This window comes from Pseudoalteromonas sp. T1lg23B, assembly GCF_002964665.1.
In the GTDB taxonomy this organism is placed as follows: domain Bacteria; phylum Pseudomonadota; class Gammaproteobacteria; order Enterobacterales; family Alteromonadaceae; genus Pseudoalteromonas.
This window is the reverse complement of record NZ_PQBZ01000034.1, coordinates 1537502-1595172: the sequence shown is the minus strand read 5'-3', so window position 1 is coordinate 1595172 and position 57671 is coordinate 1537502. Positions and strand designations below refer to the sequence as shown.

The window sequence follows — 57671 nt, the reverse complement described above, 5'->3', positions numbered from 1 at the left end:
ACGTCTCAAGCTTGGACAATTACTTCAGCGAGCCGCTACTTGATACAAGAGTCGTGGCAAGGTCTAGACTTGCGCTTTGAGCATGGATTAGGTTCATGCGAACCCGTATTTCAACTCGGTATGTAAAAAAAGTTTGTCATTACCCTTACACATTTAACCATGGTCGATTACAATAGCGCCACCTTAGGAGCAAAGCTCCTGTAATTATTCGCATTTAGCTGGATTTTCAATTTAATGGCAATCAAACTGGCAATTAATGGTTTTGGTCGTATCGGTCGCAACATAGTACGCGCTTTGTACGAGTCTGGACGCCAGCACGAAATTCAAGTTGTTGCTATCAACGAATTAGCAGACCCTAAAGCCGTTGCCCACCTCTTAAAATATGATACTTCTCATGGGCGTTTTGCGTTTGATGTAAGCCATCAAGCTCCGTATTTAAATGTTGCTGGTGATACAATCCAACTATTTAATGAAGCTGACCCTAGTTTATTGCCGTGGCAGGCGTTGGATGTTGATGTGGTACTTGAGTGTACTGGAGTGTTTCATTCTCGTGCGGATGCGATGCGCCATTTAAATGCGGGCGCAAAAAAAGTGCTTTTTTCTCAACCAGCGGATGCGGACGTTGATGCGACCATCGTATATGGTATCAATGATGAAGAGCTTCAGTCTTCACATAGTATTGTATCTAATGGTTCATGTACAACTAATTGCATCGTACCTGTCATAAAGGTGTTGGATGATGCTTTTGGTATTGAATCTGGAGCGATCACGACCATCCATGCTTCTATGCATGATCAGCAAGTTATTGACGCATATCATAGTGATCTAAGACGTACTCGTGCAGCCAGCCAATCAATTATCCCTGTGGATACTAAACTGGCACGCGGTATTGAACGTATATTACCTAAATTTCATAGCCGTTTTGAGGCCATCGCGGTACGCGTGCCCACCATTAATGTGACGGCGATGGATTTAAGCGTGACACTTAACGCCGATGTAGATTTAGTGCGAGTCAATCAGGTGTTACAACAAGCTGCATCAGGGCGCTTAGAGGGTATCTTGAGTTATACCGAAGAACCTTTGGTCTCGGTTGATTTCAATCATGACTCGCACTCCTGTATCATTGATGGCACACAAACTCGAGTTAGCCATAGACGACTCGTAAAATTGTTAGTGTGGTGTGATAACGAGTGGGGCTTTGCGAATCGAATGCTCGACACAGCAGTGGCAATGATGGCTGCTAGATAAATTATTTGAATATTGAAGTATCGTTAATGAAGGAGAAGTCCATGTCTGTCATTAAAATGACTGATTTAGATTTAAGCGGTAAGCGCGTGTTAATCCGTGAAGATTTGAATGTGCCTGTTAAAGAGGGCAAAGTGACCTCTGATGCACGCATCCGCGCATCACTGCCCACTATCAAACTTGCACTTGAGAAGGGTGCTAAAGTGATGGTGATGTCGCACTTGGGCCGTCCAACGGAGGGTGAGTATGATGCACAATATTCTATGCAACCAGTTGTTGACTATTTGAATGATGCTTTGCCACAAAACGTTCGCTTGGTAACTGATTATCTTAATGGTGTTGAGATTGCAGATAACGAAGTCGTCGTTTTTGAAAATGTCCGCTTTAACGTGGGTGAAAAGAAAGATGACGAGACGTTGGCTAAGCAATTGGCTGCACTGTGTGATGTGTATGTGATGGATGCTTTTGGTACAGCTCACCGAGCACAAGCTTCAACACATGGTGTGGGGTTATTTGCACCGATTGCATGTGCGGGTCCGTTGCTTGCTGCAGAGCTTGAAGCGCTCGGTAAAGCCCTTGATAACCCAGCTCGTCCACTGGTGGCGATTGTGGGTGGTTCAAAAGTATCGACAAAATTAACCGTACTTGACTCATTGTCAACGGTGGTTGATCAACTCGTAGCTGGTGGCGGCATTGCTAATACCTTTATCGCAGCAGCAGGCCATCCTGTTGGTAAATCTCTATATGAAAAAGATTTAATCGCAGAAGCGAATAAATTAACAGATGCAGCTCGCGCAAATGATGGCGACATTCCTGTACCAACCGATGTGGTTGTTGGTTCTGAGTTTTCAGAATCGGCAGTGGCAACCATAAAGAATGTGAGTGAAATCACAGACGAAGACATGATCTTTGACATTGGCCCCGAGACTGCAAATACTTTAGCCAAGATTATCGAAAAAGCAGGTACGGTAGTTTGGAATGGACCTGTTGGTGTATTCGAGTTTGATCAATTTGGTAATGGTACCGAAGCGATTGCCAATGCCATTGCAAAATCTAGCGCGTTTTCAATTGCCGGTGGTGGCGATACATTAGCTGCAATCGACAAATATGGCGTAGCAGGTGATATTTCTTATATTTCTACTGGTGGTGGAGCCTTTTTAGAGTTTTTAGAAGGGAAAAAACTACCGGCAGTAGCTATGCTTGAGAAAAGAGCAAACGTTTAATTTTTATGGGCCAGCGTTCGCTGGCCTTATTTGTTTATATCACTCTCACTTAGATATCAACAAATGTACGTAGCTTAGGCTACACACAATTTATCCCGTTCAAACAAGATAGCGATAAGCTATCGACTATTGGAGAAAGCATTATGGCTTTAATCAGTATGCGTCAACTTCTCGATCATGCTGCAGAGCATGGTTATGGAGTTCCAGCTTTTAACGTAAACAACCAGGAACAAATGCGTGCGATCATGGAAGCGGCTGACAAAACAAACAGCCCAGTGATTGTACAAGGTTCTGCGGGTGCTCGTGCTTATGCTGGCGCACCGTTTATACGCCACATGATCCTTGCTGCTATTGAGGAATGGCCACACATTCCAGTAGTAATGCATCAGGACCACGGTACATCTCCTGCTGTGTGCCAACGTTCAATCCAATTAGGGTTCTCATCTGTAATGATGGATGGATCTTTACTTGATGATGGTAAAACACCATCAAGCTATGAATACAATGTTGATGTGACGCGTCGTACTGTTGAAATGGCACACGCTTGTGGTGTTTCGGTTGAAGGTGAGCTGGGTGTACTAGGCTCTTTAGAAACAGGTGAAGCCGGTGAAGAAGATGGCATTGGTGCCGTAGGCAAACTGACTCACGATCAGTTATTAACAGACCCTGAAGAAGCTGCTGATTTTGTCAGTAAAACCGGTGTAGACGCACTCGCGATTGCATGTGGTACATCACATGGTGCGTATAAATTCACTCGTCCACCCACAGGTGATATTTTGGCTATTAACCGCATTAAAGAAATTCATGCGCGTATTCCAAACACACACTTAGTGATGCATGGTTCTTCGTCGGTGCCACAAGATTGGTTAGCGGTGATCAATGAATATGGTGGAGAAATTCCAGAAACATACGGTGTGCCAGTTGAACAAATCGTTGAAGGGATCAAACACGGTGTGCGTAAAGTTAATATCGATACAGACTTACGCTTAGCATCAACGGGTGCAATTCGTCGCCATCTAGCTCATAACCCTGCAAACTTCGATCCTCGTAAGTTCTTGGCTGAAGCGACCAAGGCGATGACTGAGATCTGTATTGATCGTTATGAAGCGTTTGGTACTGCCGGTAATGCCAGTAAGATCAAGCCAATTTCTCTAGATGAAATGCACTTAAAGTACCTTTCAGGCGAGTTAAACGCTCAGATCAAATAATAACTAAGTCCACTATTAGTTAAGAAAAGCCTCATACTTGAGGCTTTTTTTTGGATCAGTTTTTTACTATCCGATCATATTTAAAGATCAATATGTTAGTTGTATTTGCGGTTTGGGATCAGTTTTTTACTAGCTCTAAGAGATATGATCGTTGTTATGGCTATATTTGCACAATAAATAGCTAATTCAATGGTTATCAAGGTAATTATGTGGTTCGGGCTAGTAAAATATTGATCCGAAATAGGATCGTGTTGGTAAGAATTTGATCCCAAAGTCTCTACTTAGTACAAATTTGATCCCAAGCATACATATTTCTTGATCTCCCATAATTAACAGCTAATTTTTATATTACTGCTCGTAACAATGAGCTCACCAGTTCAGGGATAAGAACTATCATCATTGACTAAGGCTGCGCTAAAAATGAAAACAAATACGTTAACAATTTTAGGTCCATTATTGCTGATTGCTTCTAATTTGGTTGGTGCAGAAGAAGTGAAAGTGTATGGTCGAGTTCATGCTGGAGTACAATATAGCGATATTGCGGACGATTCCGAAACAAGCATTGAAAGCTATGCATCTAGATTGGGTGTAAAAGGGCAAGCGCAGGTGAGTGATGGGCTTGAAGCCTTTTTTAAATACGAATTTGAAGTGAATCCAGCCGATAACGACCAAGACGGCAAAAGCGGTGAAAATATTACCGCTCGCTCCCAATATGTAGGTGTTAAAGGTAGTTTTGGGCAAGTTTTGATTGGTCGGGACGATACAGCGGTCAAAAAGTCACAGGGCAGTATGGACATGATGAATGACTTTGAAGCTGATATTAAAGGATTCTTCGCGGGGGAGAATCGTCTCGGTGATACAGTCCAATATACCACTCCTGAGTTGAACCATTTGAAATTTGTGGTCAGTTATATTGCAGAAGATAACAGTAAACAAAATGGCGAGTCGGGGATATCTGTCGCGGGAATGTATGGTGACAGTAAACTGAAAAAAACACCAATTTATATCAGCGTTGCTCATGATAATGAAGTGGCAGGCCATGATATTAATCGAGTAACGGTGCAGGGGCGAATTGGTAACGCCACGTTAGGGGGCATGTATCAGCAAAGTGAAAAAGTTGATAGCGACGATAAGATTGACAGCTATTTGGTCAGTGCTTCCTACAAAATTGATAGTTATAAATTATTGGCTCAATACCAAGATTCTGATGGTGCGAGTGGCAAACTTGCTGATGCAGGTAATGCAACGTCATTAGGGGTTGAAAAAAGCCTGTCTAAGCAAGCACGTATGTATATTTGGTACTCACAGTTTAACTTAGACAACACACCTGATCAGGAACATATGGCGCTGACATTGCGTTACGATTTTTAGCTGAATATTATTATTATTTAAATAATCCTGTAACATCAATAGTCTACAAAAAATAATGCGGTAAAATGATATCGCATTTTTTTTGTGGGCTTTTTAAATTCCAAGATACAGTTTCATAAAACTGTCACACTAAGTCATAATAATGACAACAACTTCGGTAATGAAAGAGAACATTGGGATGTCACGTAAAGTACTTGTAGTTGATGATGAAGCACCTATCAGAGAAATGCTGGTATTTGTTTTAGAGCAAAATGGTTTTCAAGCAATTGAAGCTGAGGATTATGATTCGGCGATAGCCGCGATGGTAGAACCATACCCTGATATGGTGTTACTTGACTGGATGCTACCTGGTGGCAGTGGTATTCAAATTGCTAAAAAATTTAAGCAAAGCGAATATACACGTCAGATCCCCATCATCATGTTGACTGCTCGTGGAGAAGAAGAAGACAAAGTTAAGGGATTAGAAGTTGGCGCAGATGATTATGTTACTAAGCCTTTCTCTCCGAAAGAATTGATGGCAAGGATCAAAGCGGTGATCCGTCGTGTATCACCAACATCACTAGAAGAGGCGATTGAAGTGCATGGCTTGCGCTTAGATCCAATTTCACACCGAGTAACATCTGCCGGCAGTGAACTTGATATGGGACCAACCGAGTTTCGATTATTACACTTTTTTATGACCCACCCTGAGCGCGTATACAGTCGTGAGCAATTACTAGATCATGTTTGGGGCACTAATGTATACGTTGAAGATAGAACGGTGGATGTACATATCCGTCGTTTGCGTAAAGCTATTGCACCATTGGGTCACGATAGGTTAGTACAAACGGTACGTGGAGCTGGCTATCGTTTTTCTAGCAAGCTATAAATACGTTAGCGTAGTAGTGTTGGGATACCATCATATATGTACCGAGTGATAAATAAACAGGCGTTGTTTAAACGCCTGTTTTTGTATTTTTTGCCTTTAACTTTGATTGGTATTCTGATCGGAGCCCCCTTCGTTCTGCTATTCATTGGTTCCATATCTTTGTTATTGTGGCATTACCACCAGCTATATCGTCTCAGTGACTGGTTGCTCAACCAACGTAGTTTTAACCCACCTGAAGGGGATGGGGCATGGGAGCAGATCTTTGAAGGGATCTACCACTTACAACACCGAAACCGAAAAAAACGCAACGAGTTGGCCGAATTAATCCGTCGCTTTCGTGAAGGTGCGGAGGCTGTGCCAGATGCCGTGGTGGTATTACAGCAAGATTTAAGCATAGTTTGGTGCAACCAATTAGCGCTAAAGGTGCTTGGTTTGCAGTGGCCTACGGACCATGGGCAGCGTTTAGATAATTTAATTCGCGATCCGAAATTCGTAAAATACATGCAAGGCCAAAAGTTTGATGAGCCACTTGAGCTCGATTCTGGACATGTTAGTGAGCAAGTGCTGGAATTCAGGGTGATGCCCTATGCTGAGCAATTAATGATGGTAGTGCGTGACATCACACGATTAAAGCAGTTGGAGCAAATGCGTAAAGACTTTGTCGCGAACGTATCACATGAGCTAAGAACACCTTTGACAGTTGTCACCGGCTATCTCGAAATGCTCGACAGTGACAATCTACCACCGCCACATATGTGGAATAAAGCCCATTTTACGATGATTGAACAGTGCAAGCGTATGGATAGCTTGGTGAACCAATTGTTGTCATTATCACGTATAGAGAGCGCTCGTAAGCAAGACAAAGATAAACCTGTGGATGTGCCTGCGATGCTGTCGTTGATCGAAACGGAAGCGAAATCGCTCAATCAAGAGAAGCATCATCAACTTACCTTCAATGTGGACGCGTCACTGGATATTGTTGGTTCAGCCGATGAACTGCGAAGTGCATTCTCCAATTTGGTTTTTAATGCTATTCATTACACCAAATCGAACGGTCATGTTGAGGTGAACTGGCAATATGATAAAGATGGAAAGCCAAGATTTTCAGTGATCGATAATGGCGATGGCATTGCACCTGAGCATATTCATCGACTCACTGAGCGTTTTTATCGGGTAGATAAAGCGCGTAGTCGTAAAACTGGAGGTTCCGGTTTAGGCCTTGCTATTACCAAGCATGTTCTTACGCGTCATGATTCTGCGCTCGAAATATCAAGTACTTTGGGTGAAGGGTCATGTTTTTCATTTGCATTTCCCAAAAACAAACTGGTTTTTATGACAACCAGTGAAAGTCACAAAAGTGTCATTTAAGAGTAATTTTTCTGTCATTGAATGACTGCAAAATAGTCTGCGTTATTTAACTGGGACGAACAATTGGAGTAACCCCAATGAAATTTAAAAGCTTAGTTGCCGCAATGGGTGTGGCTGTAACAACCTTAGTTTCAACACAAGTTTCTGCGTTGGATAAAAACCTTCCAGAGTACAATAAAACCAGCGGGATCTCAGGTAACTTCTCTTCTGTGGGGTCAGATACGCTTGCAAATATGATGACGTTTTGGGCGGAAGAATATAAACGTATCTACCCAAATGTAAATATCCAAATTCAAGCAGCGGGTTCTTCAACTGCGCCACCAGCATTAACTGAAGCAACTGCAAACTTCGGCCCTATGAGCCGTAAAATGAAATCTAAAGAAATCGAAGCATTTGAAAAACGTTATGGATATAAGCCTACAGAAGTACGTGTAGCAATCGATGCCCTTGCTGTATTTGTACACAAAGATAACCCAATTGAAGGCTTACGTATCGATCAGGTTGATGCGATTTTCTCTTCAACACGTAAATGTGGTGCAACAGAAGAAGTGACTCGTTGGAGTGATGTTGGCTTGACGGGTGACTGGGCGGCGAAAGACGTACAGCTATATGGTCGTAACTCAGTGTCAGGTACATACGGTTATTTTAAAAAGAAAGCCCTTTGTAAAGGTGACTTCCGTAACAACGTAAATGAACAGCCTGGTTCTGCGTCTGTTGTACAATCAATCTCATCATCAGTAAATGCGATTGGTTACTCGGGTATTGGTTATAAAACGTCTGGTGTACGTACTGTACCGCTAGCGAAAAAAGGCACTAACTATGTTGATGCAACCTTAGAGAATGTTGCTCAAGGTAAGTACCCACTTTCACGCTTTTTATACTTATACGTAAATAAGCATCCAAATAAGCCGTTAGCACCGATTGAAGCTGAGTTTTTGAAAATGGTGTTGTCACAAGATGGTCAGAAGATCGTAGAAAAAGATGGCTATGTTCCGCTATCTTCTAACATGGCTACTGCAGAACTTAAGAAGTTAGGACTGCTATAAATTAGCTCATTGCAGTCTGATGTAGACTGAGGATGTGCTCATATAGAACGGCCCCTCTAGAGGGGCCGTTTTTGTATCTTTAAAGACTGACGATGGTGATGCCATTAAATCCGAAACAGTGACTCAATAGCAGCTGTTGGATTTGAATTTATAACACATTATTTCGCTTGGTAAGTTGCTCTATTTGGGATTTACAGCGATTAAATTCATCGGTACATTCACCACTGCAAACTTGAGCGGATAAGCTGCCTTTGGGGGCTGCACGTTCGCACTGTGCTTCGCATTGAAAGTTTTGCTGAGCACATGCATTGAGCTCAGCAGAGGTGTTCGTTTGACAGCCGCTGACTAGTAGCAGCGTTATAACAGCAGAGAGTACCTTCATGGCATTTCCTTTTTTAAAGGCTGACCTGCAAATTATCAATAAGTCTTACTTTACCTAAAAATGCAGCCGCTAGTATGACAAGTTGTTGATCATCCAGTTTAGCAGGTTTTAGGGTGATGGCATTGGCGATTGCAAAGTAATCAGGAGTTAAGCCATTTTCAAGCAAATTTGTTTTCGCTTGTTGCTCAATTTCAGCAAAATCTTTATTACCAGATTCAAGCGTTTTAGCGGCATTGCTAAGAGTTTGAAACAGGATCTTTGCGGTATCTTTTTCATCACTGGTTAAATATCCATTACGAGAACTCATCGCTAATCCGCTTACTTCGCGCTGTGTAGGAACACCCACTATTTCGATCGGAATAGATAGATCTCGGACCATCGTTTTGATCACTTGCAGTTGCTGATAGTCTTTTTCACCAAAGCAGGCAAAGTCCGGTTGGACCATATTGAATAGTTTAGTAACGACCGTGGCAACGCCTTTGAAGTGTCCTGGACGAGCGCCACCACAATAACCCATAGAGACACCAGGGACGTCTACATAACTTTGCGCTTCCAAGCCATTTGGATAAATCGCTTCGACACTGGGTGTGAAGACCAAATCGGCACCAAAGTTAGCCAAACCTCTTTTATCTTCATCCAATGTTCTTGGGTAGCTGTCTAAATCCTCTGATGCACCAAATTGCATCGGATTGACAAAGATGCTCACTACAACTTTATCTGCTAGGGTTTTCGCTTTTTCAACCAAAGAAAAATGGCCGTTGTGCAGGTTTCCCATAGTTGGCACAAATGCAATACTCAAGCCTTGTTGTCGCCACGCCTTAATTTGACTACGTAATGATTTAATTTCAGAAACGGATTGCATTAATTAAACTCATGTTCAGAAGTTGGGAAAGCGCCAGACTTAACGTCTTGGCAGTATTTTTTAACCGCATCTGGCATATTGCCTGTTTCGGCTAAAAAGTTCTTTGAAAACTTAGGAATATAGCCTGCTGAAATACCGACTAAATCATGCATCACCAAAATTTGTCCATCGGTGTCTTTGCCTGCGCCAATCCCAATGACTGGAATAGTTAATGCTTGTGAGATACGTTTAGCTAGGGTTGCAGGGATACATTCAACCACCAGTAACTGGGCACCTGCCTTTTCAAGCGCCTTGGCATCCGCAATCATTCGCTCTGCTTGTTCATCACCACGGCCTTGGATTTTAAAGCCACCAAAAACGTGCACAGACTGAGGAGTAAGACCTAAATGTCCACAAACAGGGATCCCTTGTTGGGTGAGAGCCTTAATACTGTCTAATAACCATTCACCGCCTTCAAGTTTCACCATATTGGCACCAGCTCTCATCAGTTCCGCAGCGTTTTCACAAGCTTGTGTAGGATTGGCATAAGTCATAAACGGCATATCAGCGACAACGAATAGCTCTTTACTTCCTGCTCTAACACAACGAGTGTGGTACGCGATATCGCTATTGGTTACAGCCAATGTATCATCTGCACCTTGAAGTACCATTCCTAATGAGTCACCAACCAATACAACGTCAACACCATTATCATCAAATAACTTCGCAAAGCTCGCATCATAGGCGGTTAGCGCGGTGATTTTATTGTGCTCTCGTTTCATTTTTGCCAGTGTCGATACGGTTACTTTAGCCATTTCAGTCCTCTTGATGGAATGTGTTTATTATTCTATTGGGGTTAAGTCGTTTAAAGGTAATTGTGTACAGATATCTGCTAATTTCATACCGTTGGGTAGCACTAACTCAGGCGCGATTTCTAACAACGGATAAACCACAAACTCTCTGTCACATAATCCATAATGTGGCACGGTTAAACGCGGAGTTTGGATCACTTCATTACCAAAAAGTAAAATATCTAAGTCGAGAGTCCTTGGACCCCAGCGCTCGTCTTTACGCACGCGACCTTGTTCCAGCTCTATGGTTTGTAGCGCATCTAACAGGGCCTCAGGTGTAAGCTCTGTATGTATACACGCGACCCCATTAATATAATCGGGTTGGTCCTGAGGACCCATCGGCTTTGAACCGTACAAGCGTGAGCTACACACTAAATGGCTTTTGGGCAAAGTCTCCAGCGCGCGGAGCGCATTTCTTAGCTGTGACGTCGGATCGTTAAGGTTTGCACCTAAGCCAATAAAAACTGTTTCCATTATTCAGGTGACTTCTTCTTTGGTTTTCTACGATGACGACGTCTAGGTTTTCCAGAATCTTGAGAAGATAGCGTGCGAACCATTTCTTTTTGACCATTGATATCTTGCTGTAAATAGTTGGTCCACCAATCAGCCAGCGCTTGTTGTTCTTGCTCTCCACTTTCAACACGTAACAATAAAAAGTCATAAGCGGCTTTAAATCGAGGCTGTTGGCTAAGGCGATAAGCGCGTTGTCCACTACGTTTGTCTAGACGCATTTGAATATGCCAGATATCTCTCGCACCCAGTGTAAAACGTTTAGGCACGGCAATATGCTGAGCATTTTCACCAAGCACCTGATTCATTGCCTGAGCAAAGGCATCAAATACCGGTAGCTGCTGTTGTTGTTGCAGTTGCTCGCTTCGTTTTAACAATGGAAACCAAAGTAACGCCGCGTATACAAATGCGGGAGTGACTTTCTTATCTGCGTTAATACGTAGGTCTGTATTTGCAAACATTTGTGCGATAAAACGTTGTTCAAAGCCTGTTTCACTTTGTTCGATGATTTCATCTAACGCAGGGAAAAGCTGTTTAAACAGGCCAAACTCACGCAGCATATGAAAGTTCTGCTCGGCTTTACCATTTAAAAAAAGTTTCAAAGTTTCTTCAAATAATCGTGCAGCAGGAATATTGCTTAGCAATCCAGCCAGCTCTTTTATTGGGGCTTTGGTTGCTGGTGCAATATGCATATCCAATTTGGTAGCAAAGCGCACGGCGCGTAGCATACGAACGGGATCTTCACGATAACGCGTTTCAGGGTCACCTATCAGTTCAATCTTACGTTCTTTGATGGCCTGCATGCCATTGGCAAAATCATGAATAGTAAAATCTTTAACCGAGTAATAGAGCGCATTGATAGAGAAGTCACGGCGTTCAGCATCCTCTTCAATTGTGCCATACACGTTGTCTCTGAGAAGTTGTCCATGTTCACTGGATTGACTGATCGGATTTTTGCCGTCTTGGCCTAGGTGGTGGCCACGCATAGTAGCGACTTCGATAATCTCGCGACCAAAAACAATATGTGCCAACCTAAATCGGCGACCGATTAAGCGGCAGTTACGAAATAACTTTTTAACTTGCTCCGGTGTCGCGTTAGTCACAACATCAAAGTCTTTAGGTTCGATGCCTAACAAGATATCTCGAATACAACCACCTACCAAATAGGCATCGTAACCGCCATCTTTTAGACGATAGAGTACTTTGATTGCATTTGGGCTAAATTGTTTGCGCGAAATACTGTGTTCACTACGCGGGATCAAATTTGGCTCAGTGCAGGTTATTGGCGCTGCCTGTGAATTATTTTGGCCAACCAATTGCCTGCAAAATTTAAATAGCTTAGAAATAATAACCCGTCTCCTAAAACAGTGTATATGCCAGAAATCGTTCATAACGCAGGCGAACCTACAAGGTTCGCTATAATATACCAGTGACAGCAAAAAATTAAGTTACGGCTCCAAATATTGTTGTATCAATATGCATCACTCAGTGGTTTTTCTGTTACTTTTGATATCTTGTGTAGTGAAAATGATTCGATAGCCCAGTTTAGGACGTCTACTATACTGGCAAACTCAGCCTCTGGTGGGGGAGTAAGTCCTAAAAATCGTAAGGCTGCAAGTGTTGCGGGGATAGGGTCTTGCTTGTTAATTGCTGGTGCATGGTTTTGTTTGGACAGTTTCAGTCCTGGTTCGCTCACAACTAAAGGAAGGTGAGCATACTGAGGCGCAGGGTGTTGTAACTGTTTAAAAAGTCCCAGTTGACGTGCTGTCGGTTCTAATAAATCTGCACCTCGAACGACGTGCGTGATTTGCTGATCGATATCATCAAGTACCACAACCAGTTGGTATGCGTACAGTCCATCTCTGCGTTTGATAATGTAGTCTTCCCGAGCAATGTTGTTTGGAATATTAACGAGTCCTTGGATTTGGTCGGTAAAGGAATTCACAGGAAAGTTCTGTTGTAGACGCAGTGCGTTGTGGGCAAAAGGCAGATTAAGTGTTCGGCAGTGGTTGTCGTAAAAGCCACCGCGTTGTTTAATTTCTCTGCGCGTACATTGACAGGCATAAACTAAGCCTTGGCTTTGCAGGTCATTTTGCACGTCTTGATAAAGAGCATGTCGCTGGCTTTGATAAACGACGGTTTCGTCCCAATGTAAACCGTAAGCCTCAAGTGTATGTAAAATATCACTATCAGCGCCTTGAACAACTCTGGGGGTATCTATGTCTTCAATGCGTACTAACCACTTGCCTTGTTGACTTTTGGCTGCGAGAAAGCTGCCTAGGGCTGCGACGAGTGAGCCAAAGTGTAGGGGGCCAGAAGGCGAGGGAGCAAATCGGCCTCGATAGCTCCCTTGATTGGATAATGCTGGGGTGAGCATAACTGGCTGAGATTAGCCTCGGCCGTTTTGCTTTTCTTTAATTTCAGCCAGTGTTTTACAGTCAACACATAAGTCGGCTGTTGGACGAGCTTCCAAACGACGAATGCCAATTTCGATACCGCATGATTCACAGTAACCAAAGTCATCGTCTTCAATAAGTTGCAGTGTTTTTTCAATTTTCTTGATCAGCTTGCGCTCACGGTCGCGCGTACGTAGCTCTAGAGAAAACTCTTCTTCTTGTGCTGCACGGTCAACAGGATCAGGAAAGTTTGCCGCTTCATCTTGCATATGCGTTTTAGTACGATCTACTTCGTTACGTAGGTCTTTACGCCATGCTTCTAATATTGCTTTAAAATGCGCACGTTGTGCGTCATTCATGTATTCTTCGCCCGGTTTTTCCTGATAAGGTTCTAAACCGGCTTGAGCCAATAACCCCAGTCTCTTTTGGTCTGGCATAGCATTCTCCTAAATCCTTAATACATTACCCCAGCTAGCGCCGGCGGCTATAAATATCAGAATCTCCCCATCTAAGCAAATATTTTTTCATTTTTTAGTATGACATTCACTGTGTCATCTCAGTCTTAGAGACGAAATTCTAATGAGCTGCGATATAAGGGCGTATTTCAAAAATTCAACTTATAATAATCGGTACTTGATGACTTAAGGTGATTTCATGTTCTGAAATAGCTGCTTTGTACGCTATAACTTCTACACCTGCATCGCAGGCTTGTGTTAGCAGCCTAGCATATTCAGGGTCAATGTGTGCGGCTGGTGCAACACTATTGATGCCTTCATGCATGACCACAAACAATAATACGGCTCGTATTCCTTGTTGTTTTAAGGTAATAAGCTCACGAATGTGTTTTTGCCCTCGTTGTGTCTGGGCATCTGGGAAATATCCCTGCACCCCCTCTAGCAAAGTAACGGACTTTACCTCGACGTAACAGGCTGGTTTATCGTCTGACTCAAGCATAATGTCGATACGACTGTTTTCTTGGCCATATTTTACTTCTCTTAGTATGCGGGAGTAGCCTGTAACTTCATCCACCACGCCTTGTTCAATACCTTCATAAGCGACCTGATTGGCATGATTCGTATTGACACATATTAGTTCACCTTGGGTATTTTGGGTTAATTCTAACGAGTGTGGGTACTTACGTTTTTGATTGTCACTGGTTGAGTAGTAGGCATTAAAGTTTGGGTCTGCACAGCCTGTCATCTTTCCTGTATTGGCACAATGGACTGTGAACTCACCAAGCTCTTGGCAATGCAGGTCTACAAGGAATCGTTTATATCGTTTTAGCAGGGTGGCTTTATTCAAAGGGCTGATAAATTTCATCAATTGATCGCATTCGGTTGGGTCTAGTTACGCGCTAGTGTACACTTTAGAACACTAACAAGTGCAAGAGTATATAGGATTATGTCTGACAAATTTATCGTTCGTTTGAGTGAACAAAGTGCAGCGCCTCATTGGGGGGCTGGCGCATCATTGTCTTTTGATCAAATGGGCGCAACTATTCATTTGAATGAGAATGAAACGCTAAAAAATATTCAAAAGGCTGCAAGAACCCTAGCGCAACAGGGGATCACACATGTTCAGTTGCAAGGTGAACAGTGGTGCACAGAGTCACAGTGGGCTTTCTACCAAGGGTTTGTTAGTCCAAAACAGCTTTCAGGTGTAACTTTTGTTGAAAATGCCCAGTCAGATATGAATGAATTAATCGCGTTACAGAATTCAGCGATTTGGGCGCGTCAGATGATCAACGGCACCGCTGAGGATATTTACCCAGAAAGTTTAGCGGGTAAAGCTGCTGAGTTTATTCAATCGCTAGCGCCGGAACATGTGAGCTATCAGATTATTAAAGGTAAAGCACTATTAGAGCAGCAGTGGATTGGTATTCATGAAGTGGGCAGAGGAAGTGAGCGTCCCCCTGTGCTACTAGAGCTGGATTATAATCCCACGGGTGATGTGAATGCACCAGTGAGCGCAGCATTGGTTGGTAAGGGGATTACCTTTGACTCAGGAGGTTACTCTATCAAGCCAAGCGAAGGGATGCTGGGCATGAAGTGTGACATGGGTGGAGCGGCAACGGTTACAGCTGGTTTAGCTCTGGCCATTCAACGTGGTATCAACAAGCGAATTAAGTTATTCCTGTGTTGTGCAGAAAACTTGATCTCAGGTCATGCTTATAAATTGGGTGACATTCTCACTTACAAGAACGGCACAACCGTAGAGATAGTTAATACTGACGCTGAAGGGCGTTTGGTGCTGGCGGATGGACTAATGGCCGCTGGGGAAACGGGCGCTGAGTTAATCATTGATGCAGCAACCTTGACTGGTGCGGCATTGGTAGCGGTGGGGCAAGAGTACAATGCGTTATTTGGCTTAGACAAAGAGTTGGTTGCTGATGTACAGCAGTTCGCCAGTGAAGAATTCGAAGCCGCTTGGCCCCTACCTTTGGAAAAATGGCACCAAAATAACTGTCCGTCAGCGTATGCTGATACGGCAAATAGTCGTGCGCAAAAAGGCGGTGGCTATGGTGGTGCGTCAAATGCGGCGGGCTTCTTATCTCGCTTTGTGCCAAATGAGGGTAAGGGCTGGGTACATATAGACCTTGCTGCGTCATTCCAAAACAATGCTGGTAGCCAATGGGCCGCTGGGGCAACCACGTTGGGTATGCGCACCGTGGCACGCACTCTGGCAGAAAAGGCTTAATCTAAAAACCAGAAATGCAGCCTGTTTTATGCTGCATTTCTTTATCTATCAAGATAGCAGTGCCGCAGCTAGACGAACAAAATCAGAGGACGTCAAAATTCCAAGCAGTTTGTTTTGCTCATTTACGACGGGCATACAGCCATGACGATTACTGACGAAAAACTCAGCCACTTCAGCAAGACTTTGAGTAGGTTGAATACTGGCGAAGTCGGTCGCCATAATATCTTCAATGACTGTATACTTTTCTTTTCTTTCTAATGCATTAGGGCCATATGTGGCCATGATCCCCATCACTTTCGCGATCATAATTTTTTGCGTCAACATACCCTGTAAGATGCCCTGTTCATCGATCACTGGAATATGACGAATATTCTTTTCACGCATCAGATCGTGCGCGTCCTTCAATGAAGATTTTCGGTCAACTGCAAAGGGGTCTGCGGTCATGAGATCAGCAACGGTTTGTAACATCATCTTTTCCTTTTAACAGATCATGATTAAGTTATAACGCACATTTGGGTGTGATGCATGTATCGAGATCAAACTAATCGCTGGTTGGGATCAAGAATTCAGCTTGGTGCTGTTGACGTTCGGCCAGTTGGATATACTTTGATTCGACTAACTGAGAAACAGGAACTAATTCATAACCTTGGGCGACGAGCTCGGGTAAAGCCACTTTCAGGAAGGCGACCGTTTGAGGGTAAGGGTGTGCAATTGCGATGGCGAATTGTTCAGAATCGGCTTTACTTTTTAGGGCCTGTAATTGTTGCACCAAAGCGTCATAAGTTGGGTCGTTATCAAGGAAAATATGACGGCCAATGTTTTCAACACCATATAAATTAGCAACGGTTTGTGCCTGTGTGTGCTCAGTCGTGCGGCTGTCTAGAAAGAATAGACCGCGTTTTTTTAACACTTCCATGGTCCACTTCATCGGCTGAACGTACTGAGTGAGTGCAGACCCCATATGATTATTGACGCCTTTAACTTGGGGTAAGGTAGCAAGCGCATGTCCAAGCGTACTTTGTAGCTGCCATTTATTCATATCTAGAGTGAGCGCACCGGGACCCAGTGCCTTTTCTTGTAATGATTGCATGGGAATGTGGAGCAACAACTCTTTGTTGGCACGACTGGCCATAAATGCAAACTGTTGAGAATAAGGGGTATGGGGTAAAATTGAAAACGACAACTGACCAGGCAAATCCAGCAGTTGTAGATCTCTTTCATGATTGCCGACGTCATCAATAACGATGGCAATTTGTTTTGCTGCGCTTGGAAATGCGATTAGCCAAAGCACCAAAACTCCCCAAAAAATTTTATGCACAGTTGAGCTTCTTATTATTTTTTATTGTTCAATTTTTATCTACGCCTGTGTGAAGTGTAGACACTTATAAAATCTAGTGTTTTTTAAGTAACTGTTTTGCTTTTAGCAAATGCGAATCAAGTCTTACGAGTTGTTCATTTCTGGTTGTTTGTTCACCAGTCATTATAACGCTTTTACTTAAATGTGAAAGCATTTGCTTTGTCAGTGTAATATCAGGCGAAATGCCTACGCCTTCAATCGAACGTCCAGAAGGCGTGTAATAGCGTGCAGTTGTCAGTTTAAGGGCTGTTGTGCCGTTACCAATAGGGATCAGTGATTGAACCGAGCCCTTACCATACGAGGGAGTCCCCACCACTAGAGCGCGGTGATTGTCTTGTAGGGCACCTGCCAGTATCTCCGCTGCTGATGCTGAGTTTTCATTGATCATGACGACAACAGGCGCACCATTTAGCACGTCACCTTTTTGAGCTTTAAAGTGCTGATTCGCATCATAAAATCGTCCTTTGGTGAACACTATGGTGCCAGCATTTAAAAACAGGTCAGAGATTGCGACTGCGCTGGTAAGCGTTCCTCCCGGATTGTCTCTTAAGTCAATCACTAACCCAGCTAAAGGTTCGCCATTTTCGGAGGCTAACTTATTTAGGTGTCTGGCCACATCGTGAAAGCTATTATTATTAAAGCCATTGAGGGATATGTAACCATTGCCGTTGGAGAGCATTAGGCTTGTTACGCTCTCCAAATTAATTTCCTGACGACGAAGTGCCAATGTTAGTTGCTGTGTGGCGCGTTCAACAGTAATTTTAATTGTAGAAAATTCAGCTTCTTGAAGTAATTTTGAGACATGTGCAATGTCTTTGTTTGTGACATCTTCAGCATTGATTGCGACTAGTTTATCGCCACCTTCAATACCTGCAAGCTCGGCAGGTGAGCCGGGTAATGTGTTGACGATAACGATACGGTTTTCTATTTCTTCAACCTCAATACCAATCCCTGTATATCGACCATTCGCTGCGCTAAAAATGGCCTCAAGTTCAGTCTCTGATAGGAATTTAGAATAGGGGTCTAGCTCAGTGAATAGTTGCTCTAGGTTACTTTTATCAACATGGCTAAGAGGTACATCTTCGACATAGTAAGCGTGAATGTGGAACAGAATTTCATTGACTTGTTCATGGGTAAATTGTTGCTTGGCAAAAGTGCTGGGAGTAACAAAGCTTAAGCCTATGACAACCCAAAGCAGTACAATAAACCACGCAAAATGATTGCGTACTACGTTATGTTCGAGATTAAAAAGTCGGTTCATGTGCTGCTCCAATCTTTGGTGCAGCACGGGTTAATCAATTAACTTGCTTTACACCATTTTACCGGATCGACAGCGCTTCCTTTATGCCGTATTTCGAAGTATAGACCAGAACGAGATTGTCCGCCGCTTTGTCCAACGAGCGCGATTGTTTCACCAGCATTAACTAAATCCCCCACATCTTTTAATAAAGTCTGTGTATGTCCATACAAACTCATAAAGCCTTCACCATGATCAACGACCATGACCCAGCCAAAGCCATTCAACCAATCAGCATAAACGACTTGGCCTTGTTTGATACTGTTCACAGGTGTGCCGGCTGCGGCCTGAATCAACACGCCTTTCCAGCTCATCCCGGCATGCTTTCTTTGACCAAAACGGTGTCTGAGTCGCCCTTTACTCGGCCAAAGTAAGCGTCCTTTACTGTTTGCCAATCCATCCAAAACGATTTCACTAGGCTCTTGTACTTTGGCGAGTTCCTCAAGTGTCGCTATCAGAGTTTGCTCATTTTCTTTTAGGTAATCTATGGCTTGAGCAGTTTGTTCAAGGGCATTGTTGAGCTCATTGAGGTGTGATTGACGTTCTTGTTGACCCGCAACCAGTGCAGTCTGACGCGATTCTTGTTGGGCGTATAATGCTTTGAGTTCTTGTTGCTTTTTGTTTAATTGTTGCTGATTTTTGTCTAGCTCAGCAACGATAAGTTTCAATTCTTCAAGCTGATTAATACGCGCTTTATTGAAATAATCATAGTAACTAATAGTACGCTCTAGAGTTGAACTTTGCTCTTGATTTAAAAGCATTTTTGAGTAGTCGTGGTTACCTGTCATGTAAGCGCTTTTGAGCTGTGCAGCCAATAGTTTCTGCAAGTGCGCTTTTTTCTTTTCTAAGCTCTTTGCTTCGCTTTGCAATGTATATTGCTGCTGCTGATTTTCGGCGATCCCACGTTGAGTCAAAGACAAAGCTTTGGCATTTTTGGCAATGTCTAGCTCTTGCGATTTGAGCTTTGCACGCAGAGATGCAATTTTATCTCTCTGTTTCTGATAATCTTTTTGGCTCTTTTTGAGCTCTTGTTGTACTTCGGTTAAATCTTGTTTGGTTCTTGATTCATTGGCGGCAACAGTTGTTACCGCCAATGCCAGACCAAGCAATATTAACTTGCTGGGCAAGATGCGCATGGTTATTTCAAGGTCATTATTGGTGTACCAGTCATTTCGCTTGGTTGCTCCATGCCTAGTAGGTGTAACATAGTCGGTGCTACATCACTGAGAGTTTTACCACTGTGTGGTTGAGCATCTCGACCCACATAGATAAATGGCACGGGCTCTGAAGTATGAGCGGTATGTGCCTGACCTGTTTTAGCATTGGTCATTTGTTCGGCATTTCCATGGTCGGCAGTTATCAAAGCTTCGCCACCTACCTCTTCGAGAGCACTGATCACTCGGCCGACACATTTATCAACAGCTTCACAGGCTTTCACTGCTGCGCTAAATACGCCAGAATGTCCTACCATATCGCCATTGGGATAGTTACAAATGATTACGTCATACTCGCCGCTATGAATGGCTTCGACTAATTTGTCGGTGAGTAGCTCAGAGTTCATTTCAGGCTGTAGGTCGTAAGTTGCTACTTGCGGTGAAGGGATAAGTTCTCGCTTTTCACCTTCAAACTCAGCTTCTCTGCCACCACTGAAGAAGAATGTGACGTGTGCGTACTTTTCTGTTTCAGAAATACGTAATTGCGTTTTATTATGTTTCGCTAGCCACTCACCCAATACATTGTTAAGTGCTTCAGGAGCAAACGCTACGGGAGCTTTTATGTCTGCGGCATATTCTGTCATCATCACAAAGGCGCTTAATGCTGGCGCGACTTTTTTACTAAAGCCTGCAAACTCACTATCAACAAATGCTCGCGTCATTTGTCGAGCTCTGTCCGCTCTGAAGTTCATAAAAATCAGCGTGTCACCATCATTGATGGTGGCAGGCGCCGCATCATTGGGCTGGATCACACTGGCTTTAACAAACTCGTCATTTTCATCGCGTGCATAGGCTGCATTTAGCGCAGTAACGCCATCATCGAATGTGAAATCACCTTCTGCGCAGACCATCAAATTGTATGCCGCTTCGATTCGATCCCAGCGGTTGTCTCTATCCATTGCATAATAACGACCAACAATAGACGCTAAACGACCACAGTTGAGTTGTGCAAACAGCGCTTCGATGCGTTCAATTGATGCTTGAGCGCTACGAGGGGGAGTATCTCTACCGTCTAGGAATGCATGAAAATAAACAGCCTTTGCACCACGCTGGGCCGCTAGTTTGATGCCTGCGACAATATGATCTTCATGACTATGTACACCACCTGGACTTAACAGCCCCATTAAATGAACGGCTTTTCCAGCAGCGACCGCTTTGTCGATGCTTTCTAACAATACGGGATTGTGTTCAAACTCACCGTCATCAATTGCTTTAGTGATGCGGGTAAAATCTTGATAAACAATTCTGCCTGCGCCAAGGTTAACGTGACCTACCTCTGAGTTACCCATTTGACCATCGGGAAGTCCTACATCTAACCCCGAGCCAGAGATGAGCGTGCGAGGTTTGCTTTGCCATAAATTGTCTAGCACTGGGGTATTGGCCGCTAGAATAGCGTTACTTTCGGATTCTTCTCTATAACCCCAACCGTCTAAAATCATTAGAACCAGTGGTTTTTTTTGTGCTGTCATTTGGGCTCCTTTAGAACTTATCTCGTTATTTGTGTCTCAGAGATGGATTGACACTTAAGCACGACAAAATTATCGCCATTAGCATACCTTGTTTTGTGTAAATATTCAGCCCTGCCGCTATGATTTATCCTCAACTTGATGACGGTTTTCAAAGTTGAGTGCTTGCATTATGGCAATAACTGTTCACCACAAAGGGCTATACCGAAAGGATCGCAAAATGTATACTGCGAGGCTATTCATTATATGGGTGCTTGAGCTAGACAGAGGCAAAGCATTCAACACTGTTAAGTTGGAAGGTGCATGGAACAATACATCGAATTTATTGGTAATAATGCTATTTTGAGCATTATCTGGCTGGCTTTGGTGATTTTGATTGTCGCCAGCTGGTTCAAAAGTAAATTTTCAGCCATTAGACAGATCAACCCTCAACAACTGACTTTGCTGGTAAACAGAGAAGAAGGTCAAGTTGTTGATATTCGTCCTGTAAAGGAGTTTAACTCGGGCAGAATTGCAGGGGCGATACAGCTAAGTGCTGAAAAAGCGAAACAAAGTGACTTTGCGGGTCTTGAAAAGCACAAAAACAAACCCATTATACTTGTGTGTACTACAGGCATGACAGCCTCGGGCATAGCAAACACTATGCATAAAGCAGGATATGAGCAAGTCTATGTGCTCAACGGCGGTATGGGCGCTTGGCAAAGTGCTGGGCTACCGACCACAAATGGAAAATAATGAGGAGCACATATGACACAAGTTGTGATCTATACAAAAGACTATTGTCCTTTTTGCCATCGTGCCAAAGCATTACTTGATGCAAAAGGTGTCACGTACACCGAATATGATATTGGTAAGCAGCCCGAGTTACGTGATGAAATGATAGAGAAAGCGAACGGTGGCTACACCGTACCGCAGATTTTTATCGACAATAACCACATCGGTGGCTGTGACGATATGATGGCCATTGAAGCAAAAGGTGAGTTAAACGCCTTGCTTAATATTTAAAACTACATTTAATAAAATCTAAAGAATCTAGGAACACTCATGACAGATCAAAATCAAAACGCAGCAGCAGAACAACAACAAGGCGCACAATTCAACATTCAACGCATTTACACAAAAGATGTTTCTTTTGAAACGCCTAACTCACCTGCGATTTTCCAAAAAGAGTGGACACCAGAAGTTAAGCTAGATATGGATACGCGTTCAGAAAAGCTAGACAACAACATCTATGAAGTTGTACTTGCGTTAACTGTAACTGCGACAATCGGTGAAGAAACGGCTTTCTTATGTGAAATTCAACAAGCGGGTATTTTCTCTATTGCTGATTTAGAGGAAGTACAAATGGCACACATGCTTGGCGCTTTCTGTCCAAACATTCTTTTCCCATATGCTCGTGAACTGTTGCAAGCTTAGTAAACCGTGGTACGTTCCCGCAGTTAAACTTAGCACCAGTTAACTTCGACGCGCTATTTGCTCAGTACATGCAGCAAAGAGCAGCGCAGGCAGAGCAAACTGCTGACGCTTAATCAATGAGTTCAGTTCAGTCAGCTGTAACTGTATTAGGGGCGGGGTCTTATGGCACCGCCCTTGCTATTTGTTTTGCCCGAAATGGTCATAAAGTGACATTGTGGGGGCGAAACAAAGACGACGTTGCGACGCTTGCAGCTGAGCGTAGAAACCAGCGTTATTTACCTGATTGTCAGTTTCCTGAGTCATTACAGCTTGAAAGTGATTTAAAGCGTGCCGTGCAAGCCAGTGAAATTGTATTGCTGGTGGTGCCAAGCCACGCGTTTGCTGACACGCTAGCGCTAATTCGTGATGATCTTTTACCCAACGCAAAAGTGGCATGGGCAACGAAAGGGTTAGAACCCGATACCGGACGTTTGTTACAAGAAGTGGCGCTGCAGCAATTGGGCGACAAGGTTCCTTTGGCGGTGCTTTCAGGTCCAACCTTTGCTAAAGAAATGGCAGCAGGTCTGCCCACCGCGATTTCTGTCGCTGCGACCGATACGGATTTTGCCTCTGAACTTGCTAAGTTATTACACTGTGGACGCTCTTTTAGGGTTTATAGTAATGATGACTTCATTGGTATTCAGCTTGGGGGCGCGGTGAAAAATGTCATTGCGATTGGCGCAGGTATGTCTGACGGATTTGGCTTCGGTGCTAATGCGCGCACTGCTCTCATTACTCGGGGGCTTGCGGAACTTTGTCGCTTAGGCAAGGCGCTGGGTGCGCGTTCGGAAACCTTTATGGGTATGGCAGGCTTGGGCGACTTAATCTTGACCTGTACGGACAATCAATCTCGTAATCGCCGTTTTGGTCTAGCGCTAGGTAAAGGTCTTGGCGTTGATGAGGCTATGCAGAGCATTGGTCAGGTTGTAGAGGGCTATCGCAATACCAAAGAAGTGTATTTACTTGCCCAACGCAGTGGTATTGAAATGCCCATTACTGAGCAAATATATCAAGTGCTATATCAGCAAAAAGATGTAAAAGAAGCAGCCATGGCGCTGCTTGGAAGAGAACAAAAAGCGGAGTAAATTCCGCTTTTTTTATGTGGCATTAGCAAAATCTAGCTGACGCCAAGACTCGTATACAAATACGGCCACTGCGTTGGATAAGTTCATGCTGCGGCTGTCTGGGCGCATAGGAATGCGCAGACGTTGCTCTTCAGGTAATGAGAAAATAATTTCTTCAGGTAAGCCACGTGTTTCTGGGCCGAAAAGCAGGCAATCTCCTGCTTGATATTCAGGCTGATGATGGTATTTTTTACCCTTGGTTGTGCAAGCGAATACGCGTTTTGGCTGACGAGCTTGCAGGTAGTCCTCAAACGAGGCGTGTCGTTGCACATTGCTAAACTCGTGATAATCCAATCCGGCACGTTTAACACGCTTGTCATCCCATTCAAATCCCAAAGGCTCAATAAGGTGTAGCGCATAGCCTGTGTTGGCACATAAGCGAATGATGTTTCCCGTATTGGGTGGGATCTCAGGTTGGTAAAGCACAATATCTAACATAATAACCTCGAAAAATTAGCTGTGCTTAGTATAGCGAAATGGCAAGTTATGAGTAAGCTTTGTGTATTGTTTTACGCTTATATGTCATCAATATTTCACTTCATTTAGCTAAACTGTACACTATTGAAATGGTAGGTACTTTTGCAAGTCTGCATGAAATAACAATACTGGGGAAGCTGTGAAACCAAGTTATGATGTACTCGTTCGCTTTGCGAGCATATTCACTATGATAATGGTGAGTTTAATGATAGCGACCAAATGTTGGGCGTGGCTAGCTTCTGGAAGCGCTTCAATGCTGGGCTCTCTAACAGATTCATTACTGGATATTAGCGCCTCGATGATGAGCTTTCTGGTATTAAGTTATGCGTTGCGTCCTGCCGATGATGAACACCGTTTTGGGCATGGTAAGGCGGAGGCGTTGGCTGGGCTAGGGCAAGCTGCATTTATCGCGGGGTCGGCCATTTTACTTTCATTTCACGCTATAGAGCGGATGTTCAATCCCGTCGTACTTAAACATTCTTTGCTTGGCGTATGGGTGAGTTTGTTTGCCATTGTCTGTACCTTGTTGGTGGTTATGGTCCAATATCAAGTGGTCAAACGTACACATTCAGTCGCTGTAAAAGCAGACTCATTGCATTATAAGGGAGATGTTTTATTGAATTTGGCGGTCTTAGTGGCAATCCTACTTTCCTATTACGGGATGTCCAATGCGGATCCTATTTTTGCCATCGGAGTTGCAGGCTACCTACTTTACAATTGCTGGGACATTGCGAAAGAAAGTGCAGCTCACTTGATGGATAAGGAGCTTCCTGATGAAGAGAAAGCCGAAATAGTGCTATTGGCTTCTAGTCATGACGAGGTATATGGCGTACATGATTTACGCACCCGCCAAAGTGGTAAAGTAAAGTTTATCCAATTACATCTAGAACTGGATGATGATATGCCTTTGATGCGCGCTCACGCGGTATCTGATGAGGTGGTTGAGATAATTCAACAGGCTTTTGAAGGTGACTTGGATGTACTTATACATCAGGATCCTGTGTCTTTGGCGGTAAAAGCTAAGTCATCACAAAATTGATAAAAGTGCTCCATCACCCCATAACGGATAGCATCTTGCTCACATAAAAGTTCATGTCTGGCACCTGCAAAGGTGTGTAATTGCGCCGTTGGGTGGCTTTGTACAAAAGCAGCTTGGGCGCGATTATCAACCACTTCGTCTTGTTCTGCGCTGGCAATAAATATCGGGCAATGAATATCTAGCTTAGGTATGGAGCTGATAAATTTAAAAGCTTGATTGAGCCAGCCAAAGCTTACACCACCTAAGCACAGTTCGGCCTCATTTTGATATAATGTTCGAAAGCGTTGATAGCGTGTATGGCAGTGAGTGAGCTGGTTTTCATCAAACGGTAGGTTGAGGTAATTACTTTGTCCAACCGCATAAAATTTACCTAATCCGAGCCAGCAGCCTATTTTAGCTATCCACTTTGCGAGTTGATACGGGGTATTGTGGGTATGAATATCAAACATAGGCGCAGATAAGAAGGCTCCGCTGATGTGGTTATCATGGCGAGCTAGGTAGTCACAGGTAATAGCTGCGCCCATGGAGTGCGCCAATATAAAGAGTTCACCTTTTTGTGCTGGTCGCACAATCTTATCAATGAAGGTGTTTAAGTCATCACTATAGTCTGAAAACTGTTTTACATAGCCAATTTGAGGGTTGGCAGTCAATCGCTCAGATAACCCTTGACCAATATGGTCATAGGTAAAAACGGCGACGCTATTTTGTGCTAGCTCCCAAAGCAGCTCTTGATACTTCCATGCAGATTCAATACGACCATTGACCAGTACTACACTGTATTTAGCTGCTGCGGGTACGTGGTAGCTGTAAAATAAACGCCCAGAAGAACCAACAAAATAGCCTTGCTGGGATTGTTGCCAGTGTTTTTCGATGTCGCCATGATGTAGCGCCAATGCGGAGCTGTAGCTATAAAAGTTCATATCGGTAGTGTCATTATCACTAAAAGGCCATGGGGCTGATTGTGTTTAAACGTCAAAGTACCATGGTGCGCGAAAATAGCACGTTTGGCAATGGCTAGGCCTAGTCCAATTCCACCACTGTCACGGTTTCGCGACTGACTGGTGCGAAAAAAAGGCTGGCACAGCTGTTGGAGTGCATCATCAGATACACCTTCTCCATCATCAGTGATACAAATTTCAACCTGATTATTTGTTACTGAAAAGGACATACTTATAGTTTGCTGCGCATACTTGATGGCATTGCGCAGTACATTTTCAATCGCACTGCTGAGTAACTCTCCATCACACTCTAACGTCAGTTTTGGCAGTGTTGTAACCTTCAACTCTTTACCCATTTGCTCGGCTTCAAAATGCGCATCTAGTAGTAAGTTATCAAGTAAGGTTGCCATACTGACCTGCTGCATATGCAATGTCTGCTGCCCGTGCTCCAGACGTGAAAGTGTTAAAATATCAGACAGCATTTTATCCAGACATTGGGCTTCTTTTTCAATTCGAGTCAAATAGGCGAGTTGTTGTTCGTTTGCGTTGTCCTGAGCCAGTGCATTGGCCAGACTCAAGCGAGTAAGTGGAGAGCGCAGTTCATGGGATACGTCCGCCAGTAGCTGCTTATGTGTGTTAACGCTTTGCTCCAGCTTGTCTGCCATATGATTGAAGTCATACATCAGCGTGGTAACTTCGTCGTGGCGATGCTTGGGTATTTGCACTCGCGCTGTAAGCTCCCCTGATGCCAGTGCTTTCGCGCTGCTTCCTAAAGAGTTGAGCGGGGCAACTAGACGACGACTAAAAAGGATACTCAGTAGTACGGAGGGTAACAGTACTGCGAGTGCTTTGAGCCAAAAGGGCAGCATTTTCATACGCATTAACAAAGGCGGTTCACGCAAAGGCTTTATTTGGAAAAGCTGATAACGTTCACCTTCAGCATTGATTTCAAAAGGGCCGTAAGCAAAGTAGCGCTCTGTGGCGATAAATTGGGGAGCTTGCGGTTCATCAAAGTGCAGTAAAGACAAGTCTAAGTTGTGCTTATTAGGCTGTGATGTCAGGCTTTGCTCTATATTTGAATGGGCTAAATACAGCCATTTATGTTCGTTAAACCTTGGATGATTAATGACCTTCTCAAGAGGTTTGTGTTTGACGTTTACCAACCTATCGATATTGTGTTGTAGATGGACCAGAGAATCTAACAACTTTCCTTTTAGCGCTTTCGTTTCAAGTCGCTCAGGCTGTAGCTGACTGAGTGCAACAAGTAATATTAGAATACTGATAATAGTGAGCCAAAACCCCAAAAAAGCTTGGAAAAACAGTCCTGATGGACGAATGCTTTGGCGCGCCTTTTGGCAGCACTTTTGAATATTACTGATCCAAGAAAACATAGCCGCTGCCCCTGATGGTCTGTATACAATTGCAATCATTGTATTTAGCTATTTTCTTACGCAAGTTACTGACATGTACATCAATGGAGCGATCAAAAGGTGCCAAACGCCGACCAAGTACGTGTTGACTCAATGTATCTTTACTGACGACCTTACCAACATGACTCATGAGCTGATACAAGACCGCAAATTCAGTGCCTGTTAGTGTAAGTTCATGACCATCTACACTCACTCGGCGTGCAGATTCATTGAGTGTGACGTGATTGATATTCATGAGCTGCGTTTGTTGGCTTGCTTGTTTTACATAATCAATCCGGCGACCAATTGCATGTATACGAGCGAGTAGTTCTCTGTGGTTAAAGGGTTTTGGCAGATAATCATCAGCGCCCAATTCAAGACCAAATATGCGGTCAAAGTCATCCCCTTTGGCCGTAAGCATAATAACGGGCGTTAAGTGCGTTGCTCTGAGTTTTTTAAGGACTTCGAAACCATCTAACACAGGCAGCATGACATCAAGCAAGATAACATCGAATGATTCACTGGTCGCCAGTTGTAAACCTGCTTCACCATCAAAGGCCTGAGACACGTCACAGCCTTGAGCGCTTAGGTACTCACATAATAAATCACTCAAAGTGTGATCGTCTTCAATTAATAGCAGCTTACTCATAACGTCTTTTTTCATGGGTCTATAAGAGTAGTTTACCTTGCAAAATATTAAATTGCAGATCTTTACACAGCCTTTACATTGCTTTGCGTTGCTTTGCATCAGAGCGATTAAGCTAACAACGTATTCATTGATAACCCAGAGGAACACCCTATGAAAGTGACATCAACATTGAGCGTATTAGCGCTTACAGGTACGTTATTATTTACTTCTTTAGCCCAAGCTGGGCACGGACATCATGATAAACATTTTTTACTCACTGAAAAAGCAGCTGCAAAGCTCAACCTAACTCAGGCGCAGCAGGACAAGATAGCTCAAATCCTTGAACAGAAAAAGACAGCAATGAAAGCGTTAAAAACATCACGCGTTGAACACAAAGATGAATTTAAAGCATTGATGGAAAATGATTACTTTGATGAGCAACAGGCCAAAGCGTTGATTGCTAAACGTAGCGAAGCAAAGAATGAAGCATTGCTTGCAAAATTGAAGAGCAAACATCAAATCAGGCAGGTGTTAAATCAAGAGCAACGTGACAAGTTGGCTAAGATGAAGCATCGCGAAATGGAAAGACACCATAAGATGGAAAGTAACTAGAAGTAACTTAGTGACCGCCCGTGAGAGGGAGCCCTCTCACGGACAGTTTATATTTTATTGGAAAAAAGAATCTTCTTGCTTTGCCAACATTGCTTCAATATCTTCGATCATTTCTTGTTGATCTTGTACGTCCATTTGGGTATCTGAAGTGATGGCGGTTGAGATCTTATTGTTTTCAAACGACCACTCGCCCAAATCAATCAGTTGACATCGCTTTGAGCAAAAAGGGCGGTTAGGACTTTGCTCAGACCAAATTACATCATTTTGGCAGGTTGGGCATTTTACGATTGTGGGCATAGAAAGCTCCCTTGAAGTAGTGTGGCGACAGTCTAATTAAATTAACTCTTAGATGCTAGAACCGTGTCATTAAAAGCTGGTGACACGGTTGATCTCACTCAAAGACGTTAAGCCTGATGCGGCCTTTCTTAATCCAGACGTTCTTAAATTTGCATAGCCAAGTTGTTGAGCCATTTGTGCTATTTGCATCGAGTTGCCACCTGACATGATCATTTGCGAAATCTCAGATGTGATCGGTACCATTTCATAAATACCAACACGACCTTTGTAGCCATCGGTGCAATGTTCACAGCCCTGGGGGGTAAAAAGCGTGATGCTAGCGGTTTGTGCTTCGCTGAAGCCTTGCTTTAATAGTTCGTCCTTAGGTAAAGTCTCTGGGGCCTTACAATGGTTGCATAAACGCCGTGCCAGTCTTTGCGCAATAATTAGGTTTACTGAGCTGGCAACGTTGTACGCTGGAACTCCCATATTGAGAAGTCGTGTCAGTGTTTCTGGTGCTGAATTGGTATGTAGTGTACTCATAACAAGGTGCCCAGTTTGAGCCGCCTTGATAGCGATTTCTGCGGTTTCTAAATCGCGGATCTCACCAACCATGATCACATCAGGGTCTTGACGCAAAAATGCCTTGAGCGCATTGGCGAAGGTCATTTCAGTTTTGGGGTTTATCTGAACCTGATTAATCCCTTCAAGATTGATTTCAACAGGATCTTCTGCGGTACTGATATTTCGTTCGGGCTTATTGAGAATGTTGAGACCGGTATACAATGAAACTGTTTTACCTGAACCTGTGGGACCCGTTACTAAAATCATACCTTGAGGTTGGTCCAGCGCACTCAAATACATTTGCTTCTGTTCTGGTTCGTAGCCCAACGCATCGATGCCCATCATGGCGCTTGAGGAATCAAGGATACGCATTACAATTTTTTCGCCCCACATGGTGGGCATCGTGCTGACACGAAAATCAATACTCTTGCGTTCCGATATCTTTAATTTGATACGGCCATCTTGAGGTTTGCGTTTTTCTGAAATATCCAGACGAGACATGACCTTGATACGTGCAGCAAGTCGCGTAGACAAAGAGGTTGGTGGACTTGCCATCTCATGCAGCAAACCATCAATTCGAAAACGAATACGATATTTATGTTCGTAAGGCTCAAAGTGTAAATCTGAAGCGCCTTTTTTAATAGCGTCCATCAATATTTTATTGATATACACAATGATGGGGGCATCATCTTTATCTTTTTCTTTATTTTCAACGTTTTGTAGTGACTTTTGATCGTCTTCGATATCAAGGTTAGCAAACTCTTGAAATTCGTCTTCACTCAGTGAAAGCCCGCCGCTTGAGTCAAACAGCTGATCAATTTTCTTTTCTAGTTGTTTGTGATCAACCACCACCACATCGCACTGCAGGCCTGAACTAAACTCAAAGTTTTCAAATGCCCCATAATCAGTTGGATCAGAAGCAGCGATATAGAGTTTTCGGCCCTTTTTGTACAACGGGAGCACTTGATGTTTACGAATTAACTTTTCGTTGATCAGGTTTTCAGGGATTTGTTCAATATCAAATTCATTGAGGTCAAATAATGGCACACGAAATAAATCTAAGCATTGCGCAGCAAGCTCGGCGCTTTTTATTCCGCTGCACAAACAAATTAGCTCAGCGGTTGATTGTGCTTCTCGTTGCTTATTCTTGATTTGCTCTGGGGTTACGCGACCAAGCGTAATAAATTTGCGTAATAATGGTGAATGATGTTCCATAAGCCCTCAGATAAAGATATACCAACTACTTCAATCTACATCAATCGGTTATAAATAAACTTATGAACCAGCAACAAGCTTATATTGAGTTAACGCTGATTTGCGCGCTCAAGTCGCATTTTAGTGCGAGTTACCAGTTGAATGATTTAATGCAATAGAGACAAAGTTTTGATGTAACAACTCTAACTCATTATACATATCAGTTAATGATTTATCATTATTTAGTATAGTGTTTGCGCGCTTTTGTTTCTCAGAGCGAGACATTTGCGCAGCGATGATTTTTTCCACTTGTGCTGTTTGTACGTTATCACGTGCAGCGGTGCGAGCCATTTGAATATGTTCAGGCACGTCAACCAACAGAGTGTGATCACATAGCGTATCTAGATTGTTTTCAAATAATAGCGGGGCTGAGAGCACCACATAGGGACCATTGGCTTGATTAAGCTGAGTTAAAATTTCGGTGCGGATCATTGGATGTAGCAGCTGCTCTAACCACTCTTTGCTTTGCGCATCGGAAAAGATCAACTCGCGCAGCTTGGCCCTATTCAACCTGCCATCAGCCAAAAGCATATCAGTACCAAATTTGTTGGCGATAGCATTGAGTCCAGGACTTCCTTTGGCGACAACATCTTTGGCGATGACATCTGCATCGACAATCACGATACCCTTATCAGCTAATGCATTACTGACTGCGGTTTTGCCGGCACCAATACCCCCGGTTAACCCTAACACCCAATTACTCATAATATCACTCATGCTAGAATTAAATTAAAATACCAATTTTCTATTGCATCACCGTATAGCATGGTGATCCATCCTGCAATCGCAAGATAAGGGCCAAAGGGGATTGGTGTACTTTTGTCTTTACCTTGTACAGCCAGTTGAATACTGCCTATTACGGCACCCACTACACTGGACAATAACACGATGGTTAAGATGGCTTGCCAACCAAGTAGAGCCCCAAAAATTGCGAGCAACTTAAAATCGCCATAGCCCATGCCTTCTTTACCTGTGGCCAATTTAAATAACCAGTAAACACTCCATAAACTAAGGTAACCAACGGCAGCGCCGATAATTGCCTCTTTAGGTGCAATAGTTAGCCCTTGTACACTGGCAAGTAACAAAAGCCATAATAACGGTAGAGTTATTTGATCAGGCAACAACATGTGATCAATATCGATAAAAATCAGCGCGATGAGCGCCCATGTCAGCACTAAATACAGCAGGCATTGTGGAGTTACACCGAAATGATTAGCGATAAACAGAGATACTAATGCGGTGCCAAGTTCAACTAATGGGTAACGTACAGAAATCGTGGTGTGGCATTGAGCGCACTTACCACGTAGTAACAGCCAGCTGAACAGCGGAATGTTCTGCCAAAACCTAATTTTGCTATTGCAGCTTGGACAGTGAGAGCTAGGTGTAGCTAAATTAAATGTTTCTGCTTGGGCATCATCAGGCTCAGCGCTGGACTCGCTTAGTATTAATTTGCACTCGGCGCGCCATTGCTTGTGTAGCATCACAGGTAGTCGATAGATAACCACATTTAAAAAGCTGCCAATACACAGACTGATTAAACCGACACTGAGTAAAAAAAACCAAGTTTGAGCTTGCATTAACACAAAGACATCTAGCATAACTGTTCTTATTTTTCGTTTAGATTTAATGGGCTAGGTTTAAATAACCGAACCCAACTGGAAGATAGGTAAATACATAGCAATGATAAGGCCACCGATCAGTACGCCCAAGACCGCCATGATCAGAGGCTCAAGTAAACTAGACAGGCCATCTACTAAGTCATCTACTTCCTGCTCGTAAATGCTGGCAACCTTTGCCAACATACTATCCAGTGAGCCTGACTCTTCGCCAATGGCGACCATTTGAATCACCATATCAGGGAAGACACTGGTATTTCTCATCGCCCAGTTCATTTGATTACCGGAGCTGACTTCACTTTTTATATCTAAAATGGCATCACGGAAAATCGCATTGCCAGAGGCGCCAGCAGCGGAATCGAGTGCGTCAATCAAGGGCACACCCGCGGCAAATGTGGTCGACAAGGTTCGGGCATAACGTGCTACCGCTGCTTTATCTAAAATGGCGCCAACAACGGGCAATCTTAATAGTAATCTGTCATTAAAGTTGCGTAGTGCTTTAGATTTAAACAGCATCTCCTTGTAGAGATAGCCGCCGAAAAATAACACTCCAAGCACCATCCACCAGTATTTCTGCATTATCTCTGAGATAGCGATAACCATGAGCGTAAAAGCAGGAAGCTCGGCGCCAAAACCATTAAAAATCTCCTGAAACTGCGGCACCACAAATATCAATAAAATAGAGGTCACAATCAAGGCAACAACAACGACGGCGATCGGGTAAAATAGCGCCTTTTTAATTTTCGATTTCAGCGCTTCCGCTTTTTCTTTGTAAATGGCAATGCGCTCAAATACATGATCAAGCGATCCAGACTGTTCGCCAGATTGCACAAGGTCACAGTACAAATCATCGAAATATCGCGGGTAGGCACGTAGTGATTTAGATAGCGGCTGACCAGCTCGCACTTCATCGGCAATACTGGTAATAAGTTTTTTAAGGCTTTTATTATTAATGCCTGAGCCTATCATATCCAACACTTGAATAAGTGGCACACCGGCATTGAGCATAGTGGCAATTTGGCGAGTGGTGACGGCAATGTCTTTAGCGCTAATTTTAGGGCTACGATTAAGGCCAAAAATCGCTTTGGGCTTGCGTTTTACTTTGGAGGGGGTGATACCTTGTTTACGTAATTGTGCTTTGACTAAGGCGATGCTGGTGCCTGTCATCTCTCCTTCAAGGCGCTTGCCTCGGGTGCTGACGCCAACCCATTGGAAAGTGTCTAAGGATTTTTCACCTGTATTTTTCGCCATGTCACACCGCTGCTGTAAAGTAAGGAGAAAAAGCAGATGCTATGCAACTGCTTTTAACCAGCTTTCTAATCTTAATTAGTTGAAGCTGCTGTTGCTGTACAGCCTTGAGGCACTAAGTTTGCGTCGGTTAGGCTGCTCACACAGGTCCATTTAAATGCGTTGTCTGTTGTCACGGCTGTGAATGTGAAAGTTTCACCTTGTAGAGCCGATACCGCTTTAGTGGCATCCATTGTTACCACTATTGTACCGCCAGCTTGAACTTCAAGCGCAGAGTAAGTGCCTGTTGCTGCTAAGTCTTCAAGAGATGGAGCGGTTGTAGCGGTAGGGAACGCCCCATTAATTTGATAATATTCTGCAAGTGCAGTTTTAGCACCAGCAGAAAGTGAAACCGCTTCCGATGCTTGAGAGCGAGCCACGTAGTCTTGATACGCAGGCAATGCTACAGCGGATAAAATACCAATGATGGCTACTACTATCATTAATTCTATAAGGGTAAAACCACCCTGTTGTTGTCTTGCCATGATGTGTCTCCTAAGGAATTTTTGTCTAACTCAGTTATTCTAAGTTAGAAAGATATTAAAATCTTTATGGTTTTGAAACTAGCTAGCTCCAATTATAGGCGTTAAAAGCAATTGATTGCACGTTTGCTATTGAAATGCCGAATAAGTTTGGTAAAGGTGTCTTTTATCACCTGTTAACAAACTCATTCTTTCGTCGTATTTAACGGTTTCACGGTCCGCTTGTCAATCAATTAGCACCAATCATTTGCAATATTTAGAATAATTTATGCTGATTTCTGTGCAAAGCGCATGGATAAGTCGATGCTCTGCAAGTGCTTGGTCAGTGCGCCACTGGAAATAAAGTCAACCCCAGCTTGTGCGTAGGTACTCAGTGTTTCCAAAGTCATATTACCTGAAACTTCGAGCTTGGCTTTGCCCTGAGTCAATGTAACGGCTTTTTTGATGTCATCGACGCTAAAATTATCTAGCATGATGATATCAGCCCCCGCTTGCAGTGCTTGTGCTAGCTCATCAAGGTTTTCAACTTCAACTTCAACGGGTTTGTCAGGGTGGTTCGATTTTGCTTTGCTGACTGCATTAGCAATACCACCGCAGGCCGCAATATGGTTCTCTTTGATCAAAAAGGCATCGAACAGGCCGATGCGGTGGTTTTTACCACCTCCACAGGTAACAGCATACTTTTGCAATGCCCTTAACCCCGGAATTGTTTTGCGCGTGTCCAATAGTTGCGTTTGGCTGCCAGCTAAGGCTTTGACATAGTGCGCTGTTGTCGTCGCGGTGCCAGACAGAGACTGAACAAAGTTCAAAGCGGTACGCTCAGCCGTTAAAATTGCACGTGCTGAACCAGATGCGGTGAATAACCTAGCGTTCGCGCTAACCTGATCGCCATCGTTAACGAGTACGTCTACTTTTACTTGCGGATCCACTTGCTTGAATACTTCAATAATTAAATCCTTACCGCAGAACACACAATCTTCACGGGTGATGACATAGGCATGTGCTTGCTCTGTGGCTGGAATTAACTGCGCCGTGATATCTCCCTCAGCCGCTGACTGATAATTAAGATCTTCATTAAGTGCTTGTTTTACCAATTGGCTTATTAGTTCATTAGAGATAGGTTGGCTTTGCATAGTACTGTCACTTGTCTTAGCTATTATGGAGAGAGTGCGAATTTTACTGTGTTGCGGGCATTTACACAATCGCTGCTAGTGAATTTATATCAACCTTGATAAGGTAACAGTATGATTATTAGCGTTCATTTTATATTATGTCACTAGATTGGTTAAGCTATGCAAATAGGCGACCTTGTACTTTTTACGATGATAGGCCTGAGCATGAAACAATCTCTTTATTGGTGATCCATAACATTTCATTGCCGGCGGGAGAGTTTGGTACTGCCTATGTTGATGATTTGTTTTGCGGCACACTTGATTGTAATGCTCACCCAAGTTTTTGCGATTTAACAGGGCTGGAGGTATCTGCACACTGTTTTATTCGTCGTGATGGGCAAGTACTTCAGTATGTACCATTTAATAAGCGAGCTTGGCATGCTGGTATATCGAGCTTTGAGGGTCGCCAGCGATGTAATGACTTTAGCATCGGTATTGAGCTTGAAGGCACTGATAATACACCATATAGTGAGGCGCAGTATCAGCAATTGGTGGCCGTGACGAAAGAGCTAATGGCCGCATATCCAGCTATTTCTAAGCAGCGGATAGTGGGCCATTGTGATATTGCCCCAGGCAGAAAAACGGATCCCGGACCTGCATTTCAGTGGTCTGAATTTTTTCATCAACTTGAATTATAAAAGAGTCACACATGATTTTAATTTCGATCATTCTTGCATTGGCGATTGAGCGATTAGCTGCCAAAGGCGATTATTGGCAGATGAGTTATTACAGCAGTGGGTATTTAACACACAGTGTTAATAGTGGCATAGTCAAAAGCTTAATGAGTTCTGGGTTTGGTGTATTAGTCTGGTTGGTTGTGCCCAGTGTTTTGGTTGCTATTGTCTACAGTGTATTCGATATCGTTTTAGCGCAACTGGTGTTGAATACCTGCTTGTTATTGATTTGTTTTGGTTGCGCTCAGCAAAGAGCACGCTATAAAGGCTACTTAAATGCGCTGACACGCGGCGATAATGAAGCCGCCACCTTGTATGCATTGCAAATGGGACAAAAGCGTACTGAGCTTGAAGAAGGTGGAGAATGGTTTGGTCAAACCTTAGTGTGGATCAACTTTCGGCACTACTGCGCGGTATTATTTTGGTTTGTCATGCTAGGGGCTCCCGGCGCTGTGCTTTATGCGATAACGCGCAGTCTGTTTGATGATATGGCTGAGAGTTCAGAGCATCCATTAAAAACACAACAAGCTCGGTTTGACACCCTGTTGCATTGGCTTGATTGGATACCCGCTAGATTGACCAGTTTTGGTTATTTGATCATCGGTAACTTTTCAAAAGGTACCAGTTGTTGGGTTAAATATGTCTTAGATTTCAACGTACCAAATCGTAGAGTAGTCACCTCAACAGCATTGGCCGCGGAGCAAATAGAGCAGCAATATGTTGGTTGTACGTACGAAGCAAGTTGTATGATGCGTCTCGTGAAGCGCAATATATTGTTCTATTTAGTATTAATAGCGTTACTGACGTTGTTTGGTAACTTGGCTTAGTGTATGTAAATTACACAATAAAACACAGGGTAAGTGCAGCCAAAGTGTGGCGCGTTTACCCTATATCTTTTAATTCAATAATGTTTTTAGCCAAGTTTGTTTTCTTAGTCGCATTGCGGCGATAAGTTTAGTGTCGATGTCCAAAGTACGTAAGTGTTCATCGGTGACATCTATCAAATCGCACACCCCTGTTACTTTCCATAGCCCTTCTTCCAGTTCTTTTGCTTTATGTAACGCGTAGTGGCTCACATAGCGTAGTTCGTTTGCCAGATAGTCTGTATCAGGACGCCCTGTTTTGGACACGTGCAAATGAAATACAAACAAGATATTTTTGGTTATGGTTTTTTTCTGAAACAAAAATAACGGCTCTTGAGACTCGTCTTGGGTAATACATTGGCCTTTTAACGCCTTGTTTATGTCTTTCTCTTTGCTGTCAAAAGCGACAAACAGGGTGTATTTTAACGGCTTACTTTTACGACTGTGCTTACGCAGCGCTTCAGTTAAATGGCTCTCAATAAAGCCCGCAGGAAAAAGCGGCTTCATATTTAACTGGCCTTGTTTACCGTTGTGATAATGCATTAGCAGTCGGTGAATTGGCGTTGGGTATAGGCCAATCCCTACAGCTCCAATTTTAAAGTGCGATGTCTCTTTATGTAAATAGAACGGGAACTGACACACACTCTTGGTGATCATATTTCTCAGTGCCGTTGATAAACCAGGTATTCTAGGCGCTTCTTGGCAAGGCTGTAATTTGTCTTTATTGCTATTAATCAAGAGTTTGAAAAACTCACTGGCCACCTGAGGCAGGTCAGTGAGCTTGCTAACCTTTAAGTTTATAATGGTTTTTGCTTTACTGACTGCAACCACTTCATAGCGTAGATTGCTGAGTGTATATTGCTTAGTAATTTTCTGTAGATCAGGTAAATCCAGATGGATAATCGTGCCTTTAACCAAATTCGTCGGTTGTGCGAGTTCTACTTGTAATCCCATTTCGGAAAAATCTAATGTGTGACCTTGGCATGCTTGAGCGCCGTCAACGTGCAAAATCACCGATGTTTTATACAAGTACCGCTTGTGTGCCCGCAGGTTTATATAGTCAAGTGACACGACATCCAGCTTGGGTGGATTGAGCGCCTTGCCGCGACCAAAAACTTTGAGTTTGTTGACTAGGCTTTTATCAAAATTGATTTTTTGATATGCCTCTTTTTGATGCTGTGAGGAAATATCAGTCAGTAACAGTAAGTATTTGATATCTTGAATATGACTTTGTACACGCGGTGTTGGGCGCTTGTTGAGTTTCTCAATATTCTTGCTTGCATTTGCTGGCAGTGATAACGGAATAAAGGCATCTTCATGGTGGCTTGGCATCAATTGAACTTTATAAGTACGCCAACTGCTTTTTTGAGCGCCGTACGCTACGAATAAATTACGCAAGTCTGGTTGTTTAGCCAACTCAAAATCAAAGGCTGAATAGTGGTATATTTTCCCGTCTTTTATATGCGTGAAACTATACAATGTCGATTCTTTGACGGCATTCGGTAGCGCAAGTATCGCCGCCAAACGAGGCTGAGAGAAAATTTGATATAAACAAGATACCTTACGTTCATCTTCAAAGTAGTAGTTGATAAACGCATTATTTTCATTGGTCAATGCAATAGTTGGTAGCAGTAATTGCTCTTTTTGCGAAAGAAACACAAATAATGAGTTAACTCTAGGTTGATAGTATTGCTCGTAACCCTTACATGTTATTGCATCCATCGTATTGTCTAGATTAACCTTATAGCGGCGTTTATTGCCGTGAATAAAGCTATTGAGAAAATCATCAAATGAACTGCTGTTTTCTATAAAGGTTCTTTTCAATCTAACATGCTGAAACCCAGCAGAAATAGGCTCAACAGCTATGACTTCATATTGGATCCCTTCTTTGAGACCCAATTCAAACTCTTGTTCAAGGCCTGTCAGTCTGACACTCACTAATTGCCCTGGGTTTACTCGCTCTTTTGCTGAGAGTTTAATTTTTGCGCCGCTGAGTGAAATATCGGATGTGGTGCCAGTGGCCTGATGACCTTTCCCCAGTTCGATAGAAATTTTAATTGAGTAATTCATCCGCTCTTCAATGCGGCTTTCGTAGGAGGCAAAACGCACTAACTTGGCGTGTTCGGGTTGTTGCTCGACAACATCTTGAACCAGACTTTCTGTATCTTGCGCTTTTTTCTGCATGACCCGAAAATTGTTTTCGGTCTGCATTACTTCTTCATACACAGCCAGTGTATAGCCTCCATGGCGCGCAATTTCACGTTCGAATACTTCAATAGCCAGATCATCCATAAAGTGCTGTTTACCTTCATATTCATAAGGCTTAACATCACCTGCAACCTGTCCTCTTAGATCGATAAAACGCGCGATAGGTTGAGATAAGCGAGACATTTCCATTTTTAGCAAGAATCGATCGGGTTTGGAAATATCTTTGGTCATTTGCTCAAACAGCTTATCGAAGTCGGGATTGCCCAACTGCGATTTTAACTCTTTGATCAGAGGTTGATACTTCTGTAGCTTATCTTCAGCCATAATGACCCATCAATTATCCGTGTTTAAGCCCTGAGGCTTATTAGTTATTATTTGTTATATCAAGCTAAAACTATGACAATATTAAATCATAGTTAATTTATTCTAAACAATTCTGTTAACTTCGTCTGCTATTGCAGTGGTTATATTGCACAGAGATTGAGTTATAAGTATAAGCAAAAAGTGTGCCTTAAAGTATGGTTAAAAAGAAAACAGCCTTTGTATGTAGTGATTGTGGTGCTGAGTTTGCCAGATGGCAGGGGCAATGCTCAGAGTGTCGTGCATGGAATACCGTGACGGAGTTTCGCGTCCCCTCAGTGAAAGCACCACCGCGCAGTGCTGCAATGGCTGGATATGCGGGAATGGTGGAAGCTAAAGTACAGACTTTAGATGAAGTAAACCTTGAGAGTCTTCCTCGTTTTAGTACAGGGTTTAAAGAGTTTGACCGCGTATTGGGAGGCGGGGTGGTGCCTGGCAGTGCTATCTTGATTGGTGGCTCTCCTGGAGCGGGTAAGAGTACCGTACTCTTACAGACCATGTGTTTGTTAGCGCAAAACATGAATACCTTGTATGTGACGGGAGAAGAATCGTTACAGCAGGTCGCCATGCGGGCTCATCGTTTGGGGTTACCCACAGATAAATTACGCACCTTGGCCGAGACTAATGTGGAAACGATTTGTCAACTGGCTCTACAAGAGAAGCCCAGTATTATGGTTATCGACTCCATTCAAGTTATGCACATGAGTGATGTACAGTCGGCACCTGGAAGTGTTTCTCAAGTGCGAGAAAGTGCGGCCTATTTAACCCGTTTTGCGAAACAAAACCAAGTGGCTATTTTTATGGTCGGCCATGTCACCAAGGATGGTAGTTTGGCTGGTCCAAAAGTACTGGAGCACTGTATTGACTGTTCGATTTTACTAGAAGGCAGCTCTGATAGCCGTTTTCGTACGTTGCGCGGTAATAAAAACCGATTTGGTGCGGTTAATGAGCTTGGGGTGTTTGCGATGACGGGGCAAGGGCTCAAAGAAGTCAGTAATCCTTCTGCAATTTTCCTAAACAGAGGCGAAGAACAAACGCCAGGTTCTCTTGTTATGGTCATTTGGGAAGGAACACGTCCACTGCTTGTTGAGGTACAGGCGCTGGTTGATTATTCACAGCTGGCAAATCCACGACGGGTCACAGTAGGGTTAGAACAAAATCGTTTGGCTATGTTATTGGCTGTGCTGCATCGCCATGGCGGCTTACAGGTTGCGGATCAGGACGTTTTTGTCAATGTTGTGGGTGGCGTGAAGGTCTCTGAAACCAGCGCGGATCTGGCTTTGATCGTTGCTTTGGTATCAAGTTTCAAAAACTATGCGCTAGAGCGGCAGCTTGTGGTGTTTGGTGAAGTGGGGCTAGGTGGAGAAATAAGGCCAGTACCTAGCGGTCAGGAGCGTTTAAAAGAGGCTGCTAAACACGGCTTTAAGCGTGCAATTGTGCCCAATGCGAACAAACCAAAAGAACCGATTGAAGGCATGGAAGTGATTGGTGTTAATAGTCTCAGTGAAGCGCTTGAAGCGCTATTTTAGTAGGAAATCATAATGAGAAAGATCCTATTGATGGTGGTAGGTGTTGGGTTAGTTGTTTACGGCGTAATACAGCATTTGGCTAATCAAGCAGCAGAAGAAGAGCTTCTAAAACAGCTTTCCTTAATAGAAATAGAAAGCAATGTTGAGATAGAGTACGCCAGTGTAGATGTACACCTACTTAGTGACAAAATAAGTGTCAGGGGACTAGAGGTAAAAAATGCGGCTGATCAAAAGATGGCAAGTGTTGAACTTATGTCTATGCAGGGTTTTCGCCCAGATGAGCTTAGTGAATTTACCGAGGTGCGTTTAAATGGTGTGCGCTTAAATAAACCAGCTTGGCAGCAGCCAACAACATTTCCGCCTTTGTTGCTGGAGAGTCGTTTTGATTTTGCCTTTGCAATGGCCTACGAACCAGACTCAGGAGCGCTTGAAATTAAGCTGGGGATGGACGCAAAAAAGGTCGTATCAATGGCGATGTCTGCCAACTTTCATAACGCGACACCTTTTATGGAAGCCTATCATGCACGTCGTCAACAAAAGTTACAAATGGATAAGCAAAGTAATGCGTTAAATTCGCCCAATGATTCAGAGCGTATGTCAGATGCATGGATACAACTAGAGCCACGTGCTTTTATGTTGGAGGTAAACAGCCTTGGCCGGTTATCAGATTTACTGGATCAACATCTAAAAAACCAAGGGCTGGACAGAGAGGCATTTAAACAAATGTTCACTGAGCAAGTTTATAGTGCTGACTCTACACAAAAAACCAAGGATGCGTTACTGGCATTCGCCGATGGCCTGCAGCGATTGCACATATCGGCTCAGTTACCTGAGGGTATGAATTTTCCAAGCCTCACCAAGCGGCTAAATGAGCTTTATGGTCAGCCTGAAGCTGCCGCGGACTTTCTTAATTTGAAAGTAGAAGGGTCATAAAGCGAGGCTCGTCATGAAAAAGGCCGCAATCAGCGGCCTCTTTCATTAATGTAAATAGAGATTAGTGCAAAATCCTAGCTCGGATAGTGCCCTCAACAGCACTTAGCTCTTTTAAGGCTACCTCAGAGTGGTCACTGTCTACATCAATGACTACGTAGCCGATGGTATCATCGGTTTGCAGATATTGAGCTGCAATGTTGATACCATGCTGTGCAAAGGCTTGGTTAATTTGCGTCAATATACCAGGACGGTTTTGGTGAACGTGCAGCAGGCGACTACGATTTGCCAGTTCAGGCAGCGCAACTTCTGGGAAGTTTACGGCGCTAAGTGTTGAGCCGTTATCTGAGTATTTAGCGATTTTACCAGCTACTTCGATGCCAATGTTTTCTTGCGCTTCTTGTGTTGAACCGCCTACGTGAGGTGTAAGGATCACGTTGTCAAATTCACGTAGTGGAGAAACAAATTCTTCGTCATTTGACTTTGGCTCAACAGGGAATACATCAATGGCCGCGCCAGAGAGCTTTTTATCTCGTAAAGCTTCTGCTAGGGCGTCGATGTCTACCACTGTACCGCGTGAAGCGTTGATAAGGATTGCCCCTTGTTTCATCACTTCAAACTCAGCCATACCTATTAAATTTTTTGTTGATGGCGTTTCAGGCACATGTAAGCTCACCACATCTGAACGTTGTAATAGTTGTGTCAGGTTCTGAATTTGCTGAGCATTACCAAGTGTTAGCTTGTCTTCAATATCATAAAACTCTACTTTCATACCGATATTTTCGGCCATGATGCCAAGCTGTGTACCGATATGTCCGTATCCTATGATACCGAGTGTTTTACCACGCGCCTCGTATGATCCGATTGCTGACTTAAACCACTCTCCACGGTGTGCCATAGCGTTTCGCTGTGGGATACCACGAAGTAACAATAAAATCTCTCCCAGTACTAGCTCAGCGACTGAACGTGTATTAGAAAAAGGCGCGTTAAAAACGGCGATACCACGTTCTTTCGCAGCGTTTAAATCAACTTGGTTAGTACCAATACAAAAGCAGCCGATAGCGACGAGTTTTTCAGCAGCACTCAGCACTGATTCAGTTAAGTGGGTGCGAGAGCGGATCCCCACAAAGTGGGCATCCTTAATGCGCTCTTTAAGTTCATTTTCAGGTAACGATGTTTTCACATAATCAATGTTGCTGTAACCGTTGCGCTTTAGGGTTTCGACGGCACTTTGGTGCACACCTTCTAACAACAAGATTTTGATCTTATCTTTGGCTAACGATACCTTACTCATGACTCATTCCTATTTAGCTGATTTTAGGACCCTCAGGGGTTCCAGTAATAACAATGTCGGCACCACGATGGGCAAATAAGCCGTTGGTTACTACGCCGACAATCTGGTTTATGCTTTCTTCTAACTGCTTTGGCTCTTTGATCTGCAGATTATGCACATCAAGGATGACATTGCCGTTATCGGTAACAACCCCTTGCCTATACACGGGGTCACCACCAAGCTTTAATAATTCACGTGCCACATAGCTGCGTGCCATCGGGATCACTTCAACAGGTAACGGGAAAGCTCCCAAAGTTGCTACGTGTTTAGTGTTGTCCACGATACAAATAAATTGTTGTGCGACTGCTGCGACAATTTTCTCTCGTGTTAACGCTGCACCACCGCCTTTAATCATGTCGTTGCTAGTATTAATTTCATCAGCGCCATCAACATACACATCTAGCTGGTCAACGTCGTTGAGCTCAAATACTTCAATACCCAACGCTTTAAGCTTTTCAGTTGATGCTTCAGAACTGGAAACCGCCCCTTTAATTTGGTCTTTGATGCTGCCAAGGGCATCAATAAAGTGGTTTACGGTAGAGCCTGTTCCTACACCAACAATGGTGTCTTTTTTTACATATTCTAATGCAGCCCAGGCTGCCGCTTTTTTCATTTCATCTTGGGTCATTACGTAATTCACTGTGTTGTCAAATTGAACGATCAGAGTATACCGTAATTGTGTCCGCAGAATGAGCCTGAATATTATTTACCATTGATAAAATTTGCTGGGCGTGATGATCTGTTGTAGTGGAACATCCCAAGCTTGTATTGGCAGCTTGTCAACTTGCTGACAGTCGTGAGCTAGGCCAATTAGTTCTGGCTTTTGCATTTGCTCACGATAGTATCGCGCCAAGGTTTTATCGTAGTAGCCGCCTCCCATACCTAAGCGGTTACCCTCTTTATCGAATGCCACAAGGGGCATCAAGAGGTAATCTAGCTCGTATAAGGGGCAAATATGACTGCAATTCAACTGTGGCTCCAAGATAGCATAGCGATTCAGCGTCATGGGTGAATTTTTTTCATATCTTTGGAACAGCAATGTGGTGCCGTTAAAGGGGTGTATAATGGGCAGGAATACGTGGTGATTTTCTTTTATAAGTGACTGAATTAAAAGTGAGGTATCAAGCTCTCCATCATTGCTCAGATAAAGCCCGATCCGGGCGTTTTTGGGAAGTTTCTTATGTTGAAAAAAATTAATATTAATTTTTTTCGCGGCTTGTTCTTGTTCAAAATTACTTAAACTTTTTCTCGCATTTCGAATACTCTTTCGAATTTGTGAACGAGACAAAGAGGAATTTTGGGCATTGTGCATAACTTCTCTACTATAAATTGAACCATTGCGGATAAATAATAGCCAGCGCTAACACGGTTAGAAGTAATATAAGGACGACCGCTAAGGTGTATTGCAGCGTGCGAGTGGGGATCTTCTTGACAGGTTCCATATCAAGATCCAACTCTTCAAATAGTTCATCTTCTTGCCAGCTATCAGACTTAGAATCATTTTTGTGTTCTTCAGGCTCGTCAGTTAGGCGTTGCTCTAGCTCTTCTAGGCGCTCTTCGATACGAATTAAACTACTCGTAATGTAATCTAGTGCTTCAAATACGCGTTCATCTTTTTGATTTTGCGAAGATGAGTGAGGTGCTTGTTCTACGGCGACCAGTTTTGCTTTTACACCCATTCTTTCTAGTAGCTTAACTTGCTTTAAAGATTTACTTTGTTCCGCTGGCGCAAATAGTGGCTTTTTGGCAAGAAATGCCTCAACTTTTTGAGCTGGAATGTTGAGTTTAGAGCTTAGCGTTGTCACAACCTCTTCGGCTGACGTAGTGCTTTGTAAACCGATAAACACGACTCGATACTTTTGTGACATGATAATTCCTAAAGCGATGCTAATGCTTTGAGTATACCGAATTTTTTGTATGTTGCGAATGTGTTATCGAGGAGCTGAGGGAGATTTGTAAAAAGCAGGTCAGTTAACCCTGACCTGCTAAGTGTGTAGTATTATTGTTCTCTGGCAATCGCGCGATAGCCAATATCGGTGCGGTACTCAACACCATCCCAGTGGATATCTTTAACCAGTGAATAGGCGCGCTTTTGCGCCTCTGTTACTGAATGACCAAGTGCCGTTGCACATAATACTCGACCACCGGATGTGACCACGTCTTCGCCATCTTGCTTAGTACCAGCATGAAATACTTTTTCGCCCTCAGGGTAGCTGACTTGCAGGCCACTGATGACATCCCCTTTAGGGTAGTTACCAGGGTAACCTTTTGCTGCTAGCACTACACCCACAGCTGCACGCGGATCAAATCTAATATCAATCTTATCCAACTCTTCTCGATTAGCCGCTTCGATAAGTTCTACTAAATCTGATTGCAAACGCAACATGATTGGCTGAGTCTCAGGGTCACCAAAACGGCAGTTGTACTCGATTACTTTTGGTGTACCATCTTCGGTAATCATCAAACCTGCGTATAGGAAGCCTGTATATGGATTGCCTTCGCTTGCCATTCCTTCAACGGTTGGATGAATGACTTCATCCATGATGCGTTGATGAATGTCAGGTGTGACGACCGGTGCCGGTGAGTATGCGCCCATTCCGCCAGTGTTAGGGCCCTTATCGCCGTTGTAAGCGCGTTTATGGTCCTGACTGGTAGCAAAAGGGAGGACATTCTTACCATCTACCATGACGATAAATGACGCTTCTTCACCTTCTAGAAACTCTTCAATGACAACACGGCTGCCAGCGTCACCAAACGCATTACCCGCAAGCATGTCACGAATGGCTTCTTCAGCTTCAGCTTCGGTCATTGCGACAATTACCCCTTTGCCGGCTGCTAAGCCATCGGCTTTAATGACGATAGGTGCGCCTTGTTCTTTAAGGTAAGCCAAAGCTGGCTCAACTTGTTCGAACGTTTGGTAGTTGGCTGTTGGAATGTCATGACGAGCTAAAAAGTCTTTGGTGAAAGACTTTGAACCTTCCAGTTGTGCGGCTGCTGCCGTTGGACCAAAAATTGCCAGCCCTTCTTCGCGGAAGCGGTCAACAACGCCGATTACTAAGGGCGCTTCGGGGCCGACAATGGTCAGTTCGATGTTGTTCTCTTTTGCAAACGTTACTAATGCGTCTAGATCTTCAACACCAATGGCAACATTGGTTAATTTTGGTTCCAGCGCCGTTCCAGCGTTACCTGGAGCAACATATACCGTTTTTACCGATGGATTTTGAGCAGCTTTGAACGCTAGTGCGTGTTCGCGGCCACCACTGCCAATGACGAGTACATTCATGGCGAAATTTTCCTATTTAAAGCTTCTTAAATTTTAGAGTCATGCGATTGCTTTCCCCGATAGCTTTGTATTTTTCGGCCTGTTCTTCACCCATAGTTAAATGGGGTGGTAAAGTCCAAACGCCTTTAGGGTGATCTGCGCTATCTTTAGGGTTGGCGTTAATATCGCTTTGAGCCACTAATTCGAATCCAGCTTGTTTAGCTACATCAACCACATAGCTTAGCTTCATATAGCCAGAACTTTTTTGCTCGACATCATCGCGGTCTTCTGGCAGCTGATGTTCAACAACACCTAAAATACCGCCTGGTTTGAGCGCCTTATTAAATGCTTTAAACGCACTTAACAAACCGTCATGGTCTTTTTGCATGTACCAGTTATGGACATTTCTAAAAGTCAGTACCATGTCAGCGCTGCTCGCCGGAGCGATATCCAAATGGGTCACAGGAAAGAACTCGGTGATTTTCACTTCACTATAACGAGGATCATTAGCAACTTTATCTTTAAAGTTGGCAAGTGACTTCTTGTAATAGCCTATCTCAGAGTCAGCAGGGAAATGAGCCGCATAAAGCGTACCTTTACCTTTTAGCGTGGGAGCCAAAATTTCTGAGTACCAACCGCCACCTGGGCTGATCTCAACCACTGTCATATCATTTTGTAAACCGAAGAACTCTAAAGTTTCCACCGGATTACGGTACTGATCTCGAACGCGGTGTGCTTCAGGGCGCTCCGAACTCTGTACGGCTGAAACAATCGCTGCGCTAGCTTGGTTTGTGTTGACGCTGTTATTTGCGTTGCAACCAGCTAGTGCGGCCACTACGGCTGCAGTAAGAAGTGTTTTTAAACCAAATTTCATTTTTCTGTTCCTTCACTTTGTGATTGTGTTTTAAGCAGAATACTCGAATTTAGTGCAAACAAAAAGCGCGAAACGTTAAACGGTTCGCGCTGTGATTATTAGTGACGGAAGTGGCGCATTCCGGTGAATACCATTGCCATACCCGCTTCGTCCGCTGCCGCGATAACTTCTTCATCACGCATTGAACCACCTGGCTGAATGACCGCTGTAATACCCGCTTCGGCGGCAGCATCTATGCCATCGCGGAATGGGAAAAAGGCATCAGATGCCATTACAGACCCCTTAACTTCAAGGTTTTCATCAGCGGCTTTGATACCTGCAATTTTGGCTGAATAGACGCGACTCATTTGGCCGGCACCCACACCAATTGTCATACCATCTCTGGCGTAAACAATCGCATTAGACTTAACGAACTTGGCTACTTTCCAGCAGAATAATAAATCTTTCAATTCTTGTTCGGTAGGTTGACGCTTAGAAACCACTGTAAGGTCGTCTAGCGTTACCATGCCTTGGTCTCTGTCTTGTACTAAGATACCACCGTTAACACGCTTGATATCAGCTTGAGTCGTCTTCGTATGCCATTGACCACATTCTAACAAGCGCACATTCTTTTTCGCCGCAACAATTTGTGCTGCTTCTTCTGAAACGCTTGGTGCGATGATCACTTCAACAAATTGACGAGCAACGATAGCTTCTGCTGTATTACCGTCTAGCTCACGGTTAAATGCGATGATGCCACCAAATGCTGAGGTAGGATCAGTCTTAAATGCACGGTCGTAAGCAGCAAGGATGTTTTCATCAACAGCAACACCACAAGGGTTAGCATGCTTTACTATCACACACGCCGGTGCATCAAATTCTTTAACACACTCAAGAGCCGCATCGGTATCAGCAATATTGTTGAATGATAGCGCTTTACCTTGAAGTTGCTTTGCGGTTGCTACAGACGCTTCTTGTAAGTCGTTTTCAATGTAGAAGGCTGCATCTTGATGTGAGTTTTCACCATAGCGCATGTCTTGCTTTTTGGTGAACTGCATATTGATAGTGCGAGGGAACTTGGTCTCTACGGCAGCTTCTTCTGTGTAATCAGGCACCATATTGCCGAAGTAGTTAGCTATCATACCGTCATATTGAGCGGTGTGCTCATAGGCCGCAATTGCCAAATCAAAGCGTGTTTTATATGTTGTAGAGCCGTTGTTTTCTTTTAGCTCATCAATAACACGTTGATAGTCGCTGGCATTAACCACAATTGTGACATCTTTATGGTTTTTAGCGGCAGCACGAACCATGGTTGGGCCACCAATATCAATGTTTTCTATGGCATCTTCAAGGCTACAGTCAGCTTTTGCAACAGTTTGTGCAAAGGGGTATAAGTTAACCACAACCATATCAATAGCAGAGATATCATTCTCGGCCATCACTGCTTCGTCTTGTCCACGACGTGCCAGAATGCCGCCATGTACTTTTGGGTGTAACGTTTTTACACGACCATCCATGATCTCTGGGTGACCTGTATAGTCAGATACTTCTGTGGCAGTAATGCCGTTATCAGTTAATAGTTTAAATGTACCGCCAGTAGAGAGGATCTCTACACCTTGAGCGCTCAAGGCGCTTGCTAATTCAACGATACCGGTTTTATCTGACACGCTTAATAACGCGCGACGAATTGGACGATGTATATCCATGATGGTTTAGGTTTCCTCAATGATAAGTTAAGGGCTAGCTTAGAAGGGCGCTATTTTAGCCTAATTTACGTAAGAAAACGATCATAAACCTTGGCTGATGATTGAGATTTTGTGAATTTATAATTCGGGCAAGGCGTTAGCTAGTGCGGGCTGTTACAAGGAGTAGGGTGTTTAGATGTTAAAAAAGCACCCTGAGGTGCTTTTTGTTGAAGGTCAAAACCAAGCGGTGCTTAGTTCATGCCGTATTTTTTCAGCTTCTTGCGTAAAGTACCACGGTTGATACCTAACAAGATTGCCGCGCGAGTTTGGTTACCACGCGTGTACGTCATTACTTCTTCTAGTAACGGCGCTTCTAGCTCTGAAAGAACAAGATCGTAAACGTCTTGCACATCTTGACCGTTAAGCTGCTTTAAGTAGTGATGAACAGCTTTTTTTACTGCATCGCGTAAAGGTTGCGGTTTCTCTTGTGACTGAACATGAGCGTTAGTGATAAATGGAGAAGTCACATTTTGTTCGAACATCGTTATGTCTCTTTCTTTCTTAGTTAGCTGCTAGTGTTTCAAAGTATTGTTCCAATGCCTCAATTTGCTCATTTGGCGTTTCGAGGGCATTAAATACTCGCCTAAACTGACCTGCTTGGTCGTGGGCTTGCAAATACCATGATACATGCTTGCGTGCGATGCGCGCTCCCATTGGCTCACCGTAAAACTGATGAAGGTTAACTAAGTGCTCCATCAAAATACTACGCACCTCAGAAACCTCTGGGGCTGGCAGTTGTTTTCCAGTTCGCAAAAAGTGGTCTATCTCCCTAAATATCCAAGGGCGACCTTGGGCGGCACGACCAATCATGATGGCATCTGCGCCCGTGTAATCCAGTACCTGTTTTGCCTTTTGTGGAGAAGTAATATCTCCATTTGCGACTACAGGTATACTTACTGCACGTTTAATATCCCTTATTGTGGCGTATTCAGCTTCGCCCTTGTACATACACGCTTTGGTGCGGCCATGTACTGCAAGCGATGCAATGCCATTACGTTCAGCAATTTTAGCAATCTCTACGCCGTTGCGGTTTTGTGTATCCCAACCCGTACGGATTTTTAATGTTACAGGTACTTCTACAGCTTCTACTACTGCTTGAACTATCTGCTCCACTAACTCGGGATACTGCAACAATGCAGAACCTGCTAGTTTCTTATTCACTTTCTTTGCAGGGCAGCCCATATTGATATCTATGATCTGCGCCCCATTTGCTACATTGAACTGTGCAGCCTGTGCCATCAATTCTGGATCGGCACCAGCAATTTGCACTGAGCGTATGCCAGACTCGCCTTGATGATCCATACGGTTCATAGACTTATCTGTTTTCCATACCTTTGGATTTGACGACATCATTTCTGATACAGCTAAACCTGCGCCTAATCGACGGCATAACTGTCGAAAAGGTCTATCAGTGATCCCTGCCATAGGGGCCACAATAATGTTGTTATCAAGTTGGTATGGACCAATACGCACGTTGTTCAATCTGCCTCTTTTCAAGGGGCGCTAAGTTTACGGTTTTTTTTGCAAAAATCAAAGGCTATAAATTGAACATTATTGCTTTTTTTTTGAACTTACTGGGTTGACTTTTTATAACAGTTTGAGTCTCTGATTTATTTGGGTGAAATTTAATCAGTTAGAATGAAGGGGATGTTGACAATATCAGCAGTTACTGCTGTGAAAAAACAGTAAAGCCTGTTAAATACAGGCTTTAGCTGTTACAAGTTACTAACTCATAAATGCTTTTTACGGGTTAATTATGCTTACTGCCACTGACGCGAGTCCATTCTCCTTCCTGAGCTATCGCGTCGAGGTCTACATATTTTTCATATACTTTGGCCACCGATAGTGCTTGCTCTTCTAAAATTCCCGACATGGCAATTTTTCCATGTGGTTTTAAGAAGCCTAGAATGATTTCATGTAGGTCACGCAGGGGTTGTGCCAATATATTTGCAACGACAATGTCGGCGCTAAACTCAGGCTGATTCTCAGGTAAGTAAACTTCTAATTGATCGGCCACACCATTTCGCTTCGCGTTATCAAGGCTTGCTGCAAGTGCTTGCGGGTCTATATCGATGCCAATGACACGTTCAGCACCTAGTTTGATTGCTGCAATCCCTAAAATGCCGGAGCCACAACCAAAGTCAACCACGGTTTTACCAGCCAAATCCTGACTTTCAAGCCACTTTAAACATAATGCAGTTGTTGCATGCGTGCCTGTGCCAAATGCTAAACCTGGGTCAAGCAAAACGTTCACAGCATCGGGTTCAGGCACATCACGCCAGCTCGGGCAGATCCATAAGCGCTCACCAAACTTGATGGGGTGGAAATTATCCATCCATTCGCGCTCCCAATCTTTGTCTTCAAGTTGCTCAATTTTGTAAGTAAGCGGCTGTGAACTGTTTTGTTTGAGGTAGTCTACGACTTCATCCATATCATGTGCGGCATCAAATAAACCGATGACTATGGTGTCAGGCCAAAGAATGACTTCTCCGGGTTTAGGCTCATAAACAGGGTTGTTACTGCCATCCATGAAGGTGACAGACGGACAGCCAACATCAAGCAATAGGTCGCTTAAATGATCGGCAGTTTCTTTATTAGCGTGAATGCGGATTTGGATCCAAGCCATGAGCTTTCCTAAATTGTGCAAGTTATTAAAAAGGCCGCGGTAGCGGCCTTTCGTAGATTCTGTTGGCGTAAAAGTCGTTTAACCTTTTACATCCAAGAAACTTTTCAGAAGATCTGAACGTGAAGGGTGGCGCAGCTTACGCAATGCTTTAGCTTCGATCTGACGAATACGCTCACGAGTTACGTCAAACTGTTTACCAACCTCTTCAAGAGTATGGTCAGTATTCATGTCAATACCAAAACGCATACGTAAAACCTTCGCTTCACGTGCGGTAAGACCCGCTAATACTTCATTGGTTGCACCACGAAGACTTTCCATTGTTGCAGAGTCAATTGGTGACTCTATGGTTGTGTCTTCGATGAAATCTCCTAAGTGCGAATCTTCGTCGTCACCGATCGGTGTTTCCATAGAAATCGGCTCTTTAGCAATTTTCAGCACCTTTCGGATCTTATCTTCTGGCATCATCATACGCTCAGCCAGTTCTTCTGGGTTGGGTTCACGGCCCATCTCCTGAAGCATTTGACGAGAAATACGATTAAGCTTATTAATTGTCTCTATCATATGCACTGGAATACGGATCGTACGCGCCTGATCGGCGATAGAGCGAGTAATTGCCTGACGGATCCACCAAGTTGCATAGGTTGAGAATTTATAACCACGGCGATACTCAAACTTATCTACCGCTTTCATCAGACCAATATTACCTTCTTGGATAAGATCCAAGAACTGCAAACCACGGTTGGTATACTTTTTGGCAATTGAAATAACTAGACGTAAGTTAGCTTCAACCATTTCTTTTTTAGCTCGGCGAGCTTTGGCTTCACCGATGCTCATACGACGGTTGATATCTTTAATACGCTCAACGGTCAATCCAGTGCTTTCTTCAATAGCCTTTAACTTGTTGATACAGCGCTCGATTTCAGGTTTAACTTCAGCAAGCTTTTCTGAATGCTTTTCACCTGCGGCGATTTCAGCGTCTACCCAAGCCATATCGGTTTCGTTGTTTGCAAAATGCTTAACAAAAGTTTTCTTTGGTACTTTTGCAATTTGCACCGCTTGCTTCATCACGATACGTTCTTGAACTCGAACTCGGTCCATCATTTCGCGCATGTTGTTAACCATGCGGTCAAACTGTTTTGGTACTAGTTTGAAGGTACGGAATAATTCACCAATTTCAAAGATAGCAGCCTGTGAGTCTGGATGAGCGCGGCCTTTGCTTTCAAATACTTCACGTGCTTTGTTGTAAAGTGTGCGAAGTTGTTCGAATTGAATACGCGCTTCTTCAGGATCTGGACCTGTATCTGCGTCTTCATCATCGTCGCTATCTTCATCATCTTCATCGTCTTCGTCAGCTAAGTCTTCATCACTAAGTTCTGAGCCGATGTGTGTTGCTGAGATTTGTGTTTCTTCGGCATTAGGGTCGAAAAAGCCTGATACGATGTCGCTTAAGCGCATCTCGTCGGCTTCAAACTTGTCCCATTGCTCCAATAGATAAGTGATAGCTTCAGGATACTCTGCCACAGAGATTTGAACCTGATTGATACCTTCTTCAATTCGCTTCGCGATTTGAATTTCACCCTCACGGGTCAATAGCTCAACAGTACCCATTTCACGCATGTACATGCGCACAGGATCAGTAGTACGACCGATTTCTTTTTCAACCGTAGCAAGTGCAGCGGCGGCTGCTTCTGCGGCATCTTCATCGGTGGTGGTTTCTTGCATCATCAATTCATCGGCATCAGGTGCACTTTCAGCAACCTGAATACCCATATCATTGATCATACTGATGATGTCTTCTACCTGATCTGAGTCTATTATGTCTTGTGGAAGGTGATCGTTAACTTCTGCAAAAGTTAAGTACCCTTGCTCTTTACCTTTCTGAATCAGAAGTTTGAGTTGTGACTGAGGAGATTGATCCATAGAGATTTATGCTTCCACTCTGATAAGTTGATACAACAGGCGCCAGCGAAAAAACACCGAACAATTTGCATGACGCAGTGAATAGAACATTATAACAGCAAAATTTAATTTTGACTAGTTCTTCTGCTGCTTAACGCTTGGGTCAAAAGCGCGCATTCAAGCCGTTCTTCGCTATTTAAGCCTTCTGTTTTGTCTTTAATTAATAAGGTCTCTAACCTAAAATTTAAACACTGATCCTCAATAAATTGAAAAGTATTTTGGAATTCTTCAGTTAGAGCTTGTTCGTTAATATCGTGTCGCCACACCGCGAGCTTTTTTAGTGCATCGTATTGCGGCATATCTCTAAAATATTCAAGCAGTTGCGCCGTGGTGTAGTGTGTATTTTGTAAGCAAACCGACTGCAGCTCTAAAAGCAGTTGGATGCCAGGTATATTCATTTGTGCTAGCTCGGGTAAGTACTCAACACTTGTCGCCAGTTGTGGATGCTGTATCAGCAGTCCAATTGCTCGGCGCATGGGTGTAATTTTAAACTTACGTTCAATGTTATGTTGTTGTTTCGGTGTTGCGAGCTTGGCAGAAAGCTGCTCACGAGTACGGCCGATCAGTCGCGCAAGCTTTTCCAGTAAGCTTTCTTGATAATAGTCACTGGGTATCTTACTTATCATAGGTAGAGCTTCACTCATTAATTTGGCTTTACCAGCATCACTAGTGAGTTCACAGCTTTGTGCGAGTTTATCAAATAGTACCTTGGAAAAGTCATCGGCATGAGTGAGTCTGGTTTCAAATGCCTCTTTACCCTCTTGCTGAACTAATGAGTCAGGATCTTCCCCATCGGGTAAAAATACAAATCTCAGCGACTTACCATCTTTCAGGTAAGGAAGAGCGTTTTCTAGTGCTCGCCAAGCCGCATCTTTTCCTGCTCTATCGCCATCGTAACAGCAAATAACGGTATCAGTAGTTCTAAACAATGTATGCATGTGTTCAGCTGTCGTGGCGGTTCCCAGCGCCGCAACGGCATAATTGATACCTTGTTCTGCTAACGCTACCACATCCATGTAGCCTTCAACAATAACAACACAATCTAATTTGTCGTTAGCCTGTTTGGCTTCAAAAAGACCATATAGTTCAAAACCTTTGTGAAAGATTCTAGTTTCTGGAGAGTTTAAATATTTTGGCCCTTGGTCCTTGCTCATGACTCGACCGCCAAACGCAATAACGCGTCCGCGTTTGTCTCGAATAGGAAACATGAGGCGATCGCGGAAGAAGTCAAACTGTCTGCCAGGCGTTTTTTCAGAAGCAAGCTTTAATTCCAGCAGCTGCTGACGTTGCTGTGGCGTGCGTCCGACCTGTTGACATAGGGATTCCCACTCACTAGGAGCGTATCCAATCATGTAATGTTTAACGGTTTCACCGGATAAGCCACGGCCTTTAACGTAGTCGATAACTAGGCTAGAATTTTTGTGGTGTTTCAGTTGATGTTGATAAAAACGCGCTGTTTGCAACATCAGATCATAATCTGAACGTTTTGCTCAATGGTACGTTCTGGTTTTCCAGAGCCTTGTTCGCGAGGAACGTCTAGATTTAGTAAGCTGGCGAGTTCTTCGATGGCATCCACAAACTCAAGTTTGTCATATTCCATCATAAACGAGATAGCGTTGCCGTTGGCACCACACCCAAAGCAGTGATAAAACTGCTTATCACGAGAGACCGTAAAAGAAGGTGACTTTTCGTTATGAAATGGACAACATGCCTGGTAGTCTTTTCCTGCTTTTTTTAAGCCGACACGCGCATCGATCAGATCGACAATATCGGTGCGATCAAGCAGCTCATCAATAAACTCTCTTGGGATCTTTCCAGCCATATTATTTCTAACGATGTTCCCTTATACCTAGACGAAGAAACCGAGCGCTAGGGCTCGGTTCACTTTAATCATACAATCTGTACGCGGGATTATGCGCTTAATCGTTGTTTTATCAAGCCAGAGATTTTGCCCATATCGGCACGACCTTCAGCTTTGGACTTGATTATGCCCATAACTTTACCCATGTCTTGCATACCTGCAGCGCCAGTGTCGGCAATTGCAGCATCAATCAATGCGATGATTTCTTCTTCAGTCAATGGCTGAGGTAAGAAAGCTTCTAGTACATCGATCTCACTTGCTTCAATTTCAGCTAAATCATCACGACCAGCATCTTTATACTGGGTGAAAGAATCACGGCGCTGTTTAACCAACTTCACTAATACAGAAGTGATACCTGCATCATCTAGTGTTGTTTGATTGTCAATTTCGCGCTGTTTTATTTCAGCAAGAACCATGCGGATAGCGCCAAGACTTATTTTGTCTTTAGCACGCATGGCATCTTTTTGTGCGTCTTTTAGCTTAGTTAAAAGGCTCATTTATACAAGACCGAGACCGATTAGTATAATTTAACGCGACGTGCGTTTTCGCGAGAAAGCTTTTTCATGTGACGCTTAACCGCTGCAGCTTTTTTGCGCTTACGCTCAGCTGTTGGCTTTTCATAGTGCTCGCGACGACGAACTTCTGAAAGGATACCTGCTTTTTCACATGAACGCTTGAAACGACGAAGTGCAACGTCAAACGGTTCGTTTTCTCTTACTTTAATTACTGGCATTAAAAATTCACCTACCTAATTAATGAGCAATGCTCACGCTGATCAAGTTTTGATCAAGTGGTTCAAAAATGGTGCGGTATTGTAATCCGAAGCAACACCACATGTAAAGCGTAAATTAGAGCTAAATATTAACTTACTGATTCGTGGCGTTGGTAAAGTCGACACAACACTTGTCCTGCCTGCTTTTCCTTAAGAATTTGCCAGCCCAGAGGAGCTGAAAATTCGAGTTCTTTTTCAACTTCTACATAGATAAGCGAGTCACTTGATAGCCAATTATTTTGCTCTAATAGCGTACAGCATAGCTGTGCTAGATCCTTTCTAAAAGGCGGATCGACAAATACGAGATTAAAAGGTGTTTGCTCATTTTCACGGCTCAGTACATCAAGAGTATTACCATTTATCACTGTTGCATTAGTTAGCTTGAGTGTACTAATGTTGGTGTTTAGCTGTTCTGCAGCTTGTCTATCGAGCTCTATAAAGCACGCTTGTTTGGCAAAACGAGACAAGCATTCGAAACCCAATCCTCCTGAGCCTGCAAAACAGTCCAAAACGGTTGCATCTCTAGTATCTTGCATTAACCAATTGAACAATGTTTCTTTGATCCTATCCGTAGTTGGGCGAAGTCCTGCAACGTCTTTTACGGGTAATTTTCTACCACGGAATTGACCGCTGATTATACGGATCACACCATCGTTTTGGTTATTTTTGGAAACTGTTTTTTTTCTCATAGATGCTACTTATTACGAAATCTTAATATTTTTGCTCAGATAAATCACAGCAGCTACATTTTTCATCTTTACGGAACATGATACACTGCGCGCTAATTTTTGATTTTATTTTTGACGTTAATGCTGAGTATGAATATTAACTTAGCTTTAATGTTACTCACTTATGGTTCTGGTTGTCTTAGGTAAAGACAATTTAGAGAACCATCACTAGTCTATCAGATTTATTAATACGGTATTTAGCGAGCATGGGAAAAAAGAACAAATTTCTGTCTTGGTTTGGATTTGGTAAAAAAGAAGCAGAACAGTCACAGCAACAAGCCGAAGAGCAGGAGCA

Annotated in this window: 57 protein-coding genes and 2 pseudogenes (1 of these 59 cut by a window edge); 19 read left to right on the top strand and 40 right to left on the bottom strand. The window is 43.4% G+C overall.

From position 1 onward, the window contains the following. The 8 genes from C2M32_RS15755 to C2M32_RS15720 all read left to right on the top strand — a co-directional run. On the top strand, positions 1–43 hold the final stretch of the coding sequence (locus C2M32_RS15755; RefSeq protein WP_105169238.1) for a 3'-5' exonuclease. The gene continues 602 nt to the left of window position 1, outside the view; only the last 43 of its 645 coding nucleotides appear in the window; its start codon lies off the left edge, out of view; it ends in the stop codon at positions 41–43. Positions 44–234: 191 nt separating this feature from the next. Then, positions 235–1248 carry an erythrose-4-phosphate dehydrogenase gene (epd, locus tag C2M32_RS15750; protein ID WP_105169237.1) on the top strand — a complete coding sequence of 338 codons (1014 nt, stop codon included), beginning with the start codon at positions 235–237 and terminating at the stop codon, positions 1246–1248. 41 nt (positions 1249–1289) lie between these two features. Continuing rightward, on the top strand, positions 1290–2468 hold the full coding sequence (locus C2M32_RS15745) for a phosphoglycerate kinase (protein WP_105169236.1): 1179 nt from the start codon (positions 1290–1292) through the stop codon (positions 2466–2468). A gap of 143 nt (positions 2469–2611) precedes the next feature. Continuing rightward, positions 2612–3676: a class II fructose-bisphosphate aldolase gene (gene fba / locus C2M32_RS15740; RefSeq protein WP_105169235.1), complete on the top strand. Its 1065-nt coding sequence runs from the start codon at positions 2612–2614 to the stop codon at positions 3674–3676. A 420-nt stretch (positions 3677–4096) separates the two neighbouring features. Continuing rightward, positions 4097–5047: a porin gene (locus C2M32_RS15735; RefSeq protein ID WP_105169234.1), complete on the top strand. Its 951-nt coding sequence runs from the start codon at positions 4097–4099 to the stop codon at positions 5045–5047. 178 nt (positions 5048–5225) lie between these two features. After that, positions 5226–5915 (top strand): phosphate regulon transcriptional regulator PhoB, encoded by a 690-nt coding sequence (phoB, locus tag C2M32_RS15730; protein WP_070985814.1) that lies wholly within the window; start codon positions 5226–5228, stop codon positions 5913–5915. Between the two features lie 36 nt (positions 5916–5951). After that, complete coding sequence (gene phoR, locus C2M32_RS15725; RefSeq protein WP_105169233.1) at positions 5952–7283, top strand: phosphate regulon sensor histidine kinase PhoR; 1332 nt, start codon at positions 5952–5954, stop codon at positions 7281–7283. A gap of 77 nt (positions 7284–7360) precedes the next feature. Beyond that, positions 7361–8329 (top strand): PstS family phosphate ABC transporter substrate-binding protein, encoded by a 969-nt coding sequence (locus C2M32_RS15720; protein ID WP_105169232.1) that lies wholly within the window; start codon positions 7361–7363, stop codon positions 8327–8329. A 148-nt stretch (positions 8330–8477) separates the two neighbouring features. Here the strand turns inward: C2M32_RS15720 and C2M32_RS15715 are convergent, their stop codons facing one another. The 8 genes from C2M32_RS15715 to sfsA all read right to left on the bottom strand — a co-directional run bounded on the left by C2M32_RS15715 (position 8478) and on the right by sfsA (position 14629). After that, positions 8478–8711: a hypothetical protein gene (locus C2M32_RS15715; RefSeq protein WP_105169231.1), complete on the bottom strand. Its 234-nt coding sequence runs from the start codon at positions 8709–8711 to the stop codon at positions 8478–8480. A 13-nt stretch (positions 8712–8724) separates the two neighbouring features. After that, entirely contained in the window at positions 8725–9573 is an 849-nt protein-coding gene (gene panC, locus C2M32_RS15710; RefSeq protein WP_105169230.1) for a pantoate--beta-alanine ligase, read from the bottom strand. After that, complete coding sequence (gene panB / locus C2M32_RS15705) at positions 9573–10367, bottom strand: 3-methyl-2-oxobutanoate hydroxymethyltransferase (RefSeq protein ID WP_105169229.1); 795 nt, start codon at positions 10365–10367, stop codon at positions 9573–9575. Before panB ends, panC begins: the two co-directional genes overlap by 1 nt. Before the next feature lie 27 nt (positions 10368–10394). Beyond that, positions 10395–10877 carry a 2-amino-4-hydroxy-6-hydroxymethyldihydropteridine diphosphokinase gene (gene folK / locus C2M32_RS15700; RefSeq protein WP_105169228.1) on the bottom strand — a complete coding sequence of 161 codons (483 nt, stop codon included), beginning with the start codon at positions 10875–10877 and terminating at the stop codon, positions 10395–10397. After that, entirely contained in the window at positions 10877–12175 is a 1299-nt protein-coding gene (gene pcnB / locus C2M32_RS15695; protein ID WP_234401312.1) for a polynucleotide adenylyltransferase PcnB, read from the bottom strand. The genes folK and pcnB overlap by 1 nt, the downstream gene beginning before the upstream one ends. Before the next feature lie 209 nt (positions 12176–12384). Beyond that, positions 12385–13290 carry a tRNA glutamyl-Q(34) synthetase GluQRS gene (gluQRS, locus tag C2M32_RS15690; RefSeq protein WP_105169226.1) on the bottom strand — a complete coding sequence of 302 codons (906 nt, stop codon included), beginning with the start codon at positions 13288–13290 and terminating at the stop codon, positions 12385–12387. 12 nt (positions 13291–13302) lie between these two features. Next, positions 13303–13746 carry an RNA polymerase-binding protein DksA gene (gene dksA, locus C2M32_RS15685; protein ID WP_070985806.1) on the bottom strand — a complete coding sequence of 148 codons (444 nt, stop codon included), beginning with the start codon at positions 13744–13746 and terminating at the stop codon, positions 13303–13305. Between the two features lie 175 nt (positions 13747–13921). Continuing rightward, positions 13922–14629, bottom strand: coding sequence for a DNA/RNA nuclease SfsA (sfsA, locus tag C2M32_RS15680; RefSeq protein WP_105169225.1), 708 nt, complete (start codon positions 14627–14629; stop codon positions 13922–13924). A gap of 81 nt (positions 14630–14710) precedes the next feature. Between sfsA and pepB the strand changes: the two genes are divergently transcribed. Further along, on the top strand, positions 14711–16006 hold the full coding sequence (gene pepB / locus C2M32_RS15675; RefSeq protein ID WP_105169224.1) for an aminopeptidase PepB: 1296 nt from the start codon (positions 14711–14713) through the stop codon (positions 16004–16006). A 48-nt stretch (positions 16007–16054) separates the two neighbouring features. Here the strand turns inward: pepB and C2M32_RS15670 are convergent, their stop codons facing one another. The 5 genes from C2M32_RS15670 to gpmM form a co-directional block, all read right to left on the bottom strand. Beyond that, positions 16055–16474, bottom strand: a complete 420-nt coding sequence (locus C2M32_RS15670) for a CBS domain-containing protein (RefSeq protein ID WP_105169223.1) — start codon at positions 16472–16474, stop codon at positions 16055–16057. Between the two features lie 73 nt (positions 16475–16547). After that, on the bottom strand, positions 16548–17300 hold the full coding sequence (locus tag C2M32_RS15665) for a divergent polysaccharide deacetylase family protein (RefSeq protein WP_234401319.1): 753 nt from the start codon (positions 17298–17300) through the stop codon (positions 16548–16550). Between the two features lie 97 nt (positions 17301–17397). After that, entirely contained in the window at positions 17398–18624 is a 1227-nt protein-coding gene (locus C2M32_RS15660; protein ID WP_105169222.1) for a S41 family peptidase, read from the bottom strand. Positions 18625–18662: 38 nt separating this feature from the next. Further along, positions 18663–19796 (bottom strand): murein hydrolase activator EnvC family protein, encoded by a 1134-nt coding sequence (locus tag C2M32_RS15655; protein ID WP_105169221.1) that lies wholly within the window; start codon positions 19794–19796, stop codon positions 18663–18665. A 2-nt stretch (positions 19797–19798) separates the two neighbouring features. After that, complete coding sequence (gene gpmM, locus C2M32_RS15650; RefSeq protein WP_105169220.1) at positions 19799–21343, bottom strand: 2,3-bisphosphoglycerate-independent phosphoglycerate mutase; 1545 nt, start codon at positions 21341–21343, stop codon at positions 19799–19801. A gap of 300 nt (positions 21344–21643) precedes the next feature. Between gpmM and C2M32_RS15645 the strand changes: the two genes are divergently transcribed. The 4 genes and pseudogenes from C2M32_RS15645 to gpsA all read left to right on the top strand — a co-directional run bounded on the left by C2M32_RS15645 (position 21644) and on the right by gpsA (position 23880). Further along, a complete protein-coding gene (locus tag C2M32_RS15645; protein WP_105169219.1) occupies positions 21644–22075 on the top strand; it encodes a rhodanese-like domain-containing protein in 432 nt (143 codons plus the stop codon). Positions 22076–22087: 12 nt separating this feature from the next. Continuing rightward, the gene (grxC, locus tag C2M32_RS15640; RefSeq protein ID WP_105169218.1) at positions 22088–22345 is read left to right on the top strand and encodes a glutaredoxin 3; all 258 of its coding nucleotides are present in this window, start codon (positions 22088–22090) and stop codon (positions 22343–22345) included. Positions 22346–22384: 39 nt separating this feature from the next. After that, a pseudogene (secB, locus tag C2M32_RS15635) lies at positions 22385–22869 on the top strand (protein-export chaperone SecB). A 3-nt stretch (positions 22870–22872) separates the two neighbouring features. After that, positions 22873–23880, top strand: a complete 1008-nt coding sequence (gene gpsA, locus C2M32_RS15630; protein ID WP_105169217.1) for an NAD(P)H-dependent glycerol-3-phosphate dehydrogenase — start codon at positions 22873–22875, stop codon at positions 23878–23880. Positions 23881–23892: 12 nt separating this feature from the next. On the opposite strand, the gene trmL is transcribed toward gpsA, so the two are convergent. Then, a complete protein-coding gene (gene trmL, locus C2M32_RS15625; RefSeq protein WP_105169216.1) occupies positions 23893–24357 on the bottom strand; it encodes a tRNA (uridine(34)/cytosine(34)/5-carboxymethylaminomethyluridine(34)-2'-O)-methyltransferase TrmL in 465 nt (154 codons plus the stop codon). Positions 24358–24601: 244 nt separating this feature from the next. On the opposite strand from trmL, the gene C2M32_RS15620 reads away from it, so the two are divergent. Beyond that, on the top strand, positions 24602–25435 hold the full coding sequence (locus C2M32_RS15620; RefSeq protein ID WP_234401311.1) for a cation diffusion facilitator family transporter: 834 nt from the start codon (positions 24602–24604) through the stop codon (positions 25433–25435). Here the strand turns inward: C2M32_RS15620 and C2M32_RS15615 are convergent. From C2M32_RS15615 to C2M32_RS15605, 3 genes are read right to left on the bottom strand one after another with little or no spacing between them, the layout of a single operon-like run. Further along, a complete protein-coding gene (locus C2M32_RS15615) occupies positions 25387–26355 on the bottom strand; it encodes an alpha/beta fold hydrolase (protein WP_105169215.1) in 969 nt (322 codons plus the stop codon). The genes C2M32_RS15620 and C2M32_RS15615 overlap by 49 nt on opposite strands. Continuing rightward, positions 26352–27764: an ATP-binding protein gene (locus C2M32_RS15610; protein ID WP_158678238.1), complete on the bottom strand. Its 1413-nt coding sequence runs from the start codon at positions 27762–27764 to the stop codon at positions 26352–26354. The genes C2M32_RS15615 and C2M32_RS15610 overlap by 4 nt, the downstream gene beginning before the upstream one ends. Next, positions 27745–28431, bottom strand: coding sequence for a response regulator transcription factor (locus C2M32_RS15605; RefSeq protein WP_105169325.1), 687 nt, complete (start codon positions 28429–28431; stop codon positions 27745–27747). The genes C2M32_RS15610 and C2M32_RS15605 overlap by 20 nt, the downstream gene beginning before the upstream one ends. Positions 28432–28581: 150 nt before the next feature. Between C2M32_RS15605 and C2M32_RS15600 the strand changes: the two genes are divergently transcribed. Further along, positions 28582–29022: a Spy/CpxP family protein refolding chaperone gene (locus tag C2M32_RS15600; protein ID WP_105169213.1), complete on the top strand. Its 441-nt coding sequence runs from the start codon at positions 28582–28584 to the stop codon at positions 29020–29022. Positions 29023–29076: 54 nt separating this feature from the next. Here C2M32_RS15600 and yacG read toward each other — a convergent pair whose 3' ends face one another. From yacG to nadC, 7 genes are all read right to left on the bottom strand, one after another. Beyond that, complete coding sequence (yacG, locus tag C2M32_RS15595; RefSeq protein WP_105169212.1) at positions 29077–29319, bottom strand: DNA gyrase inhibitor YacG; 243 nt, start codon at positions 29317–29319, stop codon at positions 29077–29079. Positions 29320–29388: 69 nt separating this feature from the next. Then, on the bottom strand, positions 29389–31077 hold the full coding sequence (gene pilB, locus C2M32_RS15590) for a type IV-A pilus assembly ATPase PilB (RefSeq protein WP_105169211.1): 1689 nt from the start codon (positions 31075–31077) through the stop codon (positions 29389–29391). A gap of 120 nt (positions 31078–31197) precedes the next feature. Continuing rightward, positions 31198–31821: a dephospho-CoA kinase gene (coaE, locus tag C2M32_RS15585; protein ID WP_105169324.1), complete on the bottom strand. Its 624-nt coding sequence runs from the start codon at positions 31819–31821 to the stop codon at positions 31198–31200. An 8-nt stretch (positions 31822–31829) separates the two neighbouring features. Next, positions 31830–32714: a prepilin peptidase gene (locus tag C2M32_RS15580; protein ID WP_105169210.1), complete on the bottom strand. Its 885-nt coding sequence runs from the start codon at positions 32712–32714 to the stop codon at positions 31830–31832. A gap of 39 nt (positions 32715–32753) precedes the next feature. Next, a complete protein-coding gene (locus C2M32_RS15575) occupies positions 32754–33983 on the bottom strand; it encodes a type II secretion system F family protein (RefSeq protein WP_105169209.1) in 1230 nt (409 codons plus the stop codon). Positions 33984–34054: 71 nt separating this feature from the next. Next, the gene (locus C2M32_RS20880) at positions 34055–34504 is read right to left on the bottom strand and encodes a pilin (protein ID WP_105169208.1); all 450 of its coding nucleotides are present in this window, start codon (positions 34502–34504) and stop codon (positions 34055–34057) included. Between the two features lie 263 nt (positions 34505–34767). Next, positions 34768–35634, bottom strand: a complete 867-nt coding sequence (gene nadC / locus C2M32_RS15565; RefSeq protein ID WP_105169207.1) for a carboxylating nicotinate-nucleotide diphosphorylase — start codon at positions 35632–35634, stop codon at positions 34768–34770. 137 nt (positions 35635–35771) lie between these two features. Here nadC and ampD point away from each other — a divergent pair, with 137 nt between their 5' ends. Both ampD and ampE read left to right on the top strand, forming a co-directional pair. Continuing rightward, positions 35772–36311: a 1,6-anhydro-N-acetylmuramyl-L-alanine amidase AmpD gene (gene ampD, locus C2M32_RS15560; protein WP_105169206.1), complete on the top strand. Its 540-nt coding sequence runs from the start codon at positions 35772–35774 to the stop codon at positions 36309–36311. Positions 36312–36322: 11 nt separating this feature from the next. Beyond that, a complete protein-coding gene (gene ampE / locus C2M32_RS15555; protein WP_105169205.1) occupies positions 36323–37174 on the top strand; it encodes a beta-lactamase regulator AmpE in 852 nt (283 codons plus the stop codon). A 69-nt stretch (positions 37175–37243) separates the two neighbouring features. Here ampE and C2M32_RS15550 read toward each other — a convergent pair whose 3' ends face one another. After that, positions 37244–39742 (bottom strand): PilZ domain-containing protein, encoded by a 2499-nt coding sequence (locus C2M32_RS15550; protein WP_105169204.1) that lies wholly within the window; start codon positions 39740–39742, stop codon positions 37244–37246. 194 nt (positions 39743–39936) lie between these two features. Here C2M32_RS15550 and radA point away from each other — a divergent pair, with 194 nt between their 5' ends. Together radA and C2M32_RS15540 are read left to right on the top strand one after the other, a co-directional pair. After that, the gene (gene radA, locus C2M32_RS15545) at positions 39937–41307 is read left to right on the top strand and encodes a DNA repair protein RadA (RefSeq protein WP_105169203.1); all 1371 of its coding nucleotides are present in this window, start codon (positions 39937–39939) and stop codon (positions 41305–41307) included. Between the two features lie 12 nt (positions 41308–41319). Further along, positions 41320–42240, top strand: coding sequence for a hypothetical protein (locus tag C2M32_RS15540; protein ID WP_105169202.1), 921 nt, complete (start codon positions 41320–41322; stop codon positions 42238–42240). 61 nt (positions 42241–42301) lie between these two features. On the opposite strand, the gene serA is transcribed toward C2M32_RS15540, so the two are convergent. From serA to rsmD, 15 genes and pseudogenes are all read right to left on the bottom strand, one after another. Beyond that, on the bottom strand, positions 42302–43531 hold the full coding sequence (gene serA, locus C2M32_RS15535; protein ID WP_105169201.1) for a phosphoglycerate dehydrogenase: 1230 nt from the start codon (positions 43529–43531) through the stop codon (positions 42302–42304). A 13-nt stretch (positions 43532–43544) separates the two neighbouring features. Continuing rightward, a complete protein-coding gene (gene rpiA / locus C2M32_RS15530) occupies positions 43545–44198 on the bottom strand; it encodes a ribose-5-phosphate isomerase RpiA (RefSeq protein WP_105169200.1) in 654 nt (217 codons plus the stop codon). A 78-nt stretch (positions 44199–44276) separates the two neighbouring features. Further along, the gene (locus tag C2M32_RS15525) at positions 44277–44882 is read right to left on the bottom strand and encodes a 5-formyltetrahydrofolate cyclo-ligase (RefSeq protein WP_105169199.1); all 606 of its coding nucleotides are present in this window, start codon (positions 44880–44882) and stop codon (positions 44277–44279) included. Between the two features lie 10 nt (positions 44883–44892). Next, a complete protein-coding gene (locus C2M32_RS15520) occupies positions 44893–45438 on the bottom strand; it encodes a hypothetical protein (RefSeq protein ID WP_105169198.1) in 546 nt (181 codons plus the stop codon). A 131-nt stretch (positions 45439–45569) separates the two neighbouring features. Next, positions 45570–46853, bottom strand: coding sequence for a phosphoribosylamine--glycine ligase (gene purD, locus C2M32_RS15515; RefSeq protein ID WP_105169197.1), 1284 nt, complete (start codon positions 46851–46853; stop codon positions 45570–45572). 16 nt (positions 46854–46869) lie between these two features. Then, entirely contained in the window at positions 46870–47706 is an 837-nt protein-coding gene (locus tag C2M32_RS15510; protein ID WP_105169196.1) for a class I SAM-dependent methyltransferase, read from the bottom strand. 98 nt (positions 47707–47804) lie between these two features. After that, on the bottom strand, positions 47805–49391 hold the full coding sequence (purH, locus tag C2M32_RS15505) for a bifunctional phosphoribosylaminoimidazolecarboxamide formyltransferase/IMP cyclohydrolase (protein ID WP_105169195.1): 1587 nt from the start codon (positions 49389–49391) through the stop codon (positions 47805–47807). Between the two features lie 230 nt (positions 49392–49621). Then, complete coding sequence (fis, locus tag C2M32_RS15500; RefSeq protein ID WP_005491017.1) at positions 49622–49912, bottom strand: DNA-binding transcriptional regulator Fis; 291 nt, start codon at positions 49910–49912, stop codon at positions 49622–49624. A 19-nt stretch (positions 49913–49931) separates the two neighbouring features. Further along, on the bottom strand, positions 49932–50903 hold the full coding sequence (gene dusB, locus C2M32_RS15495; protein ID WP_199886176.1) for a tRNA dihydrouridine synthase DusB: 972 nt from the start codon (positions 50901–50903) through the stop codon (positions 49932–49934). Positions 50904–51180: 277 nt separating this feature from the next. Further along, the gene (gene prmA, locus C2M32_RS15490; RefSeq protein WP_105169193.1) at positions 51181–52056 is read right to left on the bottom strand and encodes a 50S ribosomal protein L11 methyltransferase; all 876 of its coding nucleotides are present in this window, start codon (positions 52054–52056) and stop codon (positions 51181–51183) included. 78 nt (positions 52057–52134) lie between these two features. After that, positions 52135–53976: an RNA polymerase sigma factor RpoD gene (gene rpoD, locus C2M32_RS15485; protein WP_105169192.1), complete on the bottom strand. Its 1842-nt coding sequence runs from the start codon at positions 53974–53976 to the stop codon at positions 52135–52137. A 104-nt stretch (positions 53977–54080) separates the two neighbouring features. Continuing rightward, a pseudogene (dnaG, locus tag C2M32_RS15480) lies at positions 54081–55837 on the bottom strand (DNA primase). Between the two features lie 89 nt (positions 55838–55926). Further along, positions 55927–56373, bottom strand: a complete 447-nt coding sequence (locus C2M32_RS15475; RefSeq protein WP_105169191.1) for a GatB/YqeY domain-containing protein — start codon at positions 56371–56373, stop codon at positions 55927–55929. A gap of 20 nt (positions 56374–56393) precedes the next feature. Beyond that, the gene (rpsU, locus tag C2M32_RS15470) at positions 56394–56609 is read right to left on the bottom strand and encodes a 30S ribosomal protein S21 (protein ID WP_010362466.1); all 216 of its coding nucleotides are present in this window, start codon (positions 56607–56609) and stop codon (positions 56394–56396) included. Positions 56610–56737: 128 nt separating this feature from the next. Then, complete coding sequence (rsmD, locus tag C2M32_RS15465; RefSeq protein WP_105169190.1) at positions 56738–57337, bottom strand: 16S rRNA (guanine(966)-N(2))-methyltransferase RsmD; 600 nt, start codon at positions 57335–57337, stop codon at positions 56738–56740. Positions 57338–57671 lie beyond the last annotated feature (334 nt).

Excerpts from the sequence above, each read along its gene's own strand:
- C2M32_RS15510 (WP_105169196.1), bottom strand. The coding sequence starts at position 47,706 with ATGAAATTTGGTTTAAAAACACTTCTTACTGCAGCCGTAGTGGCCGCA.
- C2M32_RS15720 (WP_105169232.1), top strand. The coding sequence starts at position 7,361 with ATGAAATTTAAAAGCTTAGTTGCCGCAATGGGTGTGGCTGTAACAACC.
- C2M32_RS15580 (WP_105169210.1), bottom strand. The coding sequence starts at position 32,714 with ATGCTAGATGTCTTTGTGTTAATGCAAGCTCAAACTTGGTTTTTTTTA.
- gpsA (WP_105169217.1), top strand. The coding sequence starts at position 22,873 with ATGAGTTCAGTTCAGTCAGCTGTAACTGTATTAGGGGCGGGGTCTTAT.
- pilB (WP_105169211.1), bottom strand. The coding sequence starts at position 31,077 with ATGGAACATCATTCACCATTATTACGCAAATTTATTACGCTTGGTCGC.
- C2M32_RS15550 (WP_105169204.1), bottom strand. The coding sequence starts at position 39,742 with ATGGCTGAAGATAAGCTACAGAAGTATCAACCTCTGATCAAAGAGTTA.
- purD (WP_105169197.1), bottom strand. The coding sequence starts at position 46,853 with ATGAATGTACTCGTCATTGGCAGTGGTGGCCGCGAACACGCACTAGCG.
- serA (WP_105169201.1), bottom strand. The coding sequence starts at position 43,531 with ATGAGTAAGGTATCGTTAGCCAAAGATAAGATCAAAATCTTGTTGTTA.
- gpmM (WP_105169220.1), bottom strand. The coding sequence starts at position 21,343 with ATGACAGCACAAAAAAAACCACTGGTTCTAATGATTTTAGACGGTTGG.
- panB (WP_105169229.1), bottom strand. The coding sequence starts at position 10,367 with ATGGCTAAAGTAACCGTATCGACACTGGCAAAAATGAAACGAGAGCAC.
- C2M32_RS15620 (WP_234401311.1), top strand. The coding sequence starts at position 24,602 with ATGATAGCGACCAAATGTTGGGCGTGGCTAGCTTCTGGAAGCGCTTCA.
- phoR (WP_105169233.1), top strand. The coding sequence starts at position 5,952 with ATGTACCGAGTGATAAATAAACAGGCGTTGTTTAAACGCCTGTTTTTG.
- rpoD (WP_105169192.1), bottom strand. The coding sequence starts at position 53,976 with ATGGATCAATCTCCTCAGTCACAACTCAAACTTCTGATTCAGAAAGGT.
- purH (WP_105169195.1), bottom strand. The coding sequence starts at position 49,391 with ATGGATATACATCGTCCAATTCGTCGCGCGTTATTAAGCGTGTCAGAT.
- ampE (WP_105169205.1), top strand. The coding sequence starts at position 36,323 with ATGATTTTAATTTCGATCATTCTTGCATTGGCGATTGAGCGATTAGCT.
- C2M32_RS15655 (WP_105169221.1), bottom strand. The coding sequence starts at position 19,796 with ATGCGCATCTTGCCCAGCAAGTTAATATTGCTTGGTCTGGCATTGGCG.
- grxC (WP_105169218.1), top strand. The coding sequence starts at position 22,088 with ATGACACAAGTTGTGATCTATACAAAAGACTATTGTCCTTTTTGCCAT.
- folK (WP_105169228.1), bottom strand. The coding sequence starts at position 10,877 with ATGGAAACAGTTTTTATTGGCTTAGGTGCAAACCTTAACGATCCGACG.
- C2M32_RS15715 (WP_105169231.1), bottom strand. The coding sequence starts at position 8,711 with ATGAAGGTACTCTCTGCTGTTATAACGCTGCTACTAGTCAGCGGCTGT.
- coaE (WP_105169324.1), bottom strand. The coding sequence starts at position 31,821 with ATGAGTAATTGGGTGTTAGGGTTAACCGGGGGTATTGGTGCCGGCAAA.
- C2M32_RS15525 (WP_105169199.1), bottom strand. The coding sequence starts at position 44,882 with ATGCACAATGCCCAAAATTCCTCTTTGTCTCGTTCACAAATTCGAAAG.
- C2M32_RS15645 (WP_105169219.1), top strand. The coding sequence starts at position 21,644 with ATGGAACAATACATCGAATTTATTGGTAATAATGCTATTTTGAGCATT.
- C2M32_RS15670 (WP_105169223.1), bottom strand. The coding sequence starts at position 16,474 with ATGTTACAAACCGTTGCTGATCTCATGACCGCAGACCCCTTTGCAGTT.
- gluQRS (WP_105169226.1), bottom strand. The coding sequence starts at position 13,290 with ATGCTCACCCCAGCATTATCCAATCAAGGGAGCTATCGAGGCCGATTT.
- fis (WP_005491017.1), bottom strand. The coding sequence starts at position 49,912 with ATGTTCGAACAAAATGTGACTTCTCCATTTATCACTAACGCTCATGTT.
- trmL (WP_105169216.1), bottom strand. The coding sequence starts at position 24,357 with ATGTTAGATATTGTGCTTTACCAACCTGAGATCCCACCCAATACGGGA.
- rpsU (WP_010362466.1), bottom strand. The coding sequence starts at position 56,609 with ATGCCAGTAATTAAAGTAAGAGAAAACGAACCGTTTGACGTTGCACTT.
- phoB (WP_070985814.1), top strand. The coding sequence starts at position 5,226 with ATGTCACGTAAAGTACTTGTAGTTGATGATGAAGCACCTATCAGAGAA.
- C2M32_RS15540 (WP_105169202.1), top strand. The coding sequence starts at position 41,320 with ATGAGAAAGATCCTATTGATGGTGGTAGGTGTTGGGTTAGTTGTTTAC.
- C2M32_RS15660 (WP_105169222.1), bottom strand. The coding sequence starts at position 18,624 with ATGAACCGACTTTTTAATCTCGAACATAACGTAGTACGCAATCATTTT.
- C2M32_RS20880 (WP_105169208.1), bottom strand. The coding sequence starts at position 34,504 with ATGGCAAGACAACAACAGGGTGGTTTTACCCTTATAGAATTAATGATA.
- rpiA (WP_105169200.1), bottom strand. The coding sequence starts at position 44,198 with ATGACCCAAGATGAAATGAAAAAAGCGGCAGCCTGGGCTGCATTAGAA.
- ampD (WP_105169206.1), top strand. The coding sequence starts at position 35,772 with ATGTCACTAGATTGGTTAAGCTATGCAAATAGGCGACCTTGTACTTTT.
- C2M32_RS15575 (WP_105169209.1), bottom strand. The coding sequence starts at position 33,983 with ATGGCGAAAAATACAGGTGAAAAATCCTTAGACACTTTCCAATGGGTT.
- panC (WP_105169230.1), bottom strand. The coding sequence starts at position 9,573 with ATGCAATCCGTTTCTGAAATTAAATCATTACGTAGTCAAATTAAGGCG.
- dksA (WP_070985806.1), bottom strand. The coding sequence starts at position 13,746 with ATGCCAGACCAAAAGAGACTGGGGTTATTGGCTCAAGCCGGTTTAGAA.
- prmA (WP_105169193.1), bottom strand. The coding sequence starts at position 52,056 with ATGGCTTGGATCCAAATCCGCATTCACGCTAATAAAGAAACTGCCGAT.
- yacG (WP_105169212.1), bottom strand. The coding sequence starts at position 29,319 with ATGCCCACAATCGTAAAATGCCCAACCTGCCAAAATGATGTAATTTGG.
- nadC (WP_105169207.1), bottom strand. The coding sequence starts at position 35,634 with ATGCAAAGCCAACCTATCTCTAATGAACTAATAAGCCAATTGGTAAAA.
- pepB (WP_105169224.1), top strand. The coding sequence starts at position 14,711 with ATGTCTGACAAATTTATCGTTCGTTTGAGTGAACAAAGTGCAGCGCCT.
- C2M32_RS15520 (WP_105169198.1), bottom strand. The coding sequence starts at position 45,438 with ATGTCACAAAAGTATCGAGTCGTGTTTATCGGTTTACAAAGCACTACG.
- epd (WP_105169237.1), top strand. The coding sequence starts at position 235 with ATGGCAATCAAACTGGCAATTAATGGTTTTGGTCGTATCGGTCGCAAC.
- radA (WP_105169203.1), top strand. The coding sequence starts at position 39,937 with ATGGTTAAAAAGAAAACAGCCTTTGTATGTAGTGATTGTGGTGCTGAG.
- C2M32_RS15475 (WP_105169191.1), bottom strand. The coding sequence starts at position 56,373 with ATGAGCCTTTTAACTAAGCTAAAAGACGCACAAAAAGATGCCATGCGT.
- sfsA (WP_105169225.1), bottom strand. The coding sequence starts at position 14,629 with ATGAAATTTATCAGCCCTTTGAATAAAGCCACCCTGCTAAAACGATAT.
- fba (WP_105169235.1), top strand. The coding sequence starts at position 2,612 with ATGGCTTTAATCAGTATGCGTCAACTTCTCGATCATGCTGCAGAGCAT.
- C2M32_RS15735 (WP_105169234.1), top strand. The coding sequence starts at position 4,097 with ATGAAAACAAATACGTTAACAATTTTAGGTCCATTATTGCTGATTGCT.
- C2M32_RS15605 (WP_105169325.1), bottom strand. The coding sequence starts at position 28,431 with ATGAGTAAGCTGCTATTAATTGAAGACGATCACACTTTGAGTGATTTA.
- C2M32_RS15600 (WP_105169213.1), top strand. The coding sequence starts at position 28,582 with ATGAAAGTGACATCAACATTGAGCGTATTAGCGCTTACAGGTACGTTA.
- C2M32_RS15615 (WP_105169215.1), bottom strand. The coding sequence starts at position 26,355 with ATGAACTTTTATAGCTACAGCTCCGCATTGGCGCTACATCATGGCGAC.
- rsmD (WP_105169190.1), bottom strand. The coding sequence starts at position 57,337 with ATGAGAAAAAAAACAGTTTCCAAAAATAACCAAAACGATGGTGTGATC.
- C2M32_RS15610 (WP_158678238.1), bottom strand. The coding sequence starts at position 27,764 with ATGTTTTCTTGGATCAGTAATATTCAAAAGTGCTGCCAAAAGGCGCGC.
- C2M32_RS15745 (WP_105169236.1), top strand. The coding sequence starts at position 1,290 with ATGTCTGTCATTAAAATGACTGATTTAGATTTAAGCGGTAAGCGCGTG.